56 protein-coding genes and 1 pseudogene (2 of these 57 only partly in view) are annotated in these 57,671 nt (G+C 55.1%); 18 read left to right on the plus strand and 39 right to left on the minus strand.

What is annotated here, in order from left to right; translation table 11 throughout:
- From acs to ACF6ZU_RS08180, 5 genes are all read left to right on the plus strand, one after another.
- Positions 1-762, plus strand: the end of a protein-coding gene (gene acs, locus ACF6ZU_RS08160; protein WP_392891419.1) for an acetate--CoA ligase. It extends 1,176 nt beyond the left edge of the window; only the last 762 of its 1,938 coding nucleotides appear in the window; the start codon falls outside the window, past its left edge; the stop codon is at positions 760-762.
- Between the two features lie 150 nt (positions 763-912).
- A complete protein-coding gene (locus tag ACF6ZU_RS08165) occupies positions 913-1,785 on the plus strand; it encodes an oxygenase MpaB family protein (protein WP_392891421.1) in 873 nt (290 codons plus the stop codon).
- Positions 1,786-1,949: 164 nt separating this feature from the next.
- Entirely contained in the window at positions 1,950-2,966 is a 1,017-nt protein-coding gene (locus tag ACF6ZU_RS08170) for a class I SAM-dependent rRNA methyltransferase (protein WP_392891423.1), read from the plus strand.
- A 93-nt stretch (positions 2,967-3,059) separates the two neighbouring features.
- Complete coding sequence (locus ACF6ZU_RS08175; protein WP_392891425.1) at positions 3,060-6,008, plus strand: DUF748 domain-containing protein; 2,949 nt, start codon at positions 3,060-3,062, stop codon at positions 6,006-6,008.
- Positions 6,008-6,304, plus strand: a complete 297-nt coding sequence (locus tag ACF6ZU_RS08180) for a DUF2845 domain-containing protein (RefSeq protein WP_392893747.1) — start codon at positions 6,008-6,010, stop codon at positions 6,302-6,304. Before ACF6ZU_RS08175 ends, ACF6ZU_RS08180 begins: the two co-directional genes overlap by 1 nt.
- Positions 6,305-6,586: 282 nt before the next feature.
- Here the strand turns inward: ACF6ZU_RS08180 and ACF6ZU_RS08185 are convergent, their stop codons facing one another.
- Together ACF6ZU_RS08185 and ACF6ZU_RS08190 are read right to left on the minus strand one after the other, a co-directional pair.
- Entirely contained in the window at positions 6,587-6,940 is a 354-nt protein-coding gene (locus ACF6ZU_RS08185; RefSeq protein ID WP_392891427.1) for a BON domain-containing protein, read from the minus strand.
- Between the two features lie 308 nt (positions 6,941-7,248).
- Positions 7,249-7,659, minus strand: coding sequence for a pilin (locus ACF6ZU_RS08190; RefSeq protein ID WP_392891429.1), 411 nt, complete (start codon positions 7,657-7,659; stop codon positions 7,249-7,251).
- A 225-nt stretch (positions 7,660-7,884) separates the two neighbouring features.
- Here ACF6ZU_RS08190 and pilB point away from each other — a divergent pair, with 225 nt between their 5' ends.
- From pilB to yacG, 5 genes are read left to right on the plus strand one after another with little or no spacing between them, the layout of a single operon-like run.
- Entirely contained in the window at positions 7,885-9,585 is a 1,701-nt protein-coding gene (gene pilB, locus ACF6ZU_RS08195; RefSeq protein WP_392891431.1) for a type IV-A pilus assembly ATPase PilB, read from the plus strand.
- Between the two features lie 2 nt (positions 9,586-9,587).
- Positions 9,588-10,805 (plus strand): type II secretion system F family protein, encoded by a 1,218-nt coding sequence (locus ACF6ZU_RS08200; RefSeq protein ID WP_392891433.1) that lies wholly within the window; start codon positions 9,588-9,590, stop codon positions 10,803-10,805.
- A gap of 1 nt (position 10,806) precedes the next feature.
- On the plus strand, positions 10,807-11,679 hold the full coding sequence (locus tag ACF6ZU_RS08205; protein ID WP_392891434.1) for a prepilin peptidase: 873 nt from the start codon (positions 10,807-10,809) through the stop codon (positions 11,677-11,679).
- A complete protein-coding gene (gene coaE, locus ACF6ZU_RS08210; RefSeq protein ID WP_392891435.1) occupies positions 11,676-12,299 on the plus strand; it encodes a dephospho-CoA kinase in 624 nt (207 codons plus the stop codon). Before ACF6ZU_RS08205 ends, coaE begins: the two co-directional genes overlap by 4 nt.
- Entirely contained in the window at positions 12,296-12,496 is a 201-nt protein-coding gene (yacG, locus tag ACF6ZU_RS08215; RefSeq protein WP_392891436.1) for a DNA gyrase inhibitor YacG, read from the plus strand. Before coaE ends, yacG begins: the two co-directional genes overlap by 4 nt.
- Before the next feature lie 9 nt (positions 12,497-12,505).
- Here the strand turns inward: yacG and ACF6ZU_RS08220 are convergent, their stop codons facing one another.
- Together ACF6ZU_RS08220 and ACF6ZU_RS08225 are read right to left on the minus strand one after the other, a co-directional pair.
- Complete coding sequence (locus ACF6ZU_RS08220; RefSeq protein WP_008033212.1) at positions 12,506-12,721, minus strand: hypothetical protein; 216 nt, start codon at positions 12,719-12,721, stop codon at positions 12,506-12,508.
- Between the two features lie 63 nt (positions 12,722-12,784).
- Positions 12,785-13,474 (minus strand): energy-coupling factor ABC transporter permease, encoded by a 690-nt coding sequence (locus tag ACF6ZU_RS08225; RefSeq protein ID WP_392891439.1) that lies wholly within the window; start codon positions 13,472-13,474, stop codon positions 12,785-12,787.
- Positions 13,475-13,801: 327 nt separating this feature from the next.
- Here ACF6ZU_RS08225 and ACF6ZU_RS08230 point away from each other — a divergent pair, with 327 nt between their 5' ends.
- The 4 genes from ACF6ZU_RS08230 (at position 13,802) to ACF6ZU_RS08245 (ending at position 16,541) form a co-directional block, all read left to right on the plus strand.
- A complete protein-coding gene (locus tag ACF6ZU_RS08230; RefSeq protein WP_392891440.1) occupies positions 13,802-14,428 on the plus strand; it encodes a DUF1780 domain-containing protein in 627 nt (208 codons plus the stop codon).
- Positions 14,425-14,940, plus strand: a complete 516-nt coding sequence (locus ACF6ZU_RS08235; RefSeq protein ID WP_392891442.1) for an MOSC domain-containing protein — start codon at positions 14,425-14,427, stop codon at positions 14,938-14,940. Before ACF6ZU_RS08230 ends, ACF6ZU_RS08235 begins: the two co-directional genes overlap by 4 nt.
- 68 nt (positions 14,941-15,008) lie before the next feature.
- On the plus strand, positions 15,009-15,182 hold the full coding sequence (locus ACF6ZU_RS08240) for a DUF3094 domain-containing protein (RefSeq protein WP_008028730.1): 174 nt from the start codon (positions 15,009-15,011) through the stop codon (positions 15,180-15,182).
- A 60-nt stretch (positions 15,183-15,242) separates the two neighbouring features.
- Complete coding sequence (locus ACF6ZU_RS08245; protein ID WP_392891444.1) at positions 15,243-16,541, plus strand: NAD(P)/FAD-dependent oxidoreductase; 1,299 nt, start codon at positions 15,243-15,245, stop codon at positions 16,539-16,541.
- A 226-nt stretch (positions 16,542-16,767) separates the two neighbouring features.
- Here the strand turns inward: ACF6ZU_RS08245 and rffA are convergent, their stop codons facing one another.
- From rffA to ACF6ZU_RS08290, 9 genes are all read right to left on the minus strand, one after another.
- A complete protein-coding gene (gene rffA / locus ACF6ZU_RS08250; RefSeq protein WP_392891445.1) occupies positions 16,768-17,925 on the minus strand; it encodes a dTDP-4-amino-4,6-dideoxygalactose transaminase in 1,158 nt (385 codons plus the stop codon).
- Positions 17,926-18,024: 99 nt separating this feature from the next.
- The gene (locus ACF6ZU_RS08255) at positions 18,025-18,435 is read right to left on the minus strand and encodes a GtrA family protein (protein WP_392891447.1); all 411 of its coding nucleotides are present in this window, start codon (positions 18,433-18,435) and stop codon (positions 18,025-18,027) included.
- The gene (locus ACF6ZU_RS08260; RefSeq protein WP_392891449.1) at positions 18,428-19,348 is read right to left on the minus strand and encodes a hypothetical protein; all 921 of its coding nucleotides are present in this window, start codon (positions 19,346-19,348) and stop codon (positions 18,428-18,430) included. The genes ACF6ZU_RS08255 and ACF6ZU_RS08260 overlap by 8 nt, the downstream gene beginning before the upstream one ends.
- On the minus strand, positions 19,345-20,010 hold the full coding sequence (locus ACF6ZU_RS08265; protein WP_392891451.1) for an acetyltransferase: 666 nt from the start codon (positions 20,008-20,010) through the stop codon (positions 19,345-19,347). The genes ACF6ZU_RS08260 and ACF6ZU_RS08265 overlap by 4 nt, the downstream gene beginning before the upstream one ends.
- Positions 20,007-20,675, minus strand: coding sequence for a class I SAM-dependent methyltransferase (locus ACF6ZU_RS08270; protein ID WP_392891453.1), 669 nt, complete (start codon positions 20,673-20,675; stop codon positions 20,007-20,009). Before ACF6ZU_RS08270 ends, ACF6ZU_RS08265 begins: the two co-directional genes overlap by 4 nt.
- Positions 20,672-21,667, minus strand: a complete 996-nt coding sequence (locus ACF6ZU_RS08275; protein WP_392891455.1) for a class I SAM-dependent methyltransferase — start codon at positions 21,665-21,667, stop codon at positions 20,672-20,674. The genes ACF6ZU_RS08270 and ACF6ZU_RS08275 overlap by 4 nt, the downstream gene beginning before the upstream one ends.
- A gap of 42 nt (positions 21,668-21,709) precedes the next feature.
- Positions 21,710-22,522: a phytanoyl-CoA dioxygenase family protein gene (locus ACF6ZU_RS08280; RefSeq protein ID WP_392891457.1), complete on the minus strand. Its 813-nt coding sequence runs from the start codon at positions 22,520-22,522 to the stop codon at positions 21,710-21,712.
- Positions 22,519-23,460, minus strand: coding sequence for a glycosyltransferase family 2 protein (locus tag ACF6ZU_RS08285; RefSeq protein WP_392891459.1), 942 nt, complete (start codon positions 23,458-23,460; stop codon positions 22,519-22,521). Before ACF6ZU_RS08285 ends, ACF6ZU_RS08280 begins: the two co-directional genes overlap by 4 nt.
- The gene (locus ACF6ZU_RS08290) at positions 23,457-24,149 is read right to left on the minus strand and encodes a WbqC family protein (RefSeq protein WP_392891461.1); all 693 of its coding nucleotides are present in this window, start codon (positions 24,147-24,149) and stop codon (positions 23,457-23,459) included. Before ACF6ZU_RS08290 ends, ACF6ZU_RS08285 begins: the two co-directional genes overlap by 4 nt.
- 586 nt (positions 24,150-24,735) lie before the next feature.
- Here ACF6ZU_RS08290 and ACF6ZU_RS08295 point away from each other — a divergent pair.
- Positions 24,736-25,485 carry a class I SAM-dependent methyltransferase gene (locus ACF6ZU_RS08295; protein ID WP_392891463.1) on the plus strand — a complete coding sequence of 250 codons (750 nt, stop codon included), beginning with the start codon at positions 24,736-24,738 and terminating at the stop codon, positions 25,483-25,485.
- 505 nt (positions 25,486-25,990) lie between these two features.
- Positions 25,991-26,389, plus strand: coding sequence for an EF-hand domain-containing protein (locus ACF6ZU_RS08300; protein WP_150654468.1), 399 nt, complete (start codon positions 25,991-25,993; stop codon positions 26,387-26,389).
- Positions 26,390-26,572: 183 nt separating this feature from the next.
- On the opposite strand, the pseudogene ACF6ZU_RS08305 reads toward ACF6ZU_RS08300, so the two are convergent.
- Positions 26,573-26,787 (minus strand): annotated as a pseudogene (locus ACF6ZU_RS08305) (IS66 family transposase); the annotation flags it as partial.
- Between the two features lie 515 nt (positions 26,788-27,302).
- On the opposite strand from ACF6ZU_RS08305, the gene ACF6ZU_RS08310 reads away from it, so the two are divergent.
- A complete protein-coding gene (locus tag ACF6ZU_RS08310; protein ID WP_392891465.1) occupies positions 27,303-29,303 on the plus strand; it encodes a hypothetical protein in 2,001 nt (666 codons plus the stop codon).
- A 186-nt stretch (positions 29,304-29,489) separates the two neighbouring features.
- Positions 29,490-30,161: an SGNH/GDSL hydrolase family protein gene (locus ACF6ZU_RS08315; protein WP_392891466.1), complete on the plus strand. Its 672-nt coding sequence runs from the start codon at positions 29,490-29,492 to the stop codon at positions 30,159-30,161.
- A gap of 90 nt (positions 30,162-30,251) precedes the next feature.
- Here ACF6ZU_RS08315 and ACF6ZU_RS08320 read toward each other — a convergent pair whose 3' ends face one another.
- The 25 genes from ACF6ZU_RS08320 to wbpB all read right to left on the minus strand — a co-directional run.
- Positions 30,252-32,249, minus strand: a complete 1,998-nt coding sequence (locus ACF6ZU_RS08320) for a polysaccharide biosynthesis protein (protein ID WP_392891468.1) — start codon at positions 32,247-32,249, stop codon at positions 30,252-30,254.
- A 57-nt stretch (positions 32,250-32,306) separates the two neighbouring features.
- Positions 32,307-33,263: a UDP-glucose 4-epimerase family protein gene (locus ACF6ZU_RS08325; RefSeq protein WP_392891469.1), complete on the minus strand. Its 957-nt coding sequence runs from the start codon at positions 33,261-33,263 to the stop codon at positions 32,307-32,309.
- Between the two features lie 7 nt (positions 33,264-33,270).
- Positions 33,271-34,398: a non-hydrolyzing UDP-N-acetylglucosamine 2-epimerase gene (gene wecB / locus ACF6ZU_RS08330; RefSeq protein ID WP_392891471.1), complete on the minus strand. Its 1,128-nt coding sequence runs from the start codon at positions 34,396-34,398 to the stop codon at positions 33,271-33,273.
- Positions 34,391-35,401: a polysaccharide biosynthesis protein gene (locus tag ACF6ZU_RS08335; RefSeq protein WP_392893748.1), complete on the minus strand. Its 1,011-nt coding sequence runs from the start codon at positions 35,399-35,401 to the stop codon at positions 34,391-34,393. The genes wecB and ACF6ZU_RS08335 overlap by 8 nt, the downstream gene beginning before the upstream one ends.
- Before the next feature lie 128 nt (positions 35,402-35,529).
- A complete protein-coding gene (locus ACF6ZU_RS08340) occupies positions 35,530-36,390 on the minus strand; it encodes a dTDP-4-dehydrorhamnose reductase family protein (protein WP_392891473.1) in 861 nt (286 codons plus the stop codon).
- A gap of 23 nt (positions 36,391-36,413) precedes the next feature.
- Positions 36,414-37,820, minus strand: a complete 1,407-nt coding sequence (locus ACF6ZU_RS08345; RefSeq protein ID WP_392891475.1) for a hypothetical protein — start codon at positions 37,818-37,820, stop codon at positions 36,414-36,416.
- A gap of 6 nt (positions 37,821-37,826) precedes the next feature.
- On the minus strand, positions 37,827-40,250 hold the full coding sequence (locus ACF6ZU_RS08350) for a hypothetical protein (protein WP_392891477.1): 2,424 nt from the start codon (positions 40,248-40,250) through the stop codon (positions 37,827-37,829).
- 37 nt (positions 40,251-40,287) lie between these two features.
- A complete protein-coding gene (locus ACF6ZU_RS08355; protein WP_392891478.1) occupies positions 40,288-41,499 on the minus strand; it encodes a glycosyltransferase family 4 protein in 1,212 nt (403 codons plus the stop codon).
- A gap of 3 nt (positions 41,500-41,502) precedes the next feature.
- Positions 41,503-42,699: a glycosyltransferase family 4 protein gene (locus ACF6ZU_RS08360; protein WP_392891479.1), complete on the minus strand. Its 1,197-nt coding sequence runs from the start codon at positions 42,697-42,699 to the stop codon at positions 41,503-41,505.
- 48 nt (positions 42,700-42,747) lie between these two features.
- A complete protein-coding gene (locus tag ACF6ZU_RS08365) occupies positions 42,748-43,869 on the minus strand; it encodes an N-acetyl sugar amidotransferase (protein ID WP_392891480.1) in 1,122 nt (373 codons plus the stop codon).
- The gene (locus ACF6ZU_RS08370) at positions 43,859-44,632 is read right to left on the minus strand and encodes an AglZ/HisF2 family acetamidino modification protein (protein ID WP_392891482.1); all 774 of its coding nucleotides are present in this window, start codon (positions 44,630-44,632) and stop codon (positions 43,859-43,861) included. The genes ACF6ZU_RS08365 and ACF6ZU_RS08370 overlap by 11 nt, the downstream gene beginning before the upstream one ends.
- A 1-nt stretch (position 44,633) precedes the next feature.
- Positions 44,634-45,233, minus strand: coding sequence for an imidazole glycerol phosphate synthase subunit HisH (gene hisH / locus ACF6ZU_RS08375; RefSeq protein WP_392891484.1), 600 nt, complete (start codon positions 45,231-45,233; stop codon positions 44,634-44,636).
- A 166-nt stretch (positions 45,234-45,399) separates the two neighbouring features.
- The gene (locus ACF6ZU_RS08380; protein ID WP_392891486.1) at positions 45,400-46,833 is read right to left on the minus strand and encodes a hypothetical protein; all 1,434 of its coding nucleotides are present in this window, start codon (positions 46,831-46,833) and stop codon (positions 45,400-45,402) included.
- Entirely contained in the window at positions 46,833-47,885 is a 1,053-nt protein-coding gene (gene pseI / locus ACF6ZU_RS08385) for a pseudaminic acid synthase (protein ID WP_392891487.1), read from the minus strand. Before pseI ends, ACF6ZU_RS08380 begins: the two co-directional genes overlap by 1 nt.
- The gene (gene pseG, locus ACF6ZU_RS08390) at positions 47,882-49,399 is read right to left on the minus strand and encodes a UDP-2,4-diacetamido-2,4,6-trideoxy-beta-L-altropyranose hydrolase (RefSeq protein ID WP_392891489.1); all 1,518 of its coding nucleotides are present in this window, start codon (positions 49,397-49,399) and stop codon (positions 47,882-47,884) included. Before pseG ends, pseI begins: the two co-directional genes overlap by 4 nt.
- A complete protein-coding gene (gene hisF, locus ACF6ZU_RS08395; protein ID WP_392891491.1) occupies positions 49,396-50,178 on the minus strand; it encodes an imidazole glycerol phosphate synthase subunit HisF in 783 nt (260 codons plus the stop codon). The genes pseG and hisF overlap by 4 nt, the downstream gene beginning before the upstream one ends.
- Positions 50,172-50,795: an imidazole glycerol phosphate synthase subunit HisH gene (gene hisH / locus ACF6ZU_RS08400; protein ID WP_392891493.1), complete on the minus strand. Its 624-nt coding sequence runs from the start codon at positions 50,793-50,795 to the stop codon at positions 50,172-50,174. Before hisH (ACF6ZU_RS08400) ends, hisF begins: the two co-directional genes overlap by 7 nt.
- Positions 50,792-51,940, minus strand: a complete 1,149-nt coding sequence (locus tag ACF6ZU_RS08405; protein WP_392891495.1) for an N-acetyl sugar amidotransferase — start codon at positions 51,938-51,940, stop codon at positions 50,792-50,794. Before ACF6ZU_RS08405 ends, hisH (ACF6ZU_RS08400) begins: the two co-directional genes overlap by 4 nt.
- Positions 51,941-52,006: 66 nt before the next feature.
- Entirely contained in the window at positions 52,007-52,699 is a 693-nt protein-coding gene (gene pseF, locus ACF6ZU_RS08410; protein ID WP_392891496.1) for a pseudaminic acid cytidylyltransferase, read from the minus strand.
- 2 nt (positions 52,700-52,701) lie between these two features.
- Positions 52,702-53,841, minus strand: coding sequence for a UDP-4-amino-4,6-dideoxy-N-acetyl-beta-L-altrosamine transaminase (pseC, locus tag ACF6ZU_RS08415; protein WP_392891497.1), 1,140 nt, complete (start codon positions 53,839-53,841; stop codon positions 52,702-52,704).
- Between the two features lie 49 nt (positions 53,842-53,890).
- Positions 53,891-54,394, minus strand: coding sequence for an acyltransferase (locus ACF6ZU_RS08420; RefSeq protein ID WP_392891499.1), 504 nt, complete (start codon positions 54,392-54,394; stop codon positions 53,891-53,893).
- Positions 54,388-55,665: a lipopolysaccharide biosynthesis protein gene (locus ACF6ZU_RS08425; protein ID WP_392891501.1), complete on the minus strand. Its 1,278-nt coding sequence runs from the start codon at positions 55,663-55,665 to the stop codon at positions 54,388-54,390. Before ACF6ZU_RS08425 ends, ACF6ZU_RS08420 begins: the two co-directional genes overlap by 7 nt.
- Positions 55,662-56,771: a DegT/DnrJ/EryC1/StrS family aminotransferase gene (locus tag ACF6ZU_RS08430; protein WP_392891503.1), complete on the minus strand. Its 1,110-nt coding sequence runs from the start codon at positions 56,769-56,771 to the stop codon at positions 55,662-55,664. Before ACF6ZU_RS08430 ends, ACF6ZU_RS08425 begins: the two co-directional genes overlap by 4 nt.
- Positions 56,772-56,854: 83 nt before the next feature.
- A complete protein-coding gene (gene wbpD / locus ACF6ZU_RS08435; RefSeq protein WP_392891504.1) occupies positions 56,855-57,451 on the minus strand; it encodes a UDP-2-acetamido-3-amino-2,3-dideoxy-D-glucuronate N-acetyltransferase in 597 nt (198 codons plus the stop codon).
- A 7-nt stretch (positions 57,452-57,458) separates the two neighbouring features.
- Positions 57,459-57,671 carry the final stretch of a UDP-N-acetyl-2-amino-2-deoxy-D-glucuronate oxidase gene (gene wbpB / locus ACF6ZU_RS08440; RefSeq protein WP_392891506.1) on the minus strand. The gene runs 738 nt beyond the window's last position, so 213 of the gene's 951 nt are visible here — the last part of the coding sequence; its start codon lies beyond the right edge, outside the window — the gene reads right to left on this strand; it ends in the stop codon at positions 57,459-57,461.

Here is a 57,671-nt window from a genome sequence, read left to right on the forward strand (position 1 = left end):
GACTGGTACTTCAATGCCGTCGGCGAACAGCGTTGCCCGATCGTCGACACTTGGTGGCAGACCGAAACCGGCGGCATCATGCTCAGCCCGCTGGTGAGCGCGCAACGGATCAAACCTGGCTGCGCCACGCAACCGATGTTCGGCGTGCAACCGGTGTTGCTGGATGAAACCGGCAAGGAAATCAAAGGTGCCGGCAGCGGCGTGCTGGCGATCAAGTCCAGCTGGCCGGCGCAGATCCGCAGTGTCTACGGCGACCCGCAACGGATGGTCGACACCTATTTCAAACCCTACCCCGGTTACTACTTCACCGGCGACGGCGCACGCCGCGATGAGGACGGCGATTACTGGATCACCGGACGCATCGATGACGTGATCAACGTCTCCGGCCACCGCATCGGCACCGCCGAAGTGGAAAGCGCCCTGGTGTTGCACGACAGCATCGCCGAAGCCGCCGTGGTCGGTTACCCTCACGACGTAAAAGGCCAGGGGATCTACGCCTTCGTCACGCCCATGAACGGCACCGATCCCAACGACGAATTGAAGAAAGAACTGCTGGCCCACGTCAGCAAGGAAATCGGCAGTTTCGCCAAACCGGACCTGATCCAGTGGGCCCCGGCCTTGCCGAAAACCCGTTCAGGCAAGATCATGCGGCGGATCCTGCGCAAGATCGCCTGCAACGAGCTCGACAGCCTGGGCGACACCTCGACCCTGGCCGACCCGAGCGTGGTGCAGGACCTGGTCGATAAACGCCTGAACCAGTAACACCGCGTCCCTGTAGGAGCGAGCCTGCTCGCGATGGACGTTAACGATAACGCCTGCATCCTGAAGAGACGCAGTGTGCTCACGTTCATCGCGAGCAGGCTCGCTCCTACAGGAGGCACGGCGCCCGATTATCTTCACCATTGAGTCGCCATGGAATTCATCCGCAGCCGCATCGAAACCCAGGTCATGAGCCTCACCGGCCTGTCCCTCGGCAAGCTCGACCTGGAAAACCCCAAGGGCGATCCCGGCCTGTTCGGCCCCGACTCGGTGAGCTGGCAGGTTCATGGCGACTTCAGCAGCATGCTCATCGGCGGCATCAGCGCGTTGATGCTCCAGGCCTTGCATCCCTTGGCGCTCGCTGGAGTCTGGGATCACTCGAATTTTCGCGAGGACATGCTCGGCCGCCTGCGTCGCACCGGGCAGTTCATTTCCGGCACCACTTTCGGTTCACGCCAGGACGCCGACTGGCTGATCGAGAAAGTCCGCACCATCCACCTGCAAGTCACCGGCACCGCGCCGGATGGCCGGCCGTATGCCGCCAGTGACCCCGACCTGCTGACGTGGGTGCACGTCGCCGAAGTCAGCAACTTTCTCGCGGCGCATCTTCGCTACCGGAATCCGGGCCTGTCCGGGACCGATCAGGACCGTTACTACGATGAAATCGCCCTGGTTGCCGAGCGCCTCGGTGCCCGTGATGTGCCCCGTTCGCGGCAGGAAATAGCCGATTACCTCGAACGAATCCGCCCGCAACTGCTGTGTGATGCGCGCAGTCGCGAAGTGTTGCGACTGTTGCTGAACGCACCCTCCCCGAGCCGTCTGGCCAAGCCGTTCGGTGGGCTGATGATGCAGGCCGGCATCGACCTGTTGCCGGACTGGGCCAGCGACATGCTCGACGTGCGCCAAAGCGCCCTGCAACGCAAACTGATCCGCGCCAGCGTCAACCGCAGCGCGCCGATGCTGCGCTGGGCGGTACGCAACGGCTCGGTGCATCGGGCCAAGCGGCGGATGGGATTGCTGACCTGACCCGATTTGTAGGAGCGAGCTTGCTCGCGATGGTCGTTAACGGTGACGCGGGCTGTCTAGATGAATGCGTTGCCTGAACGTTCATCGCGAGCAAGCTCGCTCCTACAGGTTCCACTCAAGCTGTTAAACTCCCGCGCCCAATTCCCTCCTGCAAGGCGCCCAGCATGTCTTCCTTGAATCAGGCGCTGCGCGCCGCCCTCGAACATCGCCAGGACCTGCTTGCCGAACTGCATCAGCAAGGCACCGATTGCTATCGCCTGTTCCATGGCAGCCAGGAAGGCGCCGGTGGCCTGACCGTCGACCGCTACGGCCCGCAACTGTTGGTGCAGAGCTTCCACCAGGCGCTGGAACGCGATGACCTGCTGCAACTGCACGAAGCCGTCAATCAGCACCTGGGCCTCGACACGTTGCTGGTCTACAACGACCGTTCCCGGGGCAACTCGCGTATTGACCGCGAAGACACGGTCTATCGGGCCGACGAAGCCGCGCTGCAAGACCTGGTCGGTCACGAATGGGGCCTGAACTACCGGGTTCGCGGCCGTCACGCCGGTCAGGATCCGCTGCTGTTCCTGGACCTGCGCAACACCCGCGGCTGGGTCAAGGATCACAGCCAGAACAAAAGCGTGCTGAACCTGTTTGCCTACACCTGCGGTGTAGGCTTGAGCGCGGCCGCTGGCGGTGCGAGCGAGGTGTGCAACCTGGATTTCGCCGAGGGCAACCTGGCGGTCGGTCGTGAAAACGGTCTGCTCAATCCACAACTGCCAACCATGCAGTTCATCCAGTCCGATTATTTCCCGGCGATCCGCCAACTGGCCGGCCTGCCGATCAGCCAGCGTCGCGGGCAGAAACTGCCGAGCTATCAACGCCTGGAACAACGTCAATACGATCTGGTGCTGCTGGACCCACCGGCCTGGGCCAAGAGTGCATTCGGCACCGTCGACCTGCTGCGCGACTACCAAAGCCTGCTCAAGCCCGCGCTGCTGACCACCGCCGACGATGGCGTGCTGATCTGCTGCAACAACCTGGCAAAAGTCAGCATGGACGACTGGCGCGAGCAGGTTTTGCGCTGTGCAGAGAAAGCCGGGCGCCCCGTGCGCGAGTGGACGGTGATGAAACCGGGCGCCGATTTCCCGTCCATGGACCAACAGCCGCCCCTGAAAACCCTGATCCTGCAGCTCTGATTCACGTCAGACAAATCTGAAAAATCCTCGGTTGGGCGATTACTTCGGAACCGGATTCGCGTGCCATACTCCAAGGCACTCCGATTCAGACAGATGAAGCCGCACATGCCCAAAGGATTGATTCGCGCTATCGGCGCCTTGTTGACTGCACTGGCCCTCTACAGCCTGCTGGGGTTTCTGATTTTGCCGGGCATCGCGTTGCGGGTAGCCAACCAACAGTTGGCCAACTACGCCACGACGCCCGCGAGCATTCAGCGGATCGAGCTCAACCCGTTCAGCCTGGAAGTCACCCTCTGGGGGCTGAATATCGGCGAGCCGGGCAAGGAACAGGTCGGCTTCGAACGCCTGTACGCCAACCTGCAACTCGACAGCCTGTGGACCAAGGCGCTGCACCTGTCTGATATCGAACTGGACAAGCCGAAGACCGAAGTCCTGTTCGATAAGGACGGCAAGCTCAACCTGCTCGGCCTGTTCAAGATCCCCGCCAGCGAACCGACCCCGGCCGACCCGGACGCCAAACCGTTTCCACTGCGGATCGAACGCATCAAACTGGCCGGCGGCGCCGTGCACTTCATGGACGCGCGGCCCAGCGAACCGATCGAATTCCTCTACGACAAACTCGACTTCGAACTGAAAAACCTCAGCACCCTGCCTGAAGACAGTGCCGACATGACGCTGGTGGCCATCGGGCCGCACGGTGGGCAGATCGACTGGACCGGTAACTTCAGCCTGATCCCGATCGCTTCCGAGGGGAAACTGAAAGTCACCGACGGCAAGATGAAAGCCTTCTGGCCCTACGTGCGTGACGCGGTGCCGCTGGTGCTTGAAGACGGCGTCTACACCCTCAGCACCGACTACAAGCTCAACCTGTCCAAGGAAACCGAACTGCTGCTGAGCAACGTCGCCCTCAGCGTCGCCCCCTTTGCGATCAAGGCGCCGGACGGTCGGCCACTGGCGAAACTCGAACGCCTGGACGTGACCGACACCACGATCGACCTGGCCAAGCAGCAAGTCGTCGTGGGCAAGATCCGCAGCAACAAACTGGAAACCTGGGCAGCGCTGGAAGCCGACGGCCAGCTCGACTGGCAAAAACTGTTCGCCAGTCAGCCATCCAAGGCAGCCGCCAAGGCCAAAGCCGAACCCGCCGCCACACCCGCAGCCGCCGACTCGCCGAAAGAGCCCGTCGCCGCCAGCAAACCGTGGCAGGTGTTGTTGAAAGACGTGCAACTGCGCAATTACCAGGTGCATCTGGCCGATCGCAAGGCGCAACCCGAAGTGGCGCTCGACCTGACCCCGCTGAACCTGGACCTGCAAAATTTCGACAGCCTCAATGGCTCGCCTTTCACCCTCAAGCTCGACACCGGCGTGGGCAAGCAAGGCAAGATCGCTGCGGAGGGCGAAGTCAACCTCGCCCCGGTCAGCGCCAAATTGAAGGTGCAAACCAAGGACATCGACCTGCGGGTCGCCCAGTCCTACATCAACCCGTTCATTCGCCTCGAACTGCGCAGCGGCATGCTCGGCAGTGACCTGGCGGTCAACCTGAAAAGCACCGATCCGCTGGCGCTGACCGTTACCGGACGCGCGCAGATCGATCAGTTGCACACCCTCGATACCCTGAAAACCCGCGACTTCCTCAAGTGGCAACAAGTGGTGGTCGAAGGCCTGAACTATCAGCACGGCGACAGCCTGTCGATCGACAAGGTCAACCTGTTCCAGCCCTACGTGCGCTTCATGATCAACGATGACCGCACCACCAACGTCGATGACCTGCTGATCCCGCAGCCGCCCGACTCCGGCGCCAAGACCGCTGCGGCGAAACCGGCCAGCAAGGACAAACCGCTGGGTATCCATATCGGCGGGATCGCGATCAATGATGGCTCGGCCAATTTCGCCGACTTCAGCCTGACCCCGAACTTCGCCACCGCCGTGCAACAGCTCAACGGCCAGATCGGCACCATCGACAGCCGCCAGGCCAAACCGGCGACCGTGGACGTCAAGGGCAAAGTCGATCGCTACGCACCAGTGACCATCAAGGGCTCGGTCAACCCGTTCGACCCGATGGCCAGCCTCGACATCGCCACCAGTTTCAAACGGGTCGAACTGACCACGCTGACGCCCTACTCCGGCAAATTCGCCGGCTACCGTATCCGCAAGGGCCGGCTCAATCTCGACCTGCATTACCTGATCACCAAAGGCCAGCTCAAGGCTGAGAACAAAGTGGTGGTCGAGCAATTGCAGCTCGGCGAAAAAGTCGACAGCCCGGACGCCACCAGCCTGCCGCTGAAGCTGGCCATCGCCCTGCTCAAGGACGTTGACGGCAAGATCACCATCGAACTGCCGGTGACCGGCGACCTCAACAATCCACAGTTCAGCGTCATGCCGATTGTCTGGCAGACCCTGCGCAACCTGATCGTCAAGGCTGCCGCCGCTCCGTTCAAAATGATTGGCGGGCTGATCAGTGGCGGGGGTTCGGAGGACTTGGGCACGGTGTCGTTTGCAGCGGGTTCCAGCGACCTGAGCAAAGAGGCCGAAGGTTCATTGGTCAAGCTGTCCCAGGCCCTCAAGGAACGTCCGGCCCTGCGTCTGGAGATCGAAGGCACCGCCGCGAAAAGCAGTGACGGCCCGCTGATTGCCGAGCAACGCCTGGAGCGGGAATATCAGTACAACTACTACAAAATGCTCCAGCGTCGCGGCGACAAGGTGCCGGCGCAGGCGTCCCTGCTGGAAGTACCCGAAGGCGAGAAAGGTGCGCTGCTGGAAGGCATCTACCGCACCCGCCTGAAAACCCAGCCACCGGCTGAATGGAAGGACCTGGGCAAGGAAGAGCGCACCGCGAAAATGCGCGCGGACGTGATCAAGTTCTGGAGCTCCAGCGACGTGCTGTTGCGTCAACTGGGCCAGGACCGCGCCAGCAGCATCAAGGATTATCTGGTGGATAAAGGGCAGTTGGCCGACGACCGTGTGTACTTCGTCGACGCCAGCCTTGGCGAAGCGGAAAGTGATGGCCGGGTGGTGACGCCATTGCACCTGGATGCTGAATGATGATCAGACGATTGCTCCTCGGCCTGACACTGGCGATGGCAGCCAGTCAGGCTTCGGCGGCTGACACGCTGCGCTGCGGCAGTCAGCTGGTCAGCGTCGGCGACCGCTCCAGTGAAGTGCTGCAGAAGTGCGGTGAGCCGGTCAGCCGTGACCTGTTGGGCTACAAACGCAGCGCCAATCGGCGCGAAGAATTCCAGGTCGAGGAATGGACCTACGGACCCAACGGCGGGATGTATCAATACCTGCGGTTCGAAGGTAATCGCCTGAAACAGATCACCAGCAAGCGCGGTAACTGAACCCGCCACCATTCCCCCTGTGGGAGCGAGCCTGCTCGCGATGGACGTCAACGATGACGAGGGGTGCCAGAATCAACGCGGCGTGCTCAGGTTCATCGCGAGCAGGCTCGCTCCTACAGTTCGGTTTTGCGGGGGCCGAAATAGAACAGGCCCCGAACACGAATGTGCGGGGCCTGTAATGGCCACATCCTTGTGGCCGTCGCATGAACTCCAAAGTAGCGGCAGACGTATATCTCGGCTCGTCTACCGCGCCCTCTCCCGGTCCAGGCGAGAAGTCTTGCCTTACTCGGCTTTCAGGCCGTCAGCGGAGACCGCTTTGACGCCTTTGATTTTCTTGGTGATGGCCACGGCGGTGGCTTTCTGAGCGTCAGTCACCGCGACGGTGGACGACAGGGATACAACACCTTTGTTGGTTTCGACTTTGATGTCGGTACCAGGAATGCCTTTCTCGGTGACCAGGTCACTTTTCACTTTGGTGGTGATCCAGGTATCGGAAGTAGCTTCCTTGGCCTTGGTCACTTCACCGGCAGCCAGTGTCATCGGAGCCTGGGTGGCTTGAGTCTGTGCAAAAGCAGCGTTGGCCATGGTCAGGGTCAGCGCGGTAGCAGCAGCGGCAGCGATAGCGAACTTCTTCATACGAGTAACTCCTGTTTTTCTGGAAAGTCTGCTGCGTGTCTTGTCAGCAGGGTTACTGGGTATATTGCGAACGGTGTGCCAACTTTGAGACAGCTATAAATTCGTTTTATATCAACAACTTACAAAATTGACCAATTTTCGGAATCATGCAAATTGCATGACTTTGATTTTATGTACATGCAAGTTGCGGGTTTTGGCGTGGGCCTAAGGCCATGAATTGTCGAGGTTTTCTTATTTGCTTATGTCATGACAAAAAAAATGCCCCGTTTTTTCAAGCGGGGCACATTTCAAGCGAGGTAAAAAGGCTTTTAGTTGGCAGTACAGCCGGTTGGAGCATATTCGGCAGTGACCTTGGTGGTACATGCCCAACCGGTGTCGGCTGTGCGCGTTAACGTAATAGTCTTACCAACCACCGGAGCCGGAGCATTGGCAATTGTGCAAATAATAGTCCCAGCACCGGAACTGCCTGTACCTGTCGAAGCAATCGCACAGTTCGTAGTAGTGGCGTTAAACGCCGCTGCCTTGTTATCAATATCTTTGCCTTGATTCATCGAATCTTCAAAAGGGGGTTTAAGAGCGGAGATTTCCGCCAGCCCCGCCGTCACCTTCGCTTTGGCCTGATACTTCGAGTAAGCCGGCAACGCGAACGTCGCCAGAATCCCGATGATCGCCACGACGATCAGCAGTTCGATAAGGGTAAAACCTTTCTGAGTATTCATAGACAAGCTCCATGCATGAGTCGAAATCTCATGATCTGAATAACCCCCAGCACAGCCCATGCCAATCAGTTAATCCCCTGTTAACGGGGCACGACAACGGCGCAAAGCCCTTTCCAGCCCTCAGGAACCGCACTATCTGACACTTTTTGTCACCACAGCAGCCCTGGTTTGGCTCCTTCGGTTGACTAGGCTATAAGTCATGAACTGTCTGCGTCCGGTATCCCCATGAATGACATCGCCCTTAGTGGCCTGGCCAAGCAATTGGTCCTGGCCGAACTGCTCACTGACAAAAACGCGCAACAGGCGTATCAGCAAGCCCAGCGTCAGAAACTGTCCCTGGTCAGTTATCTGGTGCAGAACAAACTGGTGAAAAGCCGTCAGGTCGCCGAGATCGCTTCGGAGCATTTCGGCATGGCGTTGCTCGACCTCCATTGCCTGGACAAAGAGTCGCAACCCAAAGGGCTGGTCAGCGAAAAGCTGGTTCGCCAACACCACGCCCTGCCCCTGTGGCGGCGCGGCAACAAATTGTTTGTCGGGGTGTCCGACCCGACCAATCATCAGGCCATCAACGACATCCAGTTCAGCACCGGGCTGAATACCGAAGCCATCCTGGTGGAGGACGACAAGCTCAGCGATGCCATCGAAAAGTTCTTCGACAGTCACAGCACCGGCCTGGAAGACATGGCCGATGTGGACCTCGGTGGGCTCGACATCGAGTCGATCGACGACCGCAACCAGGACGCCATCGCCGGCCAGGACGCCGACGACGCGCCGGTGGTGCGCTTCGTCCACAAGATGCTGCTCGACGCAATCAAGAGCGGCTCGTCCGACCTGCACTTCGAGCCCTACGAAAAAACCTACCGCGTGCGGATGCGCACCGACGGCATGCTGCGTGAAGTCGCCAAGCCACCGATCCAGCTGGCCAACCGCATCGCCGCGCGCCTGAAAGTCATGGCCAGCCTCGACATCTCCGAGCGGCGCAAACCCCAGGACGGGCGGATCAAGATGCGCCTGTCCAAGAGCAAGTCGATCGACTTCCGGGTCAACACCCTGCCGACCCTGTGGGGCGAGAAAGTGGTGATCCGGATCCTCGATCCGTCGAGCGCACAAATGGGCATCGACGCCCTCGGCTACGAGCCAGGACAGAAAGATTTGTACATGGCCGCGCTGAAGCAGCCGCAAGGAATGATTCTGGTGACCGGCCCCACCGGCTCGGGCAAGACCGTGTCGCTCTACACCGGCCTGAACATTCTCAACACCGTGGACATCAACATTTCCACCGCCGAAGACCCGGTGGAAATCAACATGGAAGGCATCAACCAGGTCAACGTCAACGCCAAGCAGGGGTTGGGTTTTCCCCAGGCACTGCGCTCGTTCCTGCGTCAGGATCCGGACGTGATCATGGTCGGCGAGATCCGTGACCTGGAAACCGCCGAGATCGCCATCAAGGCCGCCCAGACCGGTCACCTGGTGCTGTCGACCCTGCACACCAACAGCGCCGCGGAAACCCTGACTCGCCTGCACAACATGGGCATCCAGGGCTTCAACATCGCGACCTCGGTCAGCCTGATCATCGCCCAGCGCCTGGCGCGCAAGTTGTGCGGCGAATGCAAAAAACCCATCGACATCCCCCGCGAAGCGCTGATCAAGGAAGGCTTCCCCGAGGAACGCATCGGCACGTTCACGATCTATGAGCCGGTCGGTTGCGATCACTGCAACGGTGGCTATAAAGGGCGCGTCGGGATTTATGAAGTGGTGAAGAACACCGCAGACTTGCAGCGCTTGATCATGGCCGAAGGCAACGCGCTGGAAATCGACCTTCAGATGCGCAAGGACGGTTTCAACGACCTGCGTACGTCGGGGCTGATCAAAGCCATGCAGGGCATTACCAGCCTTGAAGAAATCAACCGGGTCACCAAGGACTGAACATGGCGGTCAAAGCAGCAAAAATCAGCGTGTATGCCTGGGAAGGCACCGACAGGAAAGGCACGAAAATGACCGGCGAGCTCAGCGGTCAGAACCCGGCGTTGATCAAGGCGCAATTGCGCAAACAAGGCATCAACCCCGGCAAGGTGCGCAAAAAAACCGCCTCGATTCTCAGCTTCGGTCAACGCATCAAGGCCCAGGACATCGCCCTGTTCACCCGGCAGATGGCGACCATGATGAGAGCTGGCGTGCCCTTGTTGCAGTCGTTCGACATCATCGGCGAAGGCTTCGATAACCCGGCCATGCGCAAGCTGGTGGACGAGGTGAAACAGGAAGTCGCGGCGGGTAACAGCTTCGCCGCCGCCCTGCGCAAAAAACCGCAGTATTTTGATGAGCTCTATTGCAACCTGGTGGACGCCGGCGAACAGGCCGGTGCGTTGGACACGCTGCTGGAGCGGGTCGCGACCTACAAGGAGAAGAGCGAAAGCCTCAAGGCCAAGATCAAGAAAGCCATGACCTATCCGATGGCCGTGGTGTTTGTCGCGATCATCGTCACCGGCATTCTGCTGATCAAGGTCGTGCCGCAGTTCGAATCGGTGTTCAAGGGGTTCGGTGCCGAGTTGCCGGCGTTCACCGTGATGGTCATCGGCCTGTCGAAATTCCTGCAGGAGTGGTGGTGGCTGATTCTCGGCGCGCTGATTGCGGCGATCTTCGGTGTGCGTCGCGCCTTCAAGAGATCCCAGGGTTTCCGCGACTGGACGGACACCTGGCTGCTGAAACTGCCGCTGGTTGGCACCTTGATGTACAAGTCTTCCGTGGCCCGTTACGCCCGCACGCTGTCGACCACCTTCGCCGCCGGCGTGCCACTGGTGGAAGCGCTTGAATCGGTGGCCGGCGCGACCGGTAACGTTGTGTTCAAGCGTGCGGTACTGCGCATCAAGCAGGATGTGTCGACGGGGATGCAGCTCAATTTCTCCATGCGCAGCTCCGGCATTTTCCCGAACATGGCGATCCAGATGACGGCCATCGGCGAAGAGTCTGGCGCGCTGGACGACATGCTCGACAAGGTCGCGAGTTTCTATGAGGCCGAGGTCGACAACATGGTCGACAACCTCACCAGCCTGATGGAGCCGTTCATCATGGTGGTGCTGGGTGTTATCGTCGGCGGCCTGGTGGTTGCGATGTACCTGCCCATCTTCCAACTCGGCTCAGCGATCTGATATGCCCCTGAATGAAATCCTGACAGCCTACCCGCTGGCCTTCGTCGCCCTTGCCCTGGTGCTCGGTTTGCTGGTCGGCAGTTTCCTCAACGTGGTGATCTGGCGCCTGCCGAAAATGCTTGCCCGCGAGTGGCGCCTGCAAGCCTGTGAAATTCTCGGCTTGCCCGGCGAAACACCGCAGCCAACCTACAACCTGATGCTGCCCCACTCCCAGTGTCCGCACTGCGGGCACCGGATCCGTGCCTGGGAAAATATCCCGCTGCTCAGTTACGCGTGTTTGCGAGGACGCTGTTCAAGCTGCGCAGCGCCGATCAGCAAACGCTACCCGTTGACCGAACTCGCCTGCGGCTTGCTGTCGGCGTTTATCGCCTGGCATTTCGGTTTCGGCTGGTCGGCGGCGATGGTGCTGGTGCTGAGCTGGGGCCTGTTGGCCATGAGCCTGATCGACGCCGAGCATCAACTGTTGCCGGATGTACTGGTGTTGCCACTGATGTGGCTGGGGTTGATCGTCAACAGTTTCGACTTGTTCGTGCCTTTGCATGAGGCACTCTGGGGCGCAATAGCCGGCTATATGGCGCTGTGGTCGGTGTTCTGGCTGTTCAAGCTGATCACCGGCAAGGACGGCATGGGTCACGGCGACTTCAAGCTGCTGGCCCTGCTGGGGGCCTGGGGTGGCTGGCAGATTTTGCCGTTGACCATCCTGTTGTCGTCGCTGGTCGGCGCCGTGATCGGTCTGATTTTGCTGCGGGTACGCGACGCAAAAACCTCGACGCCCATCCCTTTCGGCCCTTATCTGGCAATTGCCGGCTGGATTGCCTTGCTCTGGGGTGGTCAAATAACCGACTTCTATTGGCAGTTTGTCGGTTTGAAATGAATACCCCTGTGGAAAAACCCTGGATTCTCGGCCTGACCGGCGGCATCGGCAGCGGTAAAAGCGCGGCCGCCCAACACTTCATCGACCTGGGCGTGCACCTGGTCGATGCCGATCATGCGGCGCGCTGGGTCGTGGAACCGGGCCGCCCGGCGCTGGCACAGATTGCCGAACATTTCGGCCCCGGTGTGTTGCAGGCCGACGGTCAACTGGACCGCGCGGCGTTGCGCAAACTGATTTTCGAAGTGCCGGAAGAACGCCTTTGGCTCGAAGCGCTGCTGCATCCGCTGATCGCCAGGGAAATCACCGAGCACCTGGGCAAGGCACAATCGCCTTACGCGATTCTGGTTTCGCCGCTGCTGATCGAGTCCGGGCAGTACGCCATGACCCAGCGAGTGCTGGTGATCGATGCGCCCGAACAGCTACAGATCGAACGCACCCTGCAGCGTGACCAGACCAGCGAACAACAGGTCCAGGCGATCCTCAAGGCCCAGTCCAGCCGTGAAGATCGCGTGAGCCATGCCGACGATGTGGTAGTCAACGACCGCGACCTCGCCTGGCTGCACAGCGAGGTCGAACGCCTGCATCATTTTTACCTTACTTTGCGTGGAGGCCAGTCATGAGCCAGATCCCAACCGTCGAATGCCCAACCTGCGGCGCCCCTGTCGAATGGACCCCGGAAAGCACGTTCCGGCCGTTCTGTTCGGATCGCTGCAAACTGATCGACCTGGGCGCCTGGGCGTCGGAAGAGCACAAGATTCCGGTCAGCCCGGATGCCGAGGACGAACTGTTCAGCGAAGACTTCGAACCGCGTCACTGATGCGCAAAGTCAGGGCCGCATGAAGCCGTAATCCTGACCGTCATCGAGGTTCTCGGCGAGAAACTGCAACTCGTCGGCCAGGTCCTCGACACTGCGCACCGCCTTGCTCTGCTGCACCACCGCACTGAGCAGGGCGCGCAGGCTCAACCCCGGATCAAACCCCACCTCTTGCGCTGCATCCAGACTGTGGCGCAACTCCTGCCTTGCCCATTCGTAGACACTCATATCGATGCTCCTGAAGGTTTTGCGGAGCATGGATTCGTCGCGATCGTGTGGGTTTGATGTGGATCAAGATTTCGGATCGTCGTCCTTCCATGGCGCCGAAAGGTAGCGTGTGCGGTTGAAGGTCTCCAGCCATTCCGGGCAGAACACCACGAGTGCGCTGACGATCATGCCGTTGATGAACGCTTCTGGAAAAAGGATCAGCCACAGATAACCGATGAAGTCTTCCAGCCAATAGGGCATGGCGAACAGTTCGTCGAACCACAGCAGCCAGAGGGCCAGCAGCAGGCATAACAATGCAGACAGCGCTGCGGCGAAGAAGCCTGAAACGAAGATATACACAAAGGGATTTCGCGGTTGCGCGCGCTCCACGAGGATCGCGCAGCATTCGGTGACCAGCACAGGCAGCAGGATAAACAGCGCACCGTTGACCCCGACCGCGACGAGGTCCTGACGCCCGAGCAAGACCAGACCTGCTTGCGCGACCAGGCCACCGACAATTGCCAATGGCCAATCCAGCAGCAGGGTCACTGCCGTGAGGCCGATGAAGTGATAGGACACGCCGGTGTCGAAGTCGCGGCGGACCAGCCAGAGCATGAACAGTGCGAATACGGTGCCGAATAGCAGATGCTGGCGGCGGCTGTCGCTGAACAGTTCGACCCATGGCGCGCGGACAATGGCCCATATCAGGACCGGGACGTAGATCAGCCAGCCAACGGTGAGGGATTCCGGGGACAGCAGTTCGGCGCCGATCATGGCTGGGTGGGCTCCTTTTTCTTTGCCGGTTCGGGGCAGTCTACACCCCTGCTTGCTCTGTCTTTAGCTGAAGTGCGGCAATGGCAATCCTCAGCGAATATTGATCCTCGCCATTACGCGATCAACTGTAGGAGCCAGCTTGCTGGCGATGGCGATTTCACGGGCGCTATCACCGGCAAGCCGGCTCCTACAGTAAATCGCGCAACTATCTGGATTTTGTTGGGGAACACGCGCGTTGAAGAGACAGATCGGCTATATCGGAAGCATTTACTCCTCTCCGACAAACTGTCTTCTTTGCGAACGCATTTGAACGCTAAGCTTGGGCCTATGGATGACTCAGATTATTTACGCCTGCTGACCATTGCGGCCGAGCAAGCCAACGCGTTCCTCTCCAATGCCCGCAAATGGGAGCGTGAGCGTTGGGTGTGCCAGCGCCTGTTGCAAGGCTTGAACATTCCCTACCGCGCCGACGAGTTCGCCCCCGCCGGCGAGCCGCCGGACGTGCTGTTTCGTGACGCCAATTTCGAAGTGTTTTTCGTGCTCGACGAAGGCCGGCGTCTCAATGATGAATGGCGCGATGAGCTGCAGCGGCGGCGCAGTGCGTTTTCCCTGAGTTCGCTGGTGCGCCGCGAGGCCAAGCCGAAACGCATCCCCGCCAATGAATTCCTGCTGAGACTCGCACCCACCTTGCGCAAGAAAGCCCACAACTACAAAGAACGCGGCATGGACCTGGGCGAGCTGGACATCATTGCCTTCGCCAGCCTCAAGCGCGAAGTCCTCGACCTCAACAGCCATTTTCCGCCGCCCACCGAATACCTGCGCCAGGGCTGGCGCTCGTTGTCGCTGGTCGGCCCGACCTTCGCCCGCGTGCTGTTCGCCCATCCGGATGCGCCGGACTTCCTGCGTAGCAACCTGGGGCGCAGCATCGTGTTCGATGTCGGGATCAGTCTGTGAGCCCATTGCACGAATTGATTGCCGAAGTGCCGCAACAAGGTCGCGTTCGCTGGATCGGCGTGCGGCCGGAACCCCACGTGCCGATGATCGAACTCGACGCCGTGGAAGCGCGCCTTGAAGCCGGCCTGACCGGTGATCGCGCCCGCCCCGGTGTACGCAACGCGCGTCAGGTGACGCTGATTCAATGGGAGCATCTGGCCGTGATCAGTTCGCTGATGGGCCGGCCGGTCTCCCCGGAAGATTTGCGGCGCAACATCGTCGTCAGCGGCATCAACCTGTTCAGTCTCAAGGGCCGACGCTTCAGGATTGGCCAGGCCATTTTCGAAACCACCGGTTGGTGCCAGCCTTGCGCGCGCCTGCAAAACAACCTCGGCCCGGGGACCTTTCAGGCCGTTCGCGGACATGGCGGAATCACCGCCCGGGTGTTACAAAGTGGAATCATTCGCCTGGACGATACCGTCAGCGTCGAACCCGTTCCGGCGAGCGGCTATGCTCCGTTCAACGCGGGCTGACGTTTTGCGAAGAAACCCGCATGTAGCTTCTACACATTCAGCAACGTCTACCCCCGACGAGGCCCGATATGACCAGCCGCCTGAACCCCGACGACCAGAAGCATGTCGAAGAGTACCTGCACCTGTCCCAGCACCGAGTCGAGCGCCGGCCTTTCAGGCCGTGGATGCTCCTGGTGGTGGTGTTGGCAGTGACCATTGGCCTGGGCCTGTTGAGCCGATTTATCAGTTACCTGACGCTATGAGCTGCATCGCGCTCGCTCGGGTAATCGCACCGATTTCTTTTAGCCTTGCGAGATATCCCCATGACTCATCGTATTGTCATCGTTGGCGGCGGCGCCGGCGGTCTGGAGTTGGCTACCCGTCTGGGTAAGACTCTGGGCAAGCGCGGCACGGCCAGTGTGATGCTGGTCGACGCGAACCTGACCCACATCTGGAAACCGCTGTTGCACGAAGTGGCAGCCGGCTCCCTGAACTCTTCCGAAGACGAACTCAACTATGTCGCCCAAGCGAAATGGAACCACTTCGAGTTCCAGCTGGGGCGCATGAGCGGGCTCGATCGCGCGCAGAAGAAAATCCAGCTGGCCGCCACCTATGACGAAGCCGGCCTGGAACTGGTGCCAGCGCGTGAAGTGCCTTACGACACGCTGGTGATCGCCGTCGGCAGCACCACCAACGATTTCGGCACCCAGGGCGCGGCGCAGCACTGCCTGTTCCTCGACACCCGCAAACAGGCCGAGCGTTTCCATCAGCAACTGCTCAACCACTACCTGCGCGCTCACGCCGGGCAAACGGATGTGGTGCAACAGATCAGCGTCGCGATCGTCGGCGCCGGCGCTACCGGCGTCGAGCTGGCCGCCGAGCTGCACAACGCCGCGCACGAGCTGGCGGCCTACGGTCTGGACCGGATCAAACCGGAGAACATGCACATCACCCTGATCGAAGCCGGTCCACGGGTGCTGCCAGCCTTGCCGGAGCGTATCGGCGGGCCTGTGCATAAAACCCTGGAGAAACTCGGGGTCAATGTCATGACCAATGCCGCGGTCAGTGAAGTCACCGCCGACAGCCTGATCACCGCCGATGGCAAAGTGATCAACGCCAGCCTCAAGGTCTGGGCCGCCGGGATTCGCGCACCGGGTTTCCTCAAGGACATCGACGGCCTGGAAACCAACCGGATCAACCAGCTGCAAGTGTTGCCGACCCTGCAAACCACCCGCGACGAAAACATCTTCGCCTTCGGTGACTGCGCGGCCTGCCCACAACCGGGCACCGACCGCAATGTGCCGCCGCGCGCCCAGGCGGCGCATCAGCAGGCGTCGTTGCTGGCCAAATCGCTGAAGCTGCGGATCGAAAACAAACCGCTGCCTGTGTACAAGTACACCGACTACGGCTCGCTGATTTCGCTGTCGCGTTTTTCGGCTGTGGGTAACTTGATGGGCAACCTGACCGGCAGCGTGATGCTCGAAGGCTGGCTGGCGCGGATGTTTTATGTGTCGCTGTACCGCATGCACCAGATGGCGCTGTATGGCGCGTTCCGCACGGCGATGCTGATGCTGGGTAGCAAGATTGGTCGCGGGACCGAGCCTCGACTCAAGCTCCATTGATACCATCTAACGTGGATTGAAATTGAGTTAAATCGACCTCGACTCTTAAAGAAGAGAATTACTATTTAGGAGTCGGGGTATGAAAGACTGCATACTTAGCCATTTAGACATGCATGAAAAAATACAAAGAAGCACATTGCAGAATGTGCGGTATTCTTATCGTTAAACCAACCGCCACCAACTACGTATTAAAAACCCCAGCGAAGGCGACTGGGGCTTAATAGCTCTAGAAACTATTATTTTGAAGCTTAATCGAATCGGACAAAACCTGCACAACTCGACTTTGCTGCTCATTGCTTATATTGACCCACAACGGCAAACGTATAATACGAGATGCAACATCATTTGTAACATCCATACTTCCGTGCGCACGCCCATACTTCAACCCACCCGGAGATGAATGCAAAGGCACATAATGGAATACTGCTGATATAGAATGACTTTTTAAGCTTTCAATCACTGCCTGTCGATCGATATCAGGATGCAGCAGAATATAATACATATGAGCATTATGCCCGCACTCTTTCGGAACAATAGGTCGTCTGATTAAACCTTCACCCTCGAGAGTTTCCAAACTATCATGATAGAAACTCCACGCCGTTAAGCGGAGGTCCGTGATCATGCTCGCCTGTTCCAGTTGCGCCCATAAAAAAGCAGCTGTCAGCTCACCGGGCAAAAATGAAGACCCCACTTCTTGCCAAGTGTATTTGTCTACTTGTCCACGAAAAAAACGGCTTCGATCGGTGCCCTTCTCACGAATAACTTCAGCGCGTGCGCTCAAATCCTGATCGTTAACTAGTAACGCCCCGCCCTCACCAGAAATGACATTCTTGGTTTCATGGAAGCTATATGCACCCAAATCGCCAATACTTCCGAGCATACGCCCCTTATACGTTGCCATTACTCCTTGAGCGGCGTCCTCTACGACCATCAAACCATGACGTTTAGCGATGGACAACAAACTATCCATCTCGCAGGCGACGCCAGCATAATGCACGGGGATAATTGCTTTGGTTCGCGGCGTAATCGCTGCCTCCACCAAACTCTCATCGAGGTTGAGTGTATCTGAACGCACGTCGACAAAAACTGGCACGGCCCCTCGCAACACAAACGCATTAGCTGTCGATACGAAAGTGAAGGAAGGCATGATAACTTCATCGCCGGGCTGAATATCCAACAATAACGCAGCCATTTCCAAAGCGGCCGTACAGGAATGGGTCAGCAATGCAGTTTTAACATTAGCTGTTTCCTCAATCCAGCGATGGCAACGCTTTGTGAATGGACCATCGCCCGCTAGCATATTTCCGAATTTCGCTTCAGCAATATAATACAGCTCTTTACCCGTCATGTACGGACGATTGAATTCGATTTTTTCTTCGCTCATTATAGTTTTCTCAGCTATAAATTATATTCAGCAAGCTCCAAGAAACACTGAGGCCCGATTGATTAATAAATTTAAAACCTTCAGCCTCATCTAGCCCAATCATGGCTTAACACGAAATACGAACAACTTAAATACAACGAACAAATAAACTGCCACTACCACCGTGGCTCCCGCTTGAACCCATTGATGAGGCCACGCCAGATGATCATGAAAAAACACTAGCAAACTTAAGTTTATGCCATAACCCCCTAAATGCGCAAGAACGTAGCGTAGTGCAGCCGAGCCGTGTGAACCCTGATGATTAAATATAAGTTTTTTTGAACCAAAAAAACTTAGCGTTACGGCAACACAGTAAAGACAGCTCATCGTCAGGATTGGATTTAGACCAAGCCAAGTTAAAAATAGATAAACAACAAACCCAGCGCTATTGATGACCAACCCTACAACCACATATCTAATAAACTGCCTGATTAGTTCCCGATCCCAGCACTTACTTATTAGCTCAATCATCTCTCAATACTGCCAAACCGAAACCTGTCTTACCGTAACCGTTTCCATTATAAAGCATGTAGATCTGTTCGCCGTGTTCAAAGACAAATGGATATTCCACCATCTCACTATCCCAACCAGCCTCAGACACATCTATGGAAAGCCTATCAAGCGCTAATTCCCACTGGCCATCGGCCGAACCGACTGCATGCCCAATTCGATATGATTGGCCTGTTCCAGCGCGATAAGAAAACCACATATGAAGACCACTTCTGCCCAAATCTAATACACTTGGTCGTGAAAACGCTTGAGCAGTCCCTAGCGCATAAGGGACCACCGAACCGTGCCTGGACCAACTTTTTCCATCAATAGATGTCGCATGCTTGACGACTGCGAGCATTTCACCATTTCCCGCTTCCCAAGAAACTACAGATGGATACCACATCTCAAAACCACCGCATTCCCGAGGAGCAACCCAAGGATATGCAAGACTGATGGGGTCTTCCTGATCCATCCCCATTAATAATTGCTCGGTACCGGAAACTAAAGTCAGATCGCGAACTTCAATACGCCCAATATCCCCGCGCCAATGTCCTTGACGCGGAGACTGCCACCCCATGAACGTCATAAAAGTGAGCCCAGCGCTTTTGTAACAGTTCCCGATACTTACACCGTCAGCATGAAAACTGCCTGCGGGGCCATGCACGAAGAAAGGCGCGTAATGCTCTTCAACTACCTCGTGTTTAACAATATCTATATCAACAGCACCCACAGAAGACCGATTTTCATTGTCCCTACCACAATAGAATATCCGGTAAACATCACCGACCATATGAATCGGCAACGGATTGGCTGCATGAGTCAGCAGCTTAGGATGCCGATTTTCCGAGCCAGGACAGTAAAGAAGTCCAAGCTTTTGCCACTCTGCATTCATAGGTTTTTCAGCCGAGAACTTGGAATTTTTGATCTTACCGAAGCAGTTCCAATGTATACACCACCTGCCTCCGCATTCGCTAAAATCAAAGTACCCGCACCAAGAACGCAACGCTCACCAATAGTAATGTGATCTCTCAACGTTGCATTAACGCCGATAAAACAATATTCACCAACGTTAACGCCTCCTGAAATTACAACATGCGAAGCGATGAAACAGTGGTTACTTATTACACTATGATGACCAATATGATTACCACTCCAAATCGTGACATTATCACCGATGGTTACGAATGGTTGAATGGTGTTATCTTCCAGAATAAAACAATTCTGACCAGGAGGAACGGAACTTAAATAAGTTGCTTTTGTACTGATGTACGTTGCAAGCATGTAGCCGAGCGCTTTTGCCGCTGCAAATTTTTCCGCACGATTTGAATTTTGCTTGGAATAGCTCAAAGCTACAAACATCTCGTGCTCAGATGCAGGGTAGAGGTCAGCCACATCGTCGAAGGAAACAACCGGCAGACCAAACAGCGTTGACTCAGTCAGAAACTCAGGATCGACGGTAAAGGCCACGACGTCATAGCTAGAGTCGGTTGAAAAGTAAAAATGGGCCAACTGAGCAATTTGCCCGCCCCCAAATATCACCAGTTTCTTTTTCATATAGCTTTCCTCACCAAGATCGTAAACTCGTATAAGTTGTAATCATGCAGCAGTGTCACATTACGAGAGTACTTACGCTTACACACGTCAAACAGCCAGCACGGATCCGCATAGTAGAGGTTCTGGCGCTTGAGAGGCTCATCCGAATAACTGGTCAAACAATTAAATGCAAAACCTTTTTCACTCGACTTATCCAGTACATCCAGCGTGCTAAGCAGATAGCTAGCCCACTCTTCCTCCGAGCGTTCCAGTTTCACATTGAATATGCCGCTTGCCACGCAATAATCGGCGACTTGATAGGGGCGGCTAGATACGAGGAATTCTGTTTTTTCTCTAGTGCTGAAACGCGCGTTGGCAGATTCGATCATCGTTTCCGATATATCTACACCCAAATACGAAACGTCGTCATAACTGCTGTCAAGATATTCAAGTAACGCACCATAGCCACAGCCCAAATCGGTAATAGAAAATGTCGGCTCCTGAATTACCTTGCACAGCTGTTGAAATCTAAGGGTCTGGCTTTCGGCGCCATTCCAGTCCACACCCTTCGCAGTCTGTCCATGTTGAGCGAGTTTCTGACTGTAGTAATCAGACACTTCAGTCAAGATATCTTTTTCTTCCACTGCGGCGTCCTCAGTCATTGTCTTGGGGTCAGTCAACTTCATTTGCTGATATCTAACTGCAGGCGTAGTGCATCTTCTACCCATTGGCTTGCGCTCTTGCCGGTGCGGGCACTTGCTTCTTGCACACGACGCTTCAACTCGGGATCCACGCCCTCTAGCTGCCCAAAATAACGTGTCCGCATGGAACCGCCGCGAGCTCCCTTATGAACTAAATCAATATTCATGAATGGGAGTCTGTCTGAAACGGTAAAATCAACAATGTAAAAGCAGTTACCTAAAACCCAAGAAAGTTTTACATCTTTTGAATATTCAGGAACATATTGCAGAGGTGCATCTGAAGCCCATAAGGCATTATTGCGAATCGCAATTTTTCCAAATTCTTTATCTTTTAGCCAGGGAGCCACGCCTTCATCACCTATCAATACTCTCCCCCCGACTTTGGTAACCCTCGCCATTTCAGCAATAGCTGACGGTATGTCAGAGAACAGATTGATCCCACCGAAATGGTAGGCGGCATCAAAGTATCCATCGGGGAAAGGCAGTGCAGAAGCATTTGATACAGAAAGGTGCAAATTTTTACTATCTGGATATATTTCGGCCATACGCCTCGACGCAGCGGCAACCATCAAACCAGATAAATCTTGAGCGTATAACTCGCCCTTTTCGCGAAGTATCGGGTACAGGTACTTTAAATCATCACCAAGCCCACATCCGGTTACTAATACTTTGTGGTCAGGGTTGATACCAAGGCGGCCAATAAGATCTAGCCTAAACTCTTGTTCATTCTGCTCAAACGTCGAAAACAACCAACTCAAAAAATTGTCATAGGACTCTTCAGCATCGTCTTTTGTATACATTGCACTGGATATTACATCTCCACCTGCCAGTTGATCCTCGGATATGAACACGGGGATGTCGTTTCCAGCAGCAGATGACAAAATCCCGTAGGATACACCTGATTCAGTTACAAAAGCCTGGCCTTCTTTCTTAAGCGGACTCTTTGTAGCAGGGCAACAGTAGATCAAACTATTCATAAAATTTCTCCTTGATTTTCTAAAACAAATACAATCGATATGTTATTTTCTACTATTTAAGTAACTGCTTACAGAGGGTGGTATCTGATAATCAAAACCGAGAAAAGACTTTTGTTCAGCGCTCAAAGGGATTTCGGCCATCGCTTCAGACAAATTAATTTGCTGCTTGATATAAGGCACTGTAAAAAGATGATTTACAGCGCGCCGAGGTGATGGGGTATTATTGAATCCACCGCAGTGAAACAACATGCAATCCAATACTATAAAAGAACCGGCTTTAGCCGAGACCTGAATAGCATTTCGACGAATATAATCTTCGCTAGGAAACTGCTCTATTTTGTGCGACGCAGGTAAAACATACGTACCACCATTTTCTGTCGTGAAATCATCAATACAATACAGGGCATTTATTGCCAACGGCCTTGATGATACAAAATGCTGGTAGGGTAGATCACGGTGCCACGCTGATTGACTATATTTTTTTTGCGGAGGATTAATAATTCCATTTTGCTGATTTAGTATAAATTTACCTATTATAAGCTCTTCAACTACGGACTTGAGCCTTGTGTTCATTGCTATACTTAAAAAAATCTCATCGCCCTGCGCCAAAATTGCTCGAATGGTGTCGATTTCATTGATCGACTCAAGCGCAGACCGTCCATATTCGTGGATATAGTTTTCAGAAATTCGCTCAAATCTCTCGCCTATATCAACAACTTCACCTGAGGTATAACCGGAATCAATAACCGCATAACCGACGGTACGCAGCTGCTCAACGGCGGGGCTCTGCGACGATGCAGTTTTAAAAGCATCTAGTACGCCATATGCATTCAACGGTAGACCAGAATTAATCATTTGGAAGAGTCCTCACGTTCGATACGGTAAATCGAGCGAATAATCGTGTAGGGCCGACGCTTCACCTCTGTAAATATTTTTGAAATATAAATCCCTTGAACACCCATGAAAAATATTATAAGACCGGAGAATAGCCAGATAGAGGCCACAATCGATGTATAACCCATCGGAGGGGCGGTACCTAAAAAATATCGAACTATCAGATAGGCAATAAATATCAGCGCTGTCAGCGATACAATTCCGCCCACATAGAATGTGAACACTAGCGGTAAGCTGCTAAAAGAAGTAACGGCATTAACCAGATGGCTCAGCTTAGCGCGCAGCGAGTAAGTAGTCGGGCTTGTAGCTTTTTTCACGATCAATAGTGAGCGTTGATCGAAACCTGTGAGCAACCAGAGCCCTCCAATGTTCAATTCTCTTTCTTCGTGTCTTAATAATTCCGTGACATATTGATTTGTCATCAGACGAGCGGTGACTATATTGTCGGGCTGCGAGATTCCTGTCAGCAATCGAAATGCCCGGTAAAAGAGTGAGCCACTCACTCGCTCGGCCCACCCCCCTTTTCTGGCCCCCTGCACACCATAAACCACATCACATTGGTGCTTCGTCATATATTCGGCGAACAGATTAAGCCACTCAGGCTCCTCCTCCAGATCACTATCAAGAAGAAAAACTCGGTCACCTGTTGCCTGTTGCAACCCCGTCATCATCGCCTTGTGGTGGCCAAAATTCTTCGACAAATCGACAACACAAATATGGTAATTTTGATCGGCAATTTTTTTCGCTAAACTTAAACTTTCATCTGGCGAACCGTCATTCACCAAAATTATTTCGTAGTCGTCACCAACTAATTCCTTCGCAGCAGTACCGGCCCGGGTACAAAATTCCTCTATATATTCAGCAGACTTATATAGGGTCGCGACAATGGATAATTTCACTTAACAAACCTCATCGACTTGTTCGCCGACCTGCCACAATTCATCAAAAGATCCAAAATAGTCACCCCGTGTTCAAACCCTCCCCACAACTGAGGATATTCGGGATACCCACTGTAATCGAACCAGGTCAAAGTGACATTAGCATCCGAAAAAAACACTGGCTCAATGTAGTCTTTCGCCGACGGTCCGGAAATATACTCAGAAGCGCCCGCCTGAGCACAGAGCCCAACTAAACGCTCAGTTTTTCCATCCAGCAACTTATAATCAGAGGAACAGCTTATTTTGGTTTCAATCTCAAGATACTTGCAAACCGCTGTAATCAATATGCGATTAAGGGAGGATAAATCGCCAGGAACGTTATGACTATAGAGAGGATTTAACCACTCCATCACCTCATCAAAGAAAGGTGCTTTTGAGTAATTAAGAGCTATGGCCTTAATATGTTCAGCCGCCCATTTATCTCCTGCTATCTGAGTTTCCCTAATTGCTTGATAATACTTACCTTTAACTTCAACCGGCACGGTCAACCACTTCAACCCTTGCGGAGTTTTTATTTGATTTCTATTGCGCCAGTCTCGCCGCGTATATTGCATGTCGTCATACAGAATAAATTCATCAACTGCTGCAATGAGATCAAAGTACCCTTTCCACGGTATGTAGTTGGACTGTAAAATTGCGACCTTTTTCATTCGAGATACACCTTTGCTCCTGCAGTCATGTAGGTCTACTCTCCGGAACTGAGCAGACAAAACTCGTATTCGATTCCTGGTACCTATAGTTCGCTTTCATCTCGAACCTTGAACCTTCAAATCAAGGTGCTCATACTTGCTGCGCTTACCGGCAGCAACGCGGGTAAAGGCCTAGATCTTGCGCGCTGCACGGCATCCAGTCAACGTTGGCAGCACTGGTTCTCAGGCGACACAGCGATGCTTCGATACATGTATTGAGGCTGCAAATCGTCCGGGTTGTTGCCATACACCTACCTACCAAGTGGCCAATTGTCCCCCCTTCGCAATAGAAGCGCAGCAGATGCCGGGCCCCACGCCGGAAAACTGCACGCCAGGTTCGCTGGCTTCCGACGCGGCTGAATCACACTGACACCGCCACACGCACGATCTGCGCCCCTCTCGAGTCCGATAGGTGCATCTACGGGGTCAGAGCCAAACTTCATCACTGGCAAAATTTATCATTTTCAGGTATTTAAGCTATACCAGACCACATTCGGTGGCCACGGTTCACCACGTTCAATTGCATCCATTACAGGTATAACCAAGGATGACGTCTACTCGGCAACCATTCCCAGCTGAATCGTTTGAGCTTCTCGCAGCGGAAGAGGATAAACACTGGTGGTTTCGCGCCAGAAACAGGGTAATTCTGTGGGCGTTAAAAAAACACGTCGGTCAGTTTGATCGCTTTCTTGAAGTGGGCTGCGGAACAGCATATGTTCTAGAAGGTGTTAGTAAAGCCTATCCCCACTCAAGTCTTTATGGCTCCGAATATTTTGAAGAGGGTCTAGTACATGCTCGAAAAAGAATACCCAATGCGACCTTCCTCCAAATAGACGCAACAGTAATGAAAGATGAGGCTCAGTATGATGTCATTGGAGCCTTTGACGTTATAGAACATATTGAACAAGACCAGCTTGCTCTCGACAACCTGGCACGCGCATTGAAGCCGAAGGGAACTTTACTGATTACAGTCCCACAGCATAAATGGTTATGGTCGGAAGTAGATGAATTCGCTTGTCACGTTCGGCGTTACACACAAACGGAACTCATACAGAAGGTTGAGTCCGCAGGGCTTTCGGTAAAATACACTTCATCTTTTGTAAGCTTGTTAGTTCCCTTGATGTGGCTATCTAGAGCTCGCCCATCTCAGGGCGATTACGACCCCATGACTGAGTTTCACATCCCTTCATTCATCAACAAGACTCTTGAGTTGGTGATGCGGTTTGAGATGCTAATAATGAAGCTTGGTGTGCGACTCCCCGTGGGAGGCTCCCTTCTATTGGTAGCAAAAAAATAACAATTCAGGATTCAGCAGCGACAGGCAAGAATTGTCTAGAAGATAATAGGTTGCTGGCTCGCCCTAACTAAAATTAGTTGGTTAATTGATTGCAGGCGTGCCCGCAACTGGGGAGCATGATCCCGTGCCGCCCTTGTCATACGCTTTAGTAATGCTGACGTTCGTGAGGAGTCTTGTACCAGCAGGATCTCTGCGACTCCCCACTTGGTTCCGGGGCTGGCATTGGACGTTCGCATACAGTCATTCAACAGCACAGCTGTCAATGCCATCGCGAGCAAGCTTGCCCCTGCAGAAGTTTCCGCTCCGAAGATCTGTGTCTTACTGTATCTCCGCCTCGATTTTGCCCCTTCGCTTACAAACGCCCCCCTTACGCGACACAGTAGCGATACACCCCGACCGTTAAATGGCCACATCCGAGCAAGGCACTTAGCCCGCTCCGGTTATCGCCGCACTCACGTGGCGTCCTTTATCGAACGGTTGTGTCGTGCAACCCAGGAGATTTGAAATGTCCCGTACCACCAAAAACACTATCGGTTTGCTCGGCGCTGTCCTCGCTGGCGGCATGATGTTGACCGGGTCTGTTTTCGCTTCACAGCCCCTGACCCAGGGCTACCTGCTGGCCTCCGCCGAACAAGTGGTGAAAACCCCTGAAGGCAAATGTGGCGAAGGCAAGTGTGGCGATGCGTCGATGGCCAAGACCGACACCGATGGTGACGGCAAGGTGTCCCGCGCTGAATTCCTGAAAGTCGCGCCGAAGTCAAACTTCGACAAGATCGACACCAACCATGACGGCTTCATCGATGAACAGGAAGCCTTCGATAACGTGAAAGCCAACTACGAAGCCAACGGCAAGAAAATGCCAAAAGGTCTGTTCGAGCACTTGAAAGACCAAGACGGCGCCTAAGCAAAACAATAAAGCCCGCCAAGTGCGGGCTTTGTCACGCCTGGAGGAAAGGTCTGACGTTTGAGTGTATTCGTCCGGCCAAGTCATCACCCGGCCCCGCAAAGTCAAGACATGACGTGTACCTAAATCCAAGCGACACCAACTCTAGCCCTTTAAGTGGGTATTACATGCAACCAACACGCCGCCAGGTCGGCTCAGCACTTTTTCGAAACGGTGAAGCGGCTACTGATCGTCCTACTTGATGTCGGCAGCATCATCAAGATACACAGGGTGGACGTGCTCTTTTCAATCACTTGAACCCGCTGCTCTGTGATGACCGGTGCAGCTTCGCAATCCCGGCAGCCATAGACTCTGCGGACGTATTTGATATCCCGAATCTGCATCGGCACGATCTCAAGCGGCTAGCTGATTTCCCGCCGACAGCATGTCGCGGCAGTTTTTCCTATCTCCAACTGACGTTTGCCGGGTATTGGCTTGAGCAGACGGATCCTCAGGAAAATTTTCGGGCAAGTAATTCATACCTAGGATTATCCCGAAAAAAGCTAAGAATCGCGAAGTAAGAGCTTGATGCACTTTTCCACTTAGCACGGCTCGCATCATGGCGAGCTTTCTTCGGAGGGGATAAAAAGCACGGCACCCGGGATCAGCTAAGCGTTTGAATGCGAGGTTTAGTGAGCGTATACGATTATACTAAGGTACGCTCCCGGCTCTTGTTTGAGAACACTACGCAGATGGTGACGCTGTTTGCCCTGCCGAACCTGTAGATGACGAATCGACATTTACTATCTAGCGAGGGAACGTGTGTCTGTCATAGGAGAGACGCGCTTAGACGAGATGCTCGCAGCGTCAAAAGCGCATGAAATGGACGTATAATTTTGCCAAATTTTGATCGGCTCCTGGTTTAAAATTACCGATGACGACAGCCGAAACACATTGGATTACTCAGACCATATCCAAGCTCCTGCAACCGCCGAGTATCAATACAATGAAGTCACAGCAACCAAACAATCAAGAACAATTACCAGGCAGCAAACTTGTTGATACTTTAGCAATTCCAGAAAGCAGGCGCGATCTGATTTTTGCTTATATGATACTTACTGCCATTGGTGTATTTATCGGTGGTAACGCGCTCCTATTGATGAATACGCAGGTACTCTCATACTCTTGGCGGATTGCCGCGATTAGCCTTGGAGTAATGTTCGTCTTTTATACGATTTCGCGCATCACTTCCAACTTGATATGGGGCTTAGTATCGACCTACGGGTTGTTATTAGGGCTAGTCTATGCTGGCAGCCAGCCTGTGAAGCTAATAATTTACGGGATGATGATATCAGCACTGTTTTACACAACAAAACATCTTCGTGTTAATCGCGAGCACTGGGCATCCTTGATACTGATGGCGATGATAGGGGTATCAACTATCCTTGGAGTTCATGGCAGCTATTCATCTTTTGACATCATCCCTAGACTCCATGCGGGGATGCTGCATCAAGACACTTTGTTTCATGCAAGCATCGCAGCAATGTTTAAAAATTACGGTTCGATATCGACAGGATTAAATGGGCTGATAGAAATACCCTACCACGTTTTTTCGCATATTCTTATGGCTGCGATCAGCATTTTATCTGGTTGTAGCGTACTTGAAGTTTACGGCGTAGCGCCATTTGTTCTGTTTTCACCTCTATTAATATTCGCGGTAACAGCCTCAAGTGCGATGCTTGATCGGAATGAGCGACTATCACTACCCATAGCATGGGGACTGACAGCCCTATTATTATCTATATTGCCATGGCTATTTTCACCTTGGGCTTTATGGGATTCATTTTTCGTGTCCGAATCTTATCTGGTTGCACTTGGGATATTTAGTCTCGGACTTGGCTTATTATTTAAAAAAAGCTTATCTTTTTCTGACTTACTATTAATACTTATCCTAGCCTTATTGATTAGCTCAGCAAAGGCAACTGTTGGAATTATATTTGGAGGCCTTTGGATCACTCGCTTATTATTTATCAGCACCAGGCGCTACTTAGATGCAAGCGCTGCAATTCTAGCTTCTTTTGGCGCAACCTGGATGGTACTAAGTGCAATCAAGGGATCATCTAGCTCTATTTATATATCTCCTTTTGATTTTATTTCTTACTCTTACATGGGTGGTTTTTTTCTTGATTTCACCAAGAAACTGGTGGAAGGCGGAGACTTCCAGCTAACCCTGATGCTCGGGGCGATGTTATCTATCGGAAGTTTCTGGTTATTACATTTCGGAATTTCATGGATCGTAATCGCACGATCAATTCAAGAGTCAGGCATCCGGGCTTTATTGCGCTCTCCGGTTTCGGCCTATTCCTTTGCTGCCATAGGCGCTGGAAGTTTAATTGTTATTCTATATCGAATTCCCGGCGGCTCCGCATACTACTTCACTAACGTTGCTTTTTTTGTCTCGCTGCCTTCGCTCATAGGATTTACAGCATTAAAATTACAACAGCTATTCAAAAAATCTATCCCGCATACATTTTTCGTTTTCAGCTTATTGCTTTCCGGCTGGTTGAATGCTGGTGCATTCTTAGAAATGAGTCAACTTGGAAAAGCAAGAATCTACGATGGAAAAAATAGCGAGCTCATTAATAAATTAGATATTATTCGCGAGTCATCCCCAATCAACGAAGTGCAGAGAGCATCGATTGATTTAATCAAAATCAACCCTGTCTCTAGTTGTAGTGCGCAGCCTTTCGTTTTTTCTGCAGTTTCTGAGAGGGCTTGGGTCGACTTACTAAAAGCAGACGACGCTAGCTGTTTATATGAGTACTACGGATATGATCAATATTTTATACCCAGCAATGGGCATACGGCATTAGCCCCAGCGCGACTAATTAATGATATGTGGATAAAGTCACAACCTGATGGCGATATAAAGTAATCATGCAATTGCGACCACTTCAACTTCCTCTGTTTCTTAAAGAGGTTATTGGGTAGTCGCTCCATAACCTCACTGCCTCCCGGTGGGGTGGCACGGGGAACGCGCGTTGAGCGCTTAAAGGCCGCTCAGCCCGCCTAAATGCAGGTATGCTCGTACCCTTCTATCAAAGAGGACGCGGAATTGTTTTTGGAGAAGTTTCAGGCCGGAGAGGCAGTAATCGCGGTGATGCTGGGGAACAGTATCGGCATGGGCTACAACGCCTCCGGTTACGAGGCGATTCATACCCGCTACAACGACAGTCGTGGCTTTGCAGTGGAGCATCGCGTTGACGGTTCAATCGGCCACTCCGCGATGCTGCGTGATTACCTCAGGTCGAAGAACCCAGCGTCCCAGCTGATCAACCTCAGCGGTGACGGTTGGGATACCAACGACCACCTGGGCATTTCCTTGCCGTCGAGTAGCGTGCCGCCTCATGAAAGCAGTGAGCTGATCATCCAGGAATTGAGTCCAAAGCCGGACGTCGTGTTCATCCCTTTGCAGGTGAATGACGCCAACCACCTGATATCGGTTCCGGTATTTGAGGCCAACACGCGGCACTTGGTGGGCTCAATCCGGGATGCTGGTATTGAACCGATCATCGTGAAGGAAAATGACACCGCAATTAAGGATTACGAGCTATATCAGACTAGTGTGTCTGCGATTGCCAGGGAAATGAAGGTGGAGGTGATCGACACCTACACACCTACAAGAGGCCGTCCAGAATTGCGTTCCGATTACGCTCATGTAAACGATGCCGGGCATCAGGTGATTTTCGACCAGTATCGAAGCTGGCTCACTTCAACTCCTGCTCCACATTGAACCGCAATGAAAAAGCCGCGCTTTTCGTTCGAAAAGCGCGGCTTTTTCATGTCGCCAGAATGCGATATGCAATCAGGATATTCGTCCTGGTCATGCGTCGCCGGAATTTTCTGACACCTGTCGACGCAGATGAATCAGGTCGACAATCTGACACTCGGGCACGTAACCGTTGACCGTTTCGCTCAACAGTTCGCGAACCTGCACGTAGTCATCCTCTGTGACAGCCTTCAACAAGGCTGAAATCGCCTGTTTGAAGTCCTCCCACGGAAGATGCTCCTCATCGGCGCGCATGATCATCGCGTGTTCGGTCGGGGACACGTTGTCACCGATCAGCAGCTCTTCATACAGTTTTTCGCCACGACGCAGCCCGGTGAACTCGATGGCGATGTCCCCATTGGGCCGCTCTTCGCTGCGCAGGGAAAGGCCGGACAAGTGGACCATTTTCTCCGCCAGGTCGGCGATCTTCACCGGTTGTCCCATGTCGAGCACGAACACGTCACCACCTTGCCCCATCGAGCCTGCCTGGATCACCAGTTGCGCGGCCTCCGGGATGGTCATGAAATAGCGGGTCATGTTTGGATGGGTCACGGTAATCGGCCCGCCATTCTTGATCTGCTCGCGAAACAGCGGAATCACCGAACCCGACGACCCCAACACATTGCCGAAGCGCACCATGGTGAACCGTGTCGTGTTGGCGCAAGGCGTCGTGAAGTGCTCGCCCAGCAGCAGAGGATTGGACTCGCGACTCAAGGCTTGCAGGGTCATCTCCGCCAGCCGTTTGGTGCACCCCATGACATTGGTCGGGCGCACCGCCTTGTCGGTGGAGATCAGCACAAAGTGTTCAACCCCGGCTTGAACGGCCGCCTGCGCGGTCTGCAGGGTCCCGAGGACGTTGTTCAGCACGCCTTCGGCAACGTTATGCTCGACGATCGGCACATGCTTGTAGGCCGCGGCGTGATAGACCGTGTTCACACCCCAGGTGCGCATCACATCCAGCATTCGCTCGCTGTTGCGAACCGAACCGAGGATGGGCACCAGCTCAAGGTCAAGCCCCTCGCGCTCGATCAGCTTCTCCAGCTCGATCTGAATGCTGTAGAGATTGAATTCACTGTGTTCAAACAGGATCAGTGCCGTTGGCTTGCTGGTGAGGATTTGCCGGCAAAGTTCCGAACCGATGGAGCCACCGGCCCCGGTCACCATGACCACCTGACGACGGATGCAACGTTCGAAAAGGGTCTGCTGCGCCGCGACCGAGTCGCGTCCGAGCAGGTCGATGATGTCGACTTCCTGCAGATCGCTGACATTGACCCGACCACTGGCCAGATCCATGAATCCCGGGATCGTCCGTACGTGCAATGGATAAGGTTCAAGCATCGCCAGGATCTCACGACGCCGGGCGCGCGACGCCGAGGGAATGGCCAGCAATACCTCTGTCGCGCCGGTGTCCTCGATCAGCCGTTCGATATCTGCGGGCGAGTAAACCTTGAGCCCGGCGATCACACGACTCGCGATGCCTGCGTCATCATCGATAAAGGCGACCGGACGCATCGCTTTTTCCATGCGAAGCGCAGCAGCCAACTGATTGCCTGCTGCACCGCCACCATAAATCGCGACCTTGGTGGAGCCGTCGTCCTGGCGCAGGAAAGGCATATGCTGACCGGCGAGAAACCAGTCGCCGAGAAAATACTGGCGCATGAACAAGCGCAGGCCGCCGACCATCAGCAGACTCAGCCACCAGTAGTTGACGATCAGCGAACGTGGCACCAGAACATCAGGGCGGTACAAATAGACGTACACCGTCAACAGCAGCGACGACAGGGTCACAGCCTTGAAGATGCTGAGCAGGGCGTCATTGCCGAAATAGCGCATCACCGCGCGATACAGGCCGAGGTTGATAAAGATGGGGATTGCGATGACCGGCGCAGCGGCAAACAGCCAGGCGTAATCCCCCAGAGGATTCACCGGCCGCTGGATCCCCAGGCGCACGACAAATGCCAGCCAGAGCGCAACCCAGACCAGCACAGTGTCAACCAGCAGCTGCAGGACGCGCTTGTAGCTACGCGGCAGATTCAATAAACGCTCACGCATTACCCGATATCCCTTCGTTCGACTTCCGGATTGCCAACCTCCCTCTCCCTCTCACGCTCATTGCTCCAGAAAATCTTTCGCCGTCTTTGCCAACGCCCCGTCCACACTGATCGCCGGGGTCCATTCGAGCAATGTCCTGGTTTTCTCGATATCCACTTGCAGCGATCCACAAAGACGCTGGGACAAAGCTTTTTTCCCCAGCAATTGCGCGGTGCCGCTCAATAGCCACATCGGCAACGGCAGCAATCGCGCCGGCCGGCCCAAAGCCTGTGCCATGCGCCGCAACAGATCGCTGGTGGACAAGTCTTCGTCGTCGCTCACCAGGAAAACCTGGTTGGCGGCGGCACGATGCTGGATGCAGGTCGCGATCAGGTCGACCAGATTGTCCAGGGCCACCAGACTGCGCTTGTTCGTAATGGCACCCAGCGGCAACGGCACGCCTTTATTGAGCCAGCTCATCATGCTGCGGAAATTGGCTTTCACCCCGGGCCCATAGACCAGCACCGGCCGAATGATCACCACCTCCATCCCGGTTTTCGCCGCCAGCGCCTGCAAGGCCTGTTCGGCTTCCAGTTTGGAAACGCCGTAGGGATCCTGCGGAGCCGGCTGATCAGCGGCCGTGTAAGGGCGACCGGGCGGCGTGCCTTCACCGTTGACCTTGATCGAACTCAGGAAGATGAACCGCCGCACGCCAGCCTGGGCGGCTTGCTCCGCCAGGCGCAGCGTCCCCTGCACATTCGCCCGACGAAAGGCGGCCAAAGGATCGGCCTCGCTTTCGTTCATGACATGCACACGGGCAGCACAATGGATTACGACGTCAACGCCCTTCAGCGGCGCCTGCCAGTCGGTGTCCGGTTCAAGTCCGGACACCTGGCACACTTCCAGCCGAGGGGACGATTGCTGCGGTAGCCGTCGATAAATCGAACGCACCGCAAATTGCGGGTCATCCAGCAGATGTGCCTGAACCGCAGCCCCGACAAAACCGCTGGCCCCCGTCAAAAGGACTCGCATCATAGTGGGCTCAAGCCTTGCTCCACACCGTGCGATTGATGTAGTCGGTGTAACTCAGGACCACGCGAACCACCTGCAACGAAACCGGGCCGCCCTGATAGTCCGGCACCAGAGGCACTTTGCGCTGGTCGCGGGAATGCTGGCTGGTGATGACGCGCACCGCATCCATGACCGAATCACGCTTGAGGGTGCTCATGATCAGCGTGCCTTCATCCATCCCCTCGGGACGTTCGTGGGCAGCGCGCAGGGTCACGGCAGGCAGGTTCAGCAAGGACGCTTCTTCAGTGATGGTGCCGCTGTCGGACAGTACACAAAACGCCGACATTTGCAGCTTGATGTAGTCCAGCAGACCGAAAGGTTTGACGAACTTGATCAGTGGATGGTCCAGGGATTCACCCAAGGCTTCCAGACGCTTGCGCGTACGCGGGTGAGTCGAAACGATCACCGGGAAACCGTAGTGATCGGCCAGGGTGCGCAAGGTATCCAGCAAATCGCGCAGGTTATCCGGCGTGTCGACGTTTTCCTCACGGTGGGCGCTGACGATGAAGAACTTGTCCTGTTCCAGGCCACTGCGTTCCAGGACATCGGACTGCTCGATCTTCGGCATGTAGTAGTCGAGGACTTCCTGCATGTGCGAGCCGGTCTTGATGATCGTTTCCGGGCGGATACCCTCGGCGATCAGGTAGCGGCGAGCGTGCTCGGTCAGCACCATGTTGATGTCGCTGAGGTGATCCAGCACCTTGCGGTTCAGTTCCTCGGGCACGCGCTGATCGAAGCAACGGTTGCCAGCTTCCATATGGAACACCGGGATCTTGCGACGCTTGGCGGAGATCACCGCCAGGCAGGTATTGGTGTCGCCGTACAACAGCAACGCGTCAGGTTTTTCCAGTTCGAAGATTTCATCGGACTTGGCAATGACTTCGGCGATGGTCTTGGCGGCCGTATCACCGGCAGCACCGAGAAAGTGATCCGGCTTGCGGATCTCAAGATCGTCGAAGAACACCTGGTTGAGTTCGTAATCGTAGTTCTGCCCGGAGTGCACCAGGACATGATTGACCTGACGGTCCAGTTCGGCGATGACCCGGCTCATCTTGATCAGCTCGGGGCGCGTGCCGACCAGAGTCATGACCTTAAGCATCGAGTTGCTCCTTGATGTAATCGAGTTTCAACAGCAGTTCCTTGATACCCGGTACGTCCAGACGCTCCGTATTGTGCGAGGTGTAGTCGTCGAACTCGGAGATACGCTCCTCGCCCTCGACGAAGTACTTGTTGTAGTTCAGGTCACGGTTGTCTGCCGGAATCCGGTAGTAACGTCCCATGTCCTCGGCCTTGGCCATTTCTTCACGGGACACCAGCGACTCGTAGAGTTTCTCGCCGTGGCGAGTACCGATCACCTTGACCTCGTTTTTCTTGCCGAACAGTTGCTTGAGCGCTTCGGCCAGGTCGCCGACTGTCGAGGCCGGGGCTTTCTGGACGAACAGGTCGCCTTGCTGGCCGTGCTCGAAAGCATGTAGTACCAGATCAACCGAATCTTCAAGCGACATCAGGAAGCGGGTCATTGTCGGGTCGGTCACCGTCAGCGCGCCGCCTGCGCGAAGCTGGTCAACGAACAACGGAATCACCGAGCCGCGCGAGGCCATGACGTTGCCGTAACGGGTCGCGCAAATGACCGGGCCATTGGCCGGGATCATGCGGGACTTGGCGACCATCAATTTCTCCGACATCGCCTTGGAGATGCCCATGGCGTTGATCGGATAGACGGCCTTGTCAGTGCTCAACACCACAACCCGCTGCACACCGTTGGCGATGGCGGCGTTCAGCACGTTCTCGGTGCCCAGTACGTTGGTGCGCACCGCTTCCATCGGATAGAACTCGCAGGAGGGAACCTGCTTCAGCGCTGCGGCGTGGAAGATGTAATCCACACCGACCATCGCCTGATCGAGGCTATCGCGATCACGAACATCACCGATGTAGAACTTGACCTTGTCATTGGCCAGGGCGATCCGCATGTCTTCCTGCTTCTTCTCGTCACGACTGAAGATGCGAATCTCGCGCACAGCGGTATTGAGAAAACGCTTGAGGACCGTATGGCCGAAAGAACCGGTGCCACCGGTGATCATCAATACCTTGTCGTCGAACATGTAAACCTTCTGAATCATAAGGGCTTCGTAGCGAAGCGCAATTTAGGATAAAGCCATCTAGCTCGCCGGTTATCAAATCACCAAGAACGTCTAGTAGCACCATCAACAATAGTCAAAATCAGCAATATTCAGCGATCCGCATTCATCTTACAAATCAGCTGTGGCCAAGCTGGCGCCACGTAGCCGGTCGCCTCGCGAAAACGCGAGCCGTTTAGCGAGCGATCGATGACCAGAGCGTCATCCGGCTCAACATCAATTTGCTTGCCATACTCAGTGGCAACCAGGCTGAGCAGGTCGTATTTGGCAATCGGCTCTGCGGCAACATGATACAGGCCATTGAGATTCGGGTGCGGTACGACGAAGTCTTTCATGACTCGCGCTAGCTCAACCGTGGGCAGTCCGGAGAATATCGCCTTGGTGAATCCTTTTACGCTACCTTGCTGGGACAGAAACCAATCCACTAACGCATGGTTCGATCCCAGCTCATGCCCAATGATCGAGGTACGCAAAGTAATGGCATGGGGAAGGTCATGCAGCTCTCCGATGTACTTGGACTTGCCATACAAATCCTCGGCATCCGATGTATCGGACTCCAGGTAACCGCCCTTACGCCCGGAGAACACGCAGTCGGTGCTCACGTGGATCAGCCGCGCGCCGACCAGCTCACACAGCCGAGCCAATCGATGAGGCAGCATGGCATTAATGGGCAGGGCGGTAAGCGGATCCTTGGCATCTGCCAAGTGTTTGATCAGCCCGACACAATTGATCACCACATCGGGTCGGACTCGGGAAAATACCGCCGTCAGCGCATCCTGATCAAGCACGTCTACACCCTTCAGCAAACGTCCATGCGCCTGCAACGGGAAATTGCTGAGCGCAGCGGCACTGCGTAATGTGCCCCATGTTTCATGGCCTGCATCAGCAGTGAACACACGAAAAACAGCATTGCCGAGCATGCCGGTAACACCAAGAACCAGAACCCGTGCCATGAGCCGTAAACCTTCTTAAAATTTCAATTCTTGTAGAAAACGCGCAAAAATCTATCTGCAAAAAATAGAATCAGAACATTCAACAATATGGACCCAAGCAACATATAACTTTGCATTGGAACATATCCAAAACTGGTATATCGAAAAGCAATAACCTGCGCAATCAATGCACAAAACACCAGATTCTTTCCACCCAATCGGTAGACAATGTATTCCAATACAGCCGCAATCGCCGAGAATGCTAAAACTGCAAAGAACAAGAAAACATAGGAGCCAGGATAAAACAGGAAGGCAATGTACCCCGGCAAGGAAACAAAGTGGGTGCCATCACCACGTGAGTTGTCATAGGCAGACACTACAAAGTGCTTGTCATAATACGAATTTACAGACTTGTCGAGCCTTTCGGAAAGTGCCTCCTTGAACACACCCCAACCTTTATCTGTAGCACCCACAACAGCCATTACACCTTCAACGCCAACCCAGCGGTCAAGAAACAATGTGGACGTCTGCTCCACAACCGCCCCTGCACGCTCAGCCTGAGTGTATCCGGCATAGAAAGCATTGGCACGCAAGTAGTTGACAGACAATACCGACGTAACAAATAGGATCCCGAAAGCCACGACCACGAAAGCCCCCAGCCCTAAACGCAAGCGAGGTTCGCGGCGCCGAAAGAGTGCCACCGCGCCATACATCAAGGCAGACCCATTGAGGATCATGCCCCGGCTCCACAACGAAATATTGGACAACGTCACTTCCATCAGCGCGATGAGGATGGCAACCCAGTAACGATCCCTATTCAATTCGAATTCGAAACGCAGAATAATTGCTGAAACGGACGCCATGCCGAACATCAACAACCACGCATAAACGCCGTTCAGCCCAAAGGGCAATTTAACCCGTTCAACCAGGCCACGCTGATAAATACCGAACCATGCATTGGATATACAGACGGCTAATACTGCAAGAATAAAGACAACCAGCACCGCAATGCGGTATTGCCGATAAAAAGCATACAACCCCGTATAGGAAATATGCGGAATGGTGTCGGGGTAGCTAAAGAAAAACCGCTGACGAGCGAAGCGTACAAACAATATTGCGGTTAACGCGCAGCACACCACCAATAAGGCTTGATCCAGCGATTGAGGACTCCCATCGAAATTCCCAACTGAAATATTGAAGCGACCGTGAAAAAAAGCTGTTTGCACACTGAACTTCAACCAGAAGCCGATCCACAGCAAAACGCCAATGAAAGAATCAAAAAAAATCGCACCTCGACCAAAACCGAAGTACAGCACGGCAGTGGAGAGCACCGTAAACAATAGATAAACCCAAGCGCTGCCCTGATATTCGGCCAATGCACAGGCACCAATAAGCGCAATTCCCGCCAATACTAGCAACCAAGTACTTTTAATCAAAATATCCCAGCGCATAATCCCTCAGAAAACTTTTTTATTAGCGGACGAAGAGCGTGTATCTGGCAGAGAGATCACCGCCAGCAACAGCCCCCATAAAAAGAACATGATTACGCCAGAGTAGGGTTGACGCAGGCCGACTTTGAAGGAGCTGTCGAGTACCAGCATGAAAATAACCACCAGAGCGAGGCCCAGGTATGGACTGTGCGCCCAGAAATCACGCCACCGCCGGCACACGACCGCAAGACTATACAGAGCCAGTACGATCAGCGGCAACAATCCCAGCAAACCGAAGTTGTAAGCGAAATCGAGGTAGTAGTTAAGTGCACTGGGAAACAGTCCCCTGGCCGGCGAAGTGGCATGACCAAACAGTGCATTGCTCCAACTCGCACAAATGCCATCGATGTAAAACATCCAGCGCTCCAGATAATCGACACGCCCCTCAAGCACCTGCATGGAAAGTTTGGCAGCCTCCGACAGGGGCGCCAGGACTTCCGGTTGCGAGACCCTGCTTATATAAAACACCGCCAGCAGTGCTCCGGACATCGCCAGTGCCGGCAAACCCAGCAAGGTCACGAAACGTCGCCCCTGCGCCATTTGCTGTGCGACGAAGCAGCATACCGCCAGGACAAAGAGTAGCATCGCAAGCAAAGACCAGGACAAAACTACATAACCGCCCATCAGCAACGTCAAGCCGCGTAACCACCCTTCAAATCCTTTATGCCCCCAAAGCGTGAACAGCGCCAGTACGAACGCAGCAACGAATAGCAAGGAAGCATACTGCAGATGCTGATAGATGCTGAAGAAATAGACCGAAGGAGAAAGCAATACATCCGCTGAAGAAAGGGTCACCAGCAACTGCACCGGCAGTACCGTGAGCAAGATGAACAGCGCGCCCTTGGCGAGCAACAACAATGCGTCTTCCCGACCACCAAACTGCTGCCCCAAGACCAAAGCGAACATCGGCAAGATGTACTGGATCAGCAGTATCAGCTTTTGCTTCCCGCCTCCCGCCGGATCCAGCCCCAACAGAAGACTCGTCAACAACATGCCGATAAAAACAAAAAACAGGCTCAGTAGAGCCAAGCGCGCATGCGAGTAACGCCCAAGCAAAACCATTCCCGAGTAACAAGCCAGTACCGACAAGGGTATTGGCAACAACGCTAAAATTCCGCCACTACTGAAGCTCTTGGAAGGGTCATCGAAAATCCCCCCTTGGAGCTGGAAAAATATCGGCAGAAACAGCATCACCGCGATGAACAGCAACAGGTTTTTCTGCGTGAACCAGCCTGAGTCGCGCATGGAAAGCAGGCCGTGACGTTCGCTGGCATAGAACACCCAGGACAGGAGGGCACCCAGCAAATACAGCAATGCCAACGCGTTTACACCAATTCCATAGAATAAAAAGGGAATGCTCGCTATCAACAGAATGTTCGCCAACATGTCCGACCCGAACACGTCACCTCCGGCGTCATCCTGGAGAATACGCAGACGGATGCGCTGCGCCAGCACCATCACCACGCCGCCCATCAATGAGCAACCGACTGCCAGCCAGAACAACTGGTCTTTCTCCGTCCAGTCCAGCAGATGCGGCAAGCTCCACACGCTGACAGCCAGTACCGCGCCGGCCAGCAGCATGACGACAAGCACGAGGTTGAAGAGCCTGACCAAGCGGCCTGCACCGGCTCCGCGCCGCTCGTGCCGGACCATGGTAGGACCCAACGCCTGTGAGAACACCTGGCCCAGGATGCCACCCAAGGCAAAGGCCGAAAACAGATCACCGGCCACCTGCTTATCCGCGACCAGCAGGATGAACAAGCGGAACACGTAAACCGATACACCGATGACAGCGGTCGAACCGAAATGCGGCAACATCAGCCGGATACTGGAAATCAGGGGCACGCCACTGTTAAGGGCACGCTTTGGAAGCTCAAGGCTAATGCACCCGAGCAACGGGGACAGCGCCCAGAGCAAAGTCACCGGTATAGACAGAGGGCCGTCGTTGATCAGCACCAGCAGCAATGCCAGGCTGAGACAACCCTGGGTCAGCAGGAAGCGAATGGCTGCGCCTTCGTGGTGACGCAACTCCTGTTCACTGAGAAAGATCTCTGCCAGCCATTCGGCTGCGCGACGCACCACCAGCAGCAGAACAAACAACCAGCTGCTGTCCACAACCCCAGCACACAGCACCCATGCCAGAATGCCCAATGGCAGCAGCAGAATCAGGCGTAACCGAAGGATTACGGGGGCATCGATAGTCCCGGAATCAGAAAGAATCAGACTGCGTGCATTGCCGGAAAACGAATAGAAGAGTGCGACCGTAGCACCATGAATGAGTCCGAAATCCGCAGCCAGCGCGGACTTTCCAAACAAACTCAAGCCGATCATGACCACCATCATGGCGAAGGTGTTCGCCATGAAGGCGACGGGGAAAACCATCACACGCATCATCTTTTCCTTAGACGGGCAGATTTGCTCTGCGCCCTCAGCGCTGCAACAACTCGACCAAACGGTTCACTTGACTATCCATTTCAAAATGAGCATCGAAGTAGGCCCTGCCCGCCTCCCCCATGCGTGCTCGCTCATCGGCTTCCAACGCTTTCATCCGCCGGATGTTGTCCACCAGCGGCAGCACTTGTTCTGCAGGAGAGGTCAGACCTGCTCCAGCTTCATAGACCACCCGAGCCCCCTCACCGTTCATACACGCGAGAATCGGACGCCCCGCAGCGAGGTAAGCCTGGATCTTGCTGGGGATAGTCTGGGCGAAGGCCTCTTCGTCATTGAGCGAAACCAGTAACGCCGAAGAACGTTCGAAAATTTCAGACATGGCCTCCATCGGAAAGCGCCCTGGCAGAACCAGATTGTCCAATCCCAACGCCTCCTGCTGTGACTTGAGCCAATCAAGGCGACTTCCGCTGCCAACCAGCACGATGCGGATATCCGGTTCATCACGCAGTTGTACCGCTGCCTGCACCAGCGTATCGAGGGCCTGAGCAGTACCAAGATTGCCAGCGAACACGACGCAGAAATATTGATTGAGCAAGGTGTCGAGCTGCGGCGGAAGCGTAAACACCGACCGGGCACTGCGTACATCCATGGAGTTGGGGTAGTACTGAATCTTCTCGCGTTTTGCATAGCGCGCCACCGGCTCGACAAAAGCACGTGACTGCACCAGCAGCGTGTCGCAATGGCGATAAATCGCCCCGACCATCCAGCCCACCACCCTCAACAAGTGTCGATTGCGTATGAACCCGGTGGCAGAAAGGCTTTCCGGCCATAGATCCTGCACCCACAGAGCCAGTTTTGCCTTCTTCAACCACTTCAATGGAATCGCGGGAATGGCCTGCAGGATGGGCGACGGGGCAAAGACCAGGATGGCGTCGAACTCTCGCTTACGCAGCATCCACGGCAAAAACAGCAGGCCGGCAAAGACAAACGACAGGTAGTTGAGGATCAGGTTTTTAGCCCCGCCTTCCCCCCGTGGCCAGAGGGGGACGCGCAGTACATCAACCTTTCCGAGGTAGCGTTCGCGCTGGGTGCCCTTGGCGTTATAGCCCTCGAAGATCTTGCCGTCAGGGTAATTGGGCTTTCCGGTGGCGACCACAACCTCGTGCCCCTGTTCGGCAAGCGTGCGCACGATATCGTTGATGATGAAACTTTCCGGCCAGAAGTACTGGGATAGCATCAGAATGCGCATGACTCAACGACTTGCCTGTGACGAAAGAATGTTCCGATAAAGATCGAGCATGCGCGCGGCATTGGCTTCGATCGAGAAGGTATGTTCCGCCCAGCTTTTTGCCTGCATGCCCAGTTGGCGACGCCAGACCGGTGACTCGGCCATCCGCTGCAGGGCATCGGCGATGAGAACAGGATCTGGTATGGGCACTGCCAGTCCCGTGACTTCATGAACAAGCGCATCCGGCACCGGATCGGTCACCGCAACGACACTCGGGACGGAATAGAAAGCTGCTTCGAAAACCGGCCGACCGGCCGCATCAAGATGAGAAGGAAAGCAGAGGATATCCAGTTGCGGGTAAAGCGTACGGACATCACTCACGAAGCCCAAAAGCTTGACCTGATCCTCCAGGCACTCGCGCCGAATCAGCGCTTCGAGCTCGGCACGCACATCCCGCGCGAAGCCGAATTTACCCAGTACCCAAGCCTTGAACCCAGAGAGTTCGCGCGCGTTCTCGCCTGCGACCAGGCACTCGATGCGTACGCCTCGTTCCTTGAGAATGCCCATTGCCTGGACTAACTCGAAAATGCCTTTGAGTGGAATCAACACCCCCAGAAAACCGACCCTGACCACCTCGTCATGCCCCCTGGGCTCCGGGGCTGCAACTTGCGCGGCAACCTTGAGGCCATTGTGGATGATGCTGAGCGGCAAATTCGGCTCGAGCGTAGCGGCGACCGTGTGGTCAATCGCAACTACGGAGTTGGCAAAGCGGCGTAAAAGAGCGTTCACCCAGCGAGTACGCAAGCCCACACCCGGCTTGCGTTGCAATGAGCGGACATGCACCACCAGCGGCACACGCAGCATCCACTTGGCAATTATCCCCAGAGGCAACAGGGTAACGTCGTTGACGTGGATCAGATCGTAGGGCTCACGGCGCAAGCGCCACAAGCCAAGCAGCGAGAACGGCAGCAAAAACAGCTCCCGCAACAGGATCAGCCAGCGCACCTTGCGGTAATAACCGTAGCGCGTGTTATCAAACTGGCTCAGTCCCCTGACGGTTTCTACCTGTAATCCTGCTTCGGCAAAGGACTGGCAGACCGGTCCTGCGGGCGTCAATACCGTGCCGTGCACGCCTGCGCCACGCAGCATGGAATACAGCTCGATCAAGCTTTTCGAGGCACCGCCAAACGCTGCTGTAGCGTGCAAAAACAAGACTTTCAAGAGAACAACCCTTTACAGATCAGAGCCGACAGGCCTTATCGAACAGACTCAGGACGAACGCTTCATCTGATACAACTTGCGGATAAAGTCCCACGCGAAACGCTCGCTGGGATAGGCATCGTGTGGCTTGGCCGACCTTTGCAGGTAAGTCTCCAACTGGCTTTCCGTCCACCCCATCTTCTTCAGGAAGTACTTGCGATCACGATCGAGTTCCTCAGAGGAGGCATAAGGTGATTGTTGCAGGTGCACAATTGCCTGCTCGCGGGTCATCTGCCCGCTCATTACCAGTGTCGAAAGATGTAGCTTGCGCTTATCCACATCGAACTTCTGCGGCAGGATGTAACCCTGATAGAAGCGCGTGAATACCGACTCGTAGTGCTTGTACGGGTAGCGTTTGTAGGCGTACTTTTCTTCAAGCAGGTCCAGGGCCGCGTCCTTCTGGTAATCATAGAAATCGAGGAACGAGACCCACTTGATACCGCGTATTACACGGTTGTAGATGTAACCCAAGGTTCCCATGATCGGGAAAGTCTTGATCCGCACCTGATTGCGACGGCCAATCGCCTTGATGTTGCGCTTATCCCACTTGCGCCAGTTCCATCCCTCCGGCATCGGCATACCCTCGGTTGCCGAGTTGCTTCCCGAAAGGATGTATTTGATACCGTAGCGCCTGGCTTGTTCGTAATTCACCGCCAGCATCGCGTTGTCGTAGAGAAGCTCCACGTCAATGACGTCGGCATCGAAGAATGCCTGCATCAACCCCTTGTACTCAGGCCAGTCGATGACATGTGTGTACAGATCGACGCCAAGGCTGGTCACCAGGTTCTTGATGTTGTTGACCGCCAACTCGGAGTTCCAGTTGTTGTCCATGTGCACGGCCAGAGGCCGAAGCCCCTCGGCCAATGCCAGATGGATCACATAGGAGCTGTCGACTCCACCGGAGAGCCCGATGATGCAGTCGTACGGCTTGCCCTCACCGGCTTTTTTAACCTGCTCTATGAAAGCCTTGCGCCGCTGCGCACGTTCGCTTTCCTGAGCGAAAACCACGCCGTTGACGCGCTCCTGGAAATACGTGCAGAAATTGCAGATGCCCTGTTCATCAAAAGATATACCGGATGCACTGTCATCCATTACGCAACGGGTACATACCCTGTGTTCTTTAGGAAACATCTTTACCCCTGAAAAGCGACTCGAGCTCTGAATATTTTGGATAGCTGATGAGCACCGCACGGTGCGGCCCCTGAAGTACGAAGAGGCTGCCCGCAGCAACGGCAGAGGCGCCAGCCTTGGTCGCCTCTACAAAGTCCTGCAATCCGGCCGCTCCACCCAGCGCAATCAGGGGAACATCCACAGCCTGCGCGGCACTTTGGATCAAGCGCAGATCATACCCTTGCTGCATGCCATCACGGTCAACCGAATTCAACAGCACTTCCCCCGCACCCGCCGCGACCAGCTCCTTCAGAGCCGACAGCCAGTCATCTCCGACCGAGCGACGTGCCGAAGACGACCACAGGCGATAGCGACCGAGCCAGTCCCGCTTGACGTCCACAGAGACCACGACGCTCTGGCTGCCAAAACGCTCGGCGATCTCGGTAACCAGCTTCGGGTTGCTCAACACGGAGGTCTGCAGGACCACTTTCTCCACACCGGAAGAAAAGATTCGCCTCGCTTGCTCGATCGTGGAAATACCACCGCCGTAGCCCAATGGCATGAAGCACTCGGCGGCAATGCTCTCGATCAGCGCATAGTCGGGCTCACGCCCCTGACGGCTGGCATCGATGTCGAGTACGACCAGCTCATCCACTTCCTTCTCGTTGAAGATACGTATGGCGTTGACCGGGTCACCGACGTACTTGTGCTTGCCGAACTTCTGGGTCTTGACCAGACCACCCTCGCGCAGCAGCAACGCGGGTATCACACGATGCTTGAGCACGTCACACCTCGAGAAAATGTCGGAAAAGTTCCATGCCGAACCTGTGGCTCTTTTCCGGATGGAACTGGAAGCCCCAGATATTCGCCCGCCGGAACGCTGCGACGAAGGTTTCGCCATATTCGCACTGCAGCAGGACATCAGCAGGATCCGTGCATTCCACACGGTAGGAGTGCACAAAGTAGAAACGTCGTGGGCTCTCCGATGGGGGCAACAATACATCTGCACGCATCTGATGCACTTCGTTCCAGCCCATGTGCGGCACCTTGAGCGATGCATCTTCCGGCCGGAATCGGCGCGCCTGGGCATCGACCCAACCAAGTCCGGGCAACTGCCCTTCTTCGCTGCCGCGAGTCAGCAACTGCATGCCCAGGCAAATACCCATGATCGGCACCTGGCGTTCGAAAACAGCCTGCTCCAGCGGCGCGATCCAGCCGGCATCACGCAGGTTACCCATGCAATGATCGAAGGCTCCTACACCGGGCAGAATGAGCTTGCCCGCATCAGCCAATTGCTCAGGCGAACGGATGATCTGCGCTTCTGCGCCGACGTGCTGAATCATGTTGACGACCGAGGCCAGATTGCCGCAGCCATAATCGATCACAGAAATTTTTTGCACGGCCAGTATTCACTATCGAATTGGGTTGCTTCGCTTTCAGGCCTGTACCGCCCTGCATCAGGCCCGCTCAAAACGAAGCAGGATACCTTGTTCTGATCCATTTTGCCGGTCAGCGAAACCCTGAACGCTGGCCCGCGCCACTCAGAAACCTTCAACCTGCGCGGGCAAGTACGTGATCAAGATAACTTCTGTAGTTACTCACCCAATCGTTTGCCCAGACATCCTCACCGACGACGGATGACTCGGCCCCCTCAGGCGCTAGCAACTCTTCGACAAATCCCTTCGCATCCGTGAAGCCGGTGAACGGATGCTTGGGATAACTGAATTGCGCTTTGGGCGTTTCCCACAATAAAACCTTGCCGGCGATTCCAAGCGCTTCGAACAACCCGGTCGACACTTCGCCGGCCACAGCGTACGCACTGGTAAAAGAGCTGTAGATGTCGCGATTGGCATCAATGAAGACCTCCCCGATCTTCCCGTCCGGATATCGACGCTGGACCTCGGCACGCTCCAGTGGGTGCGGACGCAACACGATACGGTATTGCCCGCGCAGCAAGTCAGCCAGCTCAGTGGCCAACGCTACGTAGAGTGCAAACTCGATACCATCGCCCAGCAGAAGAATATCGTTCTGTACCCCCTTGGCCAGTGGCATGCCACGTCGCTGCTCGCTGTAATGGGGATGCCCGATCACCCATTTCTCCACAGGCACGTTGATCTGTTCGTTCCACCACGAGCCATAACCCAGAAAGTCATGCGGTAAACATGCCCTGTACTCGGCACTGTCGCGTAGCAGGGGCGCATAACAATAGGCATCGTGACCACCGGATACCATGCCGTGCTGCGGCTCAGCGACCCGAATGCCCATTTCACGGGCAATCTGGTTGATCGGCGAAAAATCGCCGTAGCAAGCCTGCTCCAACAGGATCAAACGCGGTCGAACCTTTTCCAGCAGACGGCGATAGGCATGGTGCACAACCGGAGAGCGGGCCAGCTTGCGAGCCAGCATCCCGACCAACATATCCATCTGTGTCTCGGTGATCGTCAAATCGAGCAGGTCATGCGCCCTTTGCCTGGCGTAAAACAGCACCTCACGCGCGATCGCAACATGCGAATCACGCTGCAGCAATCGTCCGGACAAGGTGATAGCTCCTTGCCACGGCAACCAGTAGGAAACCCGCTGATTCCAGCGCGGTCGGGGTACATTCCAGTCCATCAGGCCTTCGACTGTCACGGTGTCCGGCGGCGATGCCTGTACCAGATAGTCGGTAATGCGATTGAACCAGAGTCCCTCACGCAGGAAGCTGCCCGCCCCTGTCGCGATCACCAGAACATCGCCACTCAATCGCTTCTGCCCTAAATTGTGTCGAGCTACGCGAGAGAGCGATGCAAGCGCCTGCCCACGCGGCAAGGCAGGTACTGCCGCGACCAAGGGTGCCTCTTTGTAGTACAGGTCGGAAATCAGCTGGCGATAAAACTGATTACGCACCAGCGGCCAAATCAATGCGCCACTGTGAGGACAGCGAAACGTCAAAAACGCGGGGTCGTTCTCAATTTCAAGTAGTTGCGCAAAACTTGGATGCCCCACTAGAAAAGATTCCAGCTGATCGGCGTGCCACGCTTGATGGCCTGCTTCGCACGCTTGCCAATTACCTGCTCGAAGTACTTGGGTGGCAGCCCCAGGCCTGGCCTGATGATGCGAACATTGGCCGAGGACAGCAAATCTCCCTCTGCGATGTCTTCGCTGGCATAAATGGACCGACGGAAAACCCGGCTCTTTTCTTCAGCAGCAGTGGCACCATAGCTGACACGCCCCAGGGACTGCCAGGCACGCTCGGTTTCGATGACCAGTTGCGCCATTTCGGCCGGCTCCATCGAAAATGCACTGTCTACCCCGCCGTCGGCACGGGACAGCGTGAAGTGCTTCTCGACCACAGTCGCGCCCAACGCCACGCTGGCTACCGATACACCGATACCCATGGTGTGGTCGGACAACCCGACTTCACAGCCAAACAATTCGCGAAGATGCGGGATGGTCAGAATATTGGTGTTCTGTGGCGTCGCCGGGTAGGTGCTGGTGCACTTGAGCAAGACCAGATCCTTGCAACCGGCCTGTCGCGCAGCACGCACGCTTTCATCAAGCTCCGCCACCGTGGCCATGCCCGTAGAAATGATCAACGGCTTGCCTGTAGCAGCTACACGGCGAATCAGTGGCAGGTCCGTGTTCTCAAAGGAAGCGATCTTGTAGCAGGGAACGTCCAGCGCCTCGAGAAAATCGACCGCCTTGTCATCAAAAGGGGTGCTGAAAGGGATCATGCCCAACTCGCGCGCCCGGTCGAAGATCGGCTTGTGCCATTCCCACGGAGTAAAGGCTTCGCCATAGAGCTTGTACAGTGAAGTACCGGCCCACAGGCTGTTGGGGTCGCTGATATGGAATTCACCTTCATCCAGATCCAGCGTCATCGAATCCGCGGTGTAAGTCTGAATTTTCAGGGCATGGGCGCCAGTGCTCGCCGCCGCCTCGACGATTTCGAGAGCCCGTTCGAGGGACTGGTTATGGTTGCCTGACATTTCAGCAATGACGAAAGGCGCATGGCCAGGGCCGATGTGGCGATTAGCAATTTTGAATGATTCAGTCATAGCTCATGCAACTTCTTTGAAAATCGAGTGTTGTCGATGTCATAGCCTGCGGCCATGAACAACCCATTGGAACGTTTGTTGGAGCCTTTGACCTGGGCATGCAACCTGCGCACGTCGGCACAATGCAGAGCAACCCAGTCTTCGGCACTTTGCAGCAGATCACTACCGCGGCAGCGCAAGGCTGCATCGGGCACCAGATAAATGGAAACCTCGGCCAGGCCATCTTCCTCCAGGTCAAAACGCACGACCCCGGCAGGCTCGCCGCCCTGCTCGCCAATCAGCAGCTTGCGTCGCGGATCTGCGAGTACTGACGAAAACCAGCGGCAGTGATCCTCCCAGCCAATTTCCTCGGTATTTCGTGAAACAGCGCGAATCGAGGGATGGTTACGCCAACGATACAGGGCGTCCGAGTCCCGTGGCTGCGCAGCGCGCATGTCTATGCCCGTGCACCCCATGCGCGCTGCCAGTCGTTGCACACCCAGACCATCTACGGCAGCCATGCCCTGGTTCGAAATCAACGTGCGCAGCGCAGGGTTCTGCAGCAGGGCTTCCAGGTGTAGCGCGAGATCCGCCTGCAGATCCTTATCTACCAGAAGGGTATAGACCAGGCCTCGGCTTGCCGCATCGGCCAGCTGTCGAATCTGATTATCCGCTGTGCTCAACGCCAATGTCGGCAGCCCAAGACTGCATCGCTCCCAGGTTGCCGTACCGCCTGCGCCAATCGCCAGATCGGCGTTGGCCATAAGCTCAGCCATTCGCGTGGTCTGGACATGACAACGGTAACCCTGACGCTGGCAAACGGCCTCGATAGCGGGACGCTGCGGATGCAACGCACCGAGCACTACATCAACCTCAAGGTTCGAGCGAGCCATGCCTGACAGGGCCGATAGCGCCAGGCCGGTGAAATTGTGTTCATCGACACCGCCGAAAAACACCAGGACCCGTTTAACGTCCTCGCTACGCTGAGGGAGGGTCGCGCGCAGGCGACTGAACTCATCGCGCAACAACGCGAATCGCGGGCCCAGCAGCAATTGGCAGGTCTGGGGCACCTTGCCATCATAACGAGACTGCATGTCGTGATACAGGTTCTGGTCGAGCAGAAGGTCACACTCATGTTGACGATCAGCCAGATCATCTATCACCAGGATCCTGCGCGCGGCTTGTCGCAGGCATTTCTCCCAATGTCGGTCGAGGGCATAGTGATCGACAATCAACCAGTCCCATTCCTGCCCTTGCAGTGCTTCAAGACTATCGGCGGCATCAGTGACCTGGGTAGTGCCCAACCAAGCGGCATGCGCCAGCTCGGTATCGGGTGTGTCGCTTGCGCGCGAAGGCAGGCTGCGCAGTCCATGCCCATGGCGTTCAAGCAGCAGGGCAAGGTGCGACGGAAGCTGTCGGCAAAGAAAAACACACCGCGCCCCACGTTGCGCGAGGGTGTCGGCCAGGGTCAGGCAGCGCATGAAGTGCCCGGTTCCCATTCTCTGGCCGGCATCGACACGTAGAACGATGTTCAAAAATTCGCCTCACCCTGGTAATTACGTCTCACCGGAATGCCGGCAGCCTGCATCGCAACCTTGGCGCCAGCGGGGGTCAGTTCGGTGAAGTGGAAAATACTGGCAGCCGCCACGGCCGAAGCCCCTGCCTGCTGAACCACCTCAATCATGTGCTGATAACTGCCGGCACCTCCGGAAGCAATCACAGGGATATCCACTGCCCGGGCAATCTTTTCCACCAATGCCAAGTCATATCCACTCATGGTTCCATCCCGCTCGATGGAGGTGAGCAAAATTTCGCCTGCGCCACGTGCAGCCAGCTCTCTGGCCCACTGCTCTACTTCACGACCGGTATCCTGGGTACCCGCATGGCTGAAGCATCGATAGCTCCCGTCTTCCATACGTCGGACATCAACGCTCGCCACCACGCATTGCGCACCAAAGCGCGAAGCTGCCGCTTCGATCAACTCAGGGTGGGTATAAGCCGCGCTATTGATCGCAATTTTGTCGGCACCACTGTGCAATAACGCCAGTACTTGCTCCACGCTGGTGATACCGCCCCCTACCGTTAGCGGCACCGCACATTCTTCGGAGTAGTCGTTGACCGAATCATGGTCCGGCAACTCACCTTCCTGGGTAGCCGTGATGTCTACCAGAATCAATTCATCCACATCACGCGCGTTGTAGACCTTGATCGCGGGCAGCACAGGCCCAACTCGCCGCCAGCTATCGAAGCCGGCACCCTTCACCAGTCCCAGCCCCTTCCAGAGCAATGTGGGGATGACACGAACCTTCAACATGGCGAATAGCTCAGGAAGTTACGAAGTAGACGTCGGCCCGCCTTGGAGCTTTTCTCCGGGTGGAACTGACAACCAAAGACATGGCCCCGACGAACGGCTGCAGTCAGGTCGACGCCGTAGGGAACGGTCGCCAGCCTATGTTCTGCTGCCTCGGTAACAAAGGCATAGCTGTGCACGAAGTAGAAATCCGACCTGTTCGGAATACCTTCAAAAAGAACATCGCTGCCGTCGTGACACGCTTCGTTCCAGCCCACGTGTGGAATACGCAACGTGCAGCCCAGTTCGTCCAGGCGTCGTACCTGACCCGGAATCAATCCGAGCCCAGGCGTCACGCCGTTCTCATGCCCTTCACTGGCCAGCAGTTGCATGCCCAGGCAGATCCCCAGCAAAGGCTTGCCCTGCTCGCCCACTACCTCACGCAACGCCTCACTCCAGCCACCATGATCGAGATGGGCCATGCCTTCCTTAAACGCCCCGACCCCCGGCAGCACAATACGATTCGCGTCGTACAATGCGGACGGGTGATTGGCGATTACCGGTTCAGCCCCCAGCTCCTCAAAGGCTCGGCGTACCGAGCTCAAGTTGCCCACCCCGTAGTTTACGATGGCGACTTTCATACGTTGTCGTGGTTCAGTTTCATGAGGTTGCCGTGTCGATCCTTGATCAGCACGCCGGACGCATCACGCTTGAAAATCTTCTTGTTGGTGAACCGGTCGCAGATCTTGATGAACTCGTCCGTGGTCATTTCCAGTGGCTCGAGAATTTCCGCGAGCGGTTTACCCAGGTAAGTCCAGGGGAACTTGCCGTCACGCGCCTTGACGATTTCAATGGCATCCTGCCGTGTAATACGTTTACGCCGTACATGCAGGCACGCGATATCTGTGGCGCGGGAGAAGCCGAATTTCAGGTACTTGAAATAGTCGTGAATTCCGTGCTGGTGGTTGTCCAGATTCTCATAGTTAACCATCGACCCTTCAACCGGCTGATCATAGGTAACAAAGCCATGAGCCTGAGCAATCAAAACATTGGAAAGCCCATCCCAAGGCAGATAGTGCCCAAGGAAAAGTCCGGTTACACCGACTCGCTGGAGATCCTCATCCGAAGGATACTGATAAGGAAGCAGGTTGCGCGGTTCTATGCCGTAGGTTTCAGCCAAATCGGACACGCGTAGGCCCAGCAGCCCACCAAACTCTTCCAGCCAGCGCCGGGTGAGGGTGTTGTTCTCGGTAGCTGCCGCCGGCCCGCCGTATTCATTCTGCGAGTTTTCACCCCAGACAATCAGAGGCACGTTGTACTGCACAGCTGCACGTACAGGGATTGTGAAGATACCCACGTGCTCAGGCCATGCAATATCACCGACCTCAGTCAGTCCGATGCGATTGAGTTTGGCGCGCACAAGTGGATTGGGTGAAAACTGAACGTGGTCCACGCCTAGACGCTGAAGATTCTGGATATTCCGTCGACCGTTCTCACTCAGATCACAGGTAGTCGAGGTGACGCACAGTGGGTTCAAGCCCAGTTGCAACATCCGGATTACCTGGTAAGTGCTGTCCTTTCCGCCACTTACCGGAACGATGCAATCCCAATTACTGCCATGGCGTCGATGCTTTTCGAGCAGCACCATGAGCTCATTCTTACGCTGGTCCCAATCAACCTCTTTGCGTTTTTCGAAGGAGCGGCAAGCGTTGCAAACACCCTCCTCGTCAATATGCAAATCCGGCTTGGTGTGCGGCATCACGCAGCGAACGCAATACTTCAACATCTCAAACTCCCTTCGCCAACGGGAACCAGATGATGTCATCCTGCGGGGTCAAAAAATCCGATGCACTCATTGTCTCTGGTCACTCATCAATTGTTTGAAAATCATTTCGGCGCGAATCCAATCGTCCATGTCGTCGATATCCTGAACCCTCCAACGCGGAATGCAAACCGGTGTTGAGTGGCGATCGAAGACTCTCAGCCCCTGCGTCCAGGCATCAGCGCGTCCCCAGTAGAACTGACCGGCATCGTGCAAGGCGACAGGCAAATCCTGGGAGCGCGTTGTGAAAAACTCTGGAAACAACATGGAAAGGCCGCCTTCCGCAGACGCCTGAAAGGCGCGATAAACCGAAGGAGAAAACTCGGCAACCGAGAACGCATACGCCCAGTCTGCGGATTGCAAAAGCTCCAGACCACGTACCAGATCCTCTGGCCGAATCAGGGGTGCTGTCGCGTAAATGCAGCATACCGCCGTGATAGACACACCTTGGTCTTGCAACCATCGCGTGGCATGGGCGATCACTTCCGTGGTGCCGGCATAGTCGTCGGATAACTCGGGGGGCCGCACAAAGGGAGTCTCCGCCCCCCAGGCACGTGCGACCTCGGCAATCTCTTCATCGTCAGTGGTGACGATTATACGCTCGAACAAACCACTCTGCTGAGCAGCCAGGATTGACCACGCGATCATCGGCCGGCCACAGAACATCTTGATATTCTTGCGCGGGATGCGTTTGCTTCCACCTCGCGCCGGGATGACCGCCACCCTCAAGACAAGGCCTCGCGCAGCAGGTCAACCACGCTTTGCTGCTCTTCGTCAGCCAGGTCATAGAAAAGTGGGAGGCTGAAGGCTTCAGCGAAATAGTGCTCCGCCTCGGGGAAGTCGCCCGGTTTGAACCCCAGGTTGCGGTAATACGGCTGGGTATGCACCGGAATGTAATGTACTTGAACCCAAACGTCTGCGGCACGCAATCTGGAAAACACATCGAGGCGACGTTCCGCCGGTACCCGGATTGGGTACAAATGCCAAGCCGACTCTTCGCTGGCCTGCGGCAGAACAATCGGCAGGTCAGCCAACAATTCATGGTACTGCCGCACCAGTTGGCGACGGCGCTCAATGAACTGCGAGAGACGCTTCACTTGACTGAAACCCAATGCGGCCTGCAGGTTGGTCATCCGGTAATTGAAACCCAATTCGATCTGCTGGTATTCCCAGGGTCCCAGCGGAGCACTGACAAGCTCGTCGCTACCCTGCGCAATACCATGCGTACGCAACCTAACCAGACGCTTCGCCAATGCCGGGTCATTGGTCGTCAGCATACCGCCCTCACCGGTCGTGATGATTTTCACCGGATGGAAGCTGAAGACTGTGATGTCGCTATATCGGCAAGCGCCGACCGGCACTCCCTGATATTCGGCACCTACCGCATGCGAGGCGTCCTCGATGATCCGAAAACCATACTCCTTGCCCAGTGCCGCGATGGCCTGCATGTCACAGCTGCGGCCGGAGAAATGCACCGGAATAACCACTTTTGGCAATCGACCGGCCTTACGCGCAGCATCCAGCTTTTTCGCCAACTGCTCCACGCTGAGGTTGAGGGTTTGCGGATCGATGTCGACGAAGTCAATATCAGCACCGCAATAGAGTGCGCAATTGGCGCTGGCAACGAAGGTGTTGGGGCTGGTCCAGACCAGATCTCCGGGCCCTACATCCAACGACAGGCAAGCGATGTGCAGGGCGGCTGTGGCATTGCTGACAGCCACCGCGTGACTGACCTGACAGACTTCGGCCAAAGCTTGTTCGAAGCTGGCAATACCGGGGCCCTGAGTCAGCCACTCCGAATGCAGCACCTCGACCACCGCAGCAATATCGTCATCACTAATATTTTGTCGACCGTATGGAATCATAAACCCTGCATCGCATGTTTTTACTGTGGTTAGAAGCCGCATTGGCAGCTTACTGCCGCTTCTTCCTAATGAGTTTTGCCGGCACGCCGCCCCAAATCTCATCCGGCGGGATATCTCGTGTTACGACACTATTTGCACCAACTACACTGTTTTCGCCAATCGATATACCCGGATTGATCAGGACATTTGCCCCAATCCAGCACGCATCGGCAATTGTCACATCACCGGCTTTTGCAGGTACCGGCTTCACTCGAAAGTCACTGTCCGGTTTAACGGACTCAGTGAAAATCCGCACATTCGATGAAATATGGCAACCCACGCCAATTTTAACGTTGAATCCGGAAGAAGCATGCACGGTAGAGTTATCACCGATATAGCTATTCTCCCCCAGCCCGATGTCTCCGTCTCCGTACAGCAAGATATTCTTGCCATTGAAACGAAAGCCTGGAGATACGTCGTAGCGTGCACGTAACTCAGAATAAATGACTCGCCAATAAAGAGCACTGAGGGCGAGCAGAATCCTGACTAACAACCTGTTCGCGATGCTCAGCATCTTTGATCACTCTCCGTTCTGAACAGGGAACGCCACGGCAATGGGAAAACCTTCTGCGCCAAGTACCATGCCCCCAAAAAGAACATGAACTGTACGAGCACATACGCCCACGCGGCACCAATTACGCCAAGCCAGGTCACCAGTGAATAGGTCAACGCGACACTCAGCAAACCGACCGTAAACGTCAGTTTTGCCAGCAGCACGGTCCGCTCAAAAAAGAATAGAAATCCCGCCACGACATAATACATCCCCATAAAAGCATTGCCGAAACCGATCAATTGCGCGATAGGTAATGACGCACTGTACTGCTCGCCGACGATAAAGGGATAAAGGTACGGCAAAATGCCCACATAACCGAGTGCCAGGACCAGGAAACCCGCAAATACGAAAGCGCATTGCCGGACCATACGAAGGCCGGAGGACGACTCCCGGCTTTTCAGTTCGGAAAAGAGATATGGGCCGAAAGCCTTGACGAAGGCATCTGCCAACAACCCGACCACCATTCCCATCTGTACGCCTACTGCATAGGCGCCGGTAACACCGATACCTTGCAGATGAGTAATGATAAATCGATCGCTCATGGCAATCATCATTGCACCCACTGCATGGGGAATCAGGGGTACACCAAAGCGCAAGACTGCCCTGACGTATTCACGGTCCAAGCTCCAGCGGACCAACTGTCGACGCTGCAGCCCGTAGAGTGCCAAGCCCGCAAATAAAAATATCACCACAGTGATACCCAGCACTCGTCCCTCCCAACCCAGCCCGAGCAGAAATATCAAACCCAGGGAAAGGGAAAGGTTCAGGGCTGTCTGCAATATCTGGAACAGACCGTATCGCATCACCTCGTTTCTGACCTGCCAGATCACCAGCCGGACCTGGACAATGGCTTGCGCAGCCGAAACCAGTACCGCGACCAGCAGCCAGCCTTCTGGAATTTCCGTCCAGCGGGCGAGCGGGCCGGCCATCAGCCAGACCACCAACAATACCAGGCTGGTACTAACCGCCAGTACGCCAAGGCACGCGCTGACAAACCGCGGGTGATCCGTGCCGCTGTCGAAATGACGCACACTGACCGCACCATGAATACTCAAGCCGGTGAAGGCCGAAAGCACACCTACCACAGTGGTGAACATCGCCACCACGCCATACTCCGCCGGCGCCAAAACTCGTGTAAGAACAGGCAGGAGAAAAAACGGGATGGCACTGTTGATGATATTCGCCAGCGCGTAAGTAGCAGTGGAGTTCAGCAGCCGCTTCAACGCCGTCATACAGATTTTCGCAATGCTACTTGTAAGGCATCAACTACCTGTACCTGTTGCTGCTCGGTGACATCGGGCCCCATAGGCAAACTCAACACCCGCCGGCTGCATGCCTCTGCAATCGGGAAGGTACCTTCGCCCTGGTTCAGATGCGCAAACGCCGGCTGAAGATGGAGCGGCACCGGGTAATGTACGGCCGTCGGTATACCCAGCGCATTGAGCGCCCGAGAAAGCTCATCACGAGCATCGACCTGCAAGGTGTACTGCGCATACACACTGCTGCTATGCGGCAAAATGCAAGGTGTGACCATCCCCGGGCATGCAGCGGCGATCAGTCGATCATAACGCTCTGCCACCTGGGTTCGACGCTCTACCTCCCAGTCGAAACGCTCAAGCTTTGACAGAAGAACTGCAGCCTGGAGGGTATCCAGGCGGCCATTAAGCCCGATACGCGGATGATGGTAACGCCTGTCCTGCCCGTGAATACGAATTTCACGCATGGCTTTGGCCAGTTGATCGTCATCGGTGAACAACGCACCGCCGTCACCATAGGCACCCAGCGGTTTGGAGGGAAAGAAACTGGTCGAACCAATGGTGCTCAAAGCACAGGAGCGACGTCCCTTATAGGTGGCGCCAAATGACTGAGCCGCATCCTCGATTACCGGCAGACTGTACTTTTCGGCAATCGCATTGATCGCATCAAGGTCTGCGCATTGCCCATACAGGCTGACCGGCATGATCGCGCGAGTGCGAGGAGTAATGGCTGCCTCAATCTTTGCGGGATCGATGTTGCCGGTGCCTGGTTCAACATCGACAAATACTGGCGTGGCGCCCAGCAAGGCAATCATCTCGCCTGTCGCTATGAAAGTGAAAGGCGTCGTGATGACTTCATCGCCCCGCTCTATCCCCAAAGCCATCATGGCAATCAACAGCGTACAGGTGCCACTGCTGGCACTGATGCAGTGTTTAACTCCGACATACTCGGCAAGCTGTGTCTCGAGTTCAGCCACTTCGGGGCCCATGATGTACTGACCATGCTCGAGTACGCGATTCATACGCTCGTGGATCGATGCCTTGAGTTCGCGGTACTGGGTCTTGAGATCGATAAATTCCATAAATCACTTTCGTTATTGGGCGGCTTGCCACCGTGAAAACCTGCCATGACACGGACGGCGCCGCGAACCTGATAGCCAGGCTGCTAGTCCGCCGAAGTGCCTGCTTCTTCCCTGCACAATCTTTTGCCGTGGAGCACGTAACGAGCGCCACTATGCCCACACAGCACCGAGCCCTCACCCTCGACAGGCAATGCCAGCTGCTCGCCAAACTCGCTCATCCAGCCAATCTGACGAGCGGGCACGCCGACCATCAAGGCATAGGCGGGGACGTCTTTGTTGACCACAGCACCAGCGCCGACGAAAGCAAACTCGTTGATAGTGACACCACAGACGATGGTGCAGTTGGCACCCAGCGTTGCCCCCTTTTTCACTAAAGTATCGCGGTACTCGTTCTTGCGCTCGATCAGCGACCGCGGGTTGTAGACATTGGTGAACACCATGCTCGGCCCACAGAACACACCCTCTTCCAGCGTCACGTTGTCGTAGACCGAAACATTGTTCTGGATCTTGCAGTTGTCTCCAATGACCACCTTGTTACCGACAAAGACGTTCTGCCCAAGGGAAACGCCTTTGCCAATACGCGCGCCGCCGCAGACGTGCACGAAATGCCACACCCGTGAATCGTCACCGATCTGCGCGCCGTCATCGACAATCGCGGAAGGATGGATCTGATAGTTCATGCCTGCCTCAGCGACTCAGGGTTGCAAGGAAAGGATGACCCTCGCCGTTCTGCGGCGTAACGATGGCAGACGAACGAATGGTATTCACCGTCTCGACGCAGTGACGCGCATCTTCGATGCCGTAGCCACGGCCGGCGAGAATTTCCCGGTAGCTGGTGGTGTGCAGGTCGGTGAAACCTTCGGAAAACTCCATCTCGTCGCCATCAACCGTGATGGAGCG

The organism is Pseudomonas migulae (assembly GCF_043225285.1).
GTDB lineage: Bacteria > Pseudomonadota > Gammaproteobacteria > Pseudomonadales > Pseudomonadaceae > Aquipseudomonas > Aquipseudomonas migulae_C.

Bases quoted from the DNA above. Each gene is read 5' to 3' on its own strand.
- ACF6ZU_RS08300 (WP_150654468.1), top strand. From the start codon at position 25,991: ATGTCCCGTACCACCAAAAACACTATCGGTTTGCTCGGCGCTGTCCTC.
- ACF6ZU_RS08425 (WP_392891501.1), bottom strand. From the start codon at position 55,665: ATGACGGCGTTGAAGCGGCTGCTGAACTCCACTGCTACTTACGCGCTG.
- ACF6ZU_RS08280 (WP_392891457.1), bottom strand. From the start codon at position 22,522: ATGATTAATTCTGGTCTACCGTTGAATGCATATGGCGTACTAGATGCT.
- coaE (WP_392891435.1), top strand. From the start codon at position 11,676: ATGAATACCCCTGTGGAAAAACCCTGGATTCTCGGCCTGACCGGCGGC.
- ACF6ZU_RS08185 (WP_392891427.1), bottom strand. From the start codon at position 6,940: ATGAAGAAGTTCGCTATCGCTGCCGCTGCTGCTACCGCGCTGACCCTG.
- yacG (WP_392891436.1), top strand. From the start codon at position 12,296: ATGAGCCAGATCCCAACCGTCGAATGCCCAACCTGCGGCGCCCCTGTC.
- ACF6ZU_RS08320 (WP_392891468.1), bottom strand. From the start codon at position 32,249: ATGCGTGAGCGTTTATTGAATCTGCCGCGTAGCTACAAGCGCGTCCTG.
- ACF6ZU_RS08255 (WP_392891447.1), bottom strand. From the start codon at position 18,435: ATGATTGAGCTAATAAGTAAGTGCTGGGATCGGGAACTAATCAGGCAG.
- ACF6ZU_RS08270 (WP_392891453.1), bottom strand. From the start codon at position 20,675: ATGAAGTTGACTGACCCCAAGACAATGACTGAGGACGCCGCAGTGGAA.
- ACF6ZU_RS08290 (WP_392891461.1), bottom strand. From the start codon at position 24,149: ATGAAAAAGGTCGCAATTTTACAGTCCAACTACATACCGTGGAAAGGG.
- ACF6ZU_RS08175 (WP_392891425.1), top strand. From the start codon at position 3,060: ATGAAGCCGCACATGCCCAAAGGATTGATTCGCGCTATCGGCGCCTTG.
- ACF6ZU_RS08310 (WP_392891465.1), top strand. From the start codon at position 27,303: ATGACGACAGCCGAAACACATTGGATTACTCAGACCATATCCAAGCTC.
- ACF6ZU_RS08295 (WP_392891463.1), top strand. From the start codon at position 24,736: ATGACGTCTACTCGGCAACCATTCCCAGCTGAATCGTTTGAGCTTCTC.
- ACF6ZU_RS08430 (WP_392891503.1), bottom strand. From the start codon at position 56,771: ATGGAATTTATCGATCTCAAGACCCAGTACCGCGAACTCAAGGCATCG.
- ACF6ZU_RS08190 (WP_392891429.1), bottom strand. From the start codon at position 7,659: ATGAATACTCAGAAAGGTTTTACCCTTATCGAACTGCTGATCGTCGTG.
- ACF6ZU_RS08240 (WP_008028730.1), top strand. From the start codon at position 15,009: ATGACCAGCCGCCTGAACCCCGACGACCAGAAGCATGTCGAAGAGTAC.
- ACF6ZU_RS08340 (WP_392891473.1), bottom strand. From the start codon at position 36,390: ATGGCACGGGTTCTGGTTCTTGGTGTTACCGGCATGCTCGGCAATGCT.
- ACF6ZU_RS08200 (WP_392891433.1), top strand. From the start codon at position 9,588: ATGGCGGTCAAAGCAGCAAAAATCAGCGTGTATGCCTGGGAAGGCACC.
- ACF6ZU_RS08225 (WP_392891439.1), bottom strand. From the start codon at position 13,474: ATGATCGGCGCCGAACTGCTGTCCCCGGAATCCCTCACCGTTGGCTGG.
- ACF6ZU_RS08350 (WP_392891477.1), bottom strand. From the start codon at position 40,250: ATGCGTGTGATGGTTTTCCCCGTCGCCTTCATGGCGAACACCTTCGCC.
- ACF6ZU_RS08180 (WP_392893747.1), top strand. From the start codon at position 6,008: ATGATCAGACGATTGCTCCTCGGCCTGACACTGGCGATGGCAGCCAGT.
- ACF6ZU_RS08335 (WP_392893748.1), bottom strand. From the start codon at position 35,401: ATGTTCGACGACAAGGTATTGATGATCACCGGTGGCACCGGTTCTTTC.
- ACF6ZU_RS08275 (WP_392891455.1), bottom strand. From the start codon at position 21,667: ATGAATAGTTTGATCTACTGTTGCCCTGCTACAAAGAGTCCGCTTAAG.
- pseC (WP_392891497.1), bottom strand. From the start codon at position 53,841: ATGATTCCATACGGTCGACAAAATATTAGTGATGACGATATTGCTGCG.
- pilB (WP_392891431.1), top strand. From the start codon at position 7,885: ATGAATGACATCGCCCTTAGTGGCCTGGCCAAGCAATTGGTCCTGGCC.
- ACF6ZU_RS08405 (WP_392891495.1), bottom strand. From the start codon at position 51,940: ATGTTGAAGTATTGCGTTCGCTGCGTGATGCCGCACACCAAGCCGGAT.
- ACF6ZU_RS08420 (WP_392891499.1), bottom strand. From the start codon at position 54,394: ATGCTGAGCATCGCGAACAGGTTGTTAGTCAGGATTCTGCTCGCCCTC.
- ACF6ZU_RS08230 (WP_392891440.1), top strand. From the start codon at position 13,802: ATGGATGACTCAGATTATTTACGCCTGCTGACCATTGCGGCCGAGCAA.
- rffA (WP_392891445.1), bottom strand. From the start codon at position 17,925: ATGAGCGAAGAAAAAATCGAATTCAATCGTCCGTACATGACGGGTAAA.
- ACF6ZU_RS08355 (WP_392891478.1), bottom strand. From the start codon at position 41,499: ATGCGCATTCTGATGCTATCCCAGTACTTCTGGCCGGAAAGTTTCATC.
- pseI (WP_392891487.1), bottom strand. From the start codon at position 47,885: ATGACTGAATCATTCAAAATTGCTAATCGCCACATCGGCCCTGGCCAT.
- ACF6ZU_RS08365 (WP_392891480.1), bottom strand. From the start codon at position 43,869: ATGTTTCCTAAAGAACACAGGGTATGTACCCGTTGCGTAATGGATGAC.
- ACF6ZU_RS08205 (WP_392891434.1), top strand. From the start codon at position 10,807: ATGCCCCTGAATGAAATCCTGACAGCCTACCCGCTGGCCTTCGTCGCC.
- ACF6ZU_RS08345 (WP_392891475.1), bottom strand. From the start codon at position 37,820: ATGCGCTGGGATATTTTGATTAAAAGTACTTGGTTGCTAGTATTGGCG.
- ACF6ZU_RS08170 (WP_392891423.1), top strand. From the start codon at position 1,950: ATGTCTTCCTTGAATCAGGCGCTGCGCGCCGCCCTCGAACATCGCCAG.
- ACF6ZU_RS08165 (WP_392891421.1), top strand. From the start codon at position 913: ATGGAATTCATCCGCAGCCGCATCGAAACCCAGGTCATGAGCCTCACC.
- ACF6ZU_RS08265 (WP_392891451.1), bottom strand. From the start codon at position 20,010: ATGAAAAAGAAACTGGTGATATTTGGGGGCGGGCAAATTGCTCAGTTG.
- hisF (WP_392891491.1), bottom strand. From the start codon at position 50,178: ATGTTGAAGGTTCGTGTCATCCCCACATTGCTCTGGAAGGGGCTGGGA.
- wecB (WP_392891471.1), bottom strand. From the start codon at position 34,398: ATGCTTAAGGTCATGACTCTGGTCGGCACGCGCCCCGAGCTGATCAAG.
- ACF6ZU_RS08245 (WP_392891444.1), top strand. From the start codon at position 15,243: ATGACTCATCGTATTGTCATCGTTGGCGGCGGCGCCGGCGGTCTGGAG.
- ACF6ZU_RS08260 (WP_392891449.1), bottom strand. From the start codon at position 19,348: ATGAATGCAGAGTGGCAAAAGCTTGGACTTCTTTACTGTCCTGGCTCG.
- hisH (WP_392891493.1), bottom strand. From the start codon at position 50,795: ATGAAAGTCGCCATCGTAAACTACGGGGTGGGCAACTTGAGCTCGGTA.
- wbpD (WP_392891504.1), bottom strand. From the start codon at position 57,451: ATGAACTATCAGATCCATCCTTCCGCGATTGTCGATGACGGCGCGCAG.
- ACF6ZU_RS08325 (WP_392891469.1), bottom strand. From the start codon at position 33,263: ATGATGCGAGTCCTTTTGACGGGGGCCAGCGGTTTTGTCGGGGCTGCG.
- ACF6ZU_RS08220 (WP_008033212.1), bottom strand. From the start codon at position 12,721: ATGAGTGTCTACGAATGGGCAAGGCAGGAGTTGCGCCACAGTCTGGAT.